The sequence below is a fragment of the Gluconacetobacter tumulisoli genome (genome assembly GCF_014174155.1).
Taxonomy (GTDB): domain Bacteria; phylum Pseudomonadota; class Alphaproteobacteria; order Acetobacterales; family Acetobacteraceae; genus Gluconacetobacter; species Gluconacetobacter tumulisoli.
In genome coordinates this window covers 1-57,671 of the sequence record NZ_JABEQM010000004.1, presented here as the reverse complement: position 1 = coordinate 57,671, position 57,671 = coordinate 1, and the positions used below count along the sequence as shown (strand labels likewise).

46 protein-coding genes and 2 tRNA genes (1 of these 48 running past the window's edge) are annotated in these 57,671 nt (G+C 67.6%); 27 read left to right on the top strand and 21 right to left on the bottom strand.

The genetic code is table 11. The features are described 5' to 3' along the window. The 5 genes from lptC to HLH28_RS06240 all read right to left on the bottom strand — a co-directional run. On the bottom strand, positions 1-69 hold the 5' portion of the coding sequence (gene lptC, locus HLH28_RS06260) for an LPS export ABC transporter periplasmic protein LptC (RefSeq protein WP_182956226.1). The gene continues 717 nt to the left of window position 1, outside the view; 69 of the gene's 786 nt are visible here — the first part of the coding sequence; it begins with the start codon at positions 67-69; its stop codon lies beyond the left edge, outside the window. Next, positions 66-1,121, bottom strand: coding sequence for a KpsF/GutQ family sugar-phosphate isomerase (locus HLH28_RS06255; RefSeq protein WP_182956223.1), 1,056 nt, complete (start codon positions 1,119-1,121; stop codon positions 66-68). The genes lptC and HLH28_RS06255 overlap by 4 nt, the downstream gene beginning before the upstream one ends. A 70-nt stretch (positions 1,122-1,191) precedes the next feature. Continuing rightward, entirely contained in the window at positions 1,192-1,824 is a 633-nt protein-coding gene (locus HLH28_RS06250) for a ribonuclease D (RefSeq protein ID WP_182956221.1), read from the bottom strand. A gap of 288 nt (positions 1,825-2,112) precedes the next feature. Further along, a tRNA-Leu gene (locus HLH28_RS06245) sits at positions 2,113-2,199 on the bottom strand. Positions 2,200-2,414: 215 nt separating this feature from the next. Further along, a tRNA-Leu gene (locus HLH28_RS06240) sits at positions 2,415-2,501 on the bottom strand. Between the two features lie 244 nt (positions 2,502-2,745). Here HLH28_RS06240 and HLH28_RS06235 point away from each other — a divergent pair. The 5 genes from HLH28_RS06235 (at position 2,746) to HLH28_RS06215 (ending at position 13,234) form a co-directional block, all read left to right on the top strand. Next, positions 2,746-3,669 carry a complex I NDUFA9 subunit family protein gene (locus HLH28_RS06235; protein ID WP_182956218.1) on the top strand — a complete coding sequence of 308 codons (924 nt, stop codon included), beginning with the start codon at positions 2,746-2,748 and terminating at the stop codon, positions 3,667-3,669. Between the two features lie 205 nt (positions 3,670-3,874). Then, the gene (locus HLH28_RS06230; RefSeq protein ID WP_182956215.1) at positions 3,875-5,329 is read left to right on the top strand and encodes an NAD(P)-dependent oxidoreductase; all 1,455 of its coding nucleotides are present in this window, start codon (positions 3,875-3,877) and stop codon (positions 5,327-5,329) included. Beyond that, the gene (gene gltB / locus HLH28_RS06225; RefSeq protein ID WP_182956212.1) at positions 5,329-9,867 is read left to right on the top strand and encodes a glutamate synthase large subunit; all 4,539 of its coding nucleotides are present in this window, start codon (positions 5,329-5,331) and stop codon (positions 9,865-9,867) included. The genes HLH28_RS06230 and gltB overlap by 1 nt, the downstream gene beginning before the upstream one ends. A 147-nt stretch (positions 9,868-10,014) precedes the next feature. Further along, positions 10,015-11,868: a M3 family oligoendopeptidase gene (locus HLH28_RS06220; RefSeq protein ID WP_182956209.1), complete on the top strand. Its 1,854-nt coding sequence runs from the start codon at positions 10,015-10,017 to the stop codon at positions 11,866-11,868. A 1-nt stretch (position 11,869) separates the two neighbouring features. Further along, positions 11,870-13,234 (top strand): AarF/UbiB family protein, encoded by a 1,365-nt coding sequence (locus HLH28_RS06215; protein ID WP_182956206.1) that lies wholly within the window; start codon positions 11,870-11,872, stop codon positions 13,232-13,234. Between the two features lie 142 nt (positions 13,235-13,376). On the opposite strand, the gene HLH28_RS06210 is transcribed toward HLH28_RS06215, so the two are convergent. Further along, positions 13,377-14,189, bottom strand: coding sequence for a DNA polymerase III subunit epsilon (locus HLH28_RS06210; RefSeq protein WP_182956203.1), 813 nt, complete (start codon positions 14,187-14,189; stop codon positions 13,377-13,379). Between the two features lie 119 nt (positions 14,190-14,308). Between HLH28_RS06210 and uvrB the strand changes: the two genes are divergently transcribed. The 4 genes from uvrB to gshB all read left to right on the top strand — a co-directional run bounded on the left by uvrB (position 14,309) and on the right by gshB (position 19,203). After that, entirely contained in the window at positions 14,309-16,570 is a 2,262-nt protein-coding gene (uvrB, locus tag HLH28_RS06205) for an excinuclease ABC subunit UvrB (RefSeq protein WP_182956200.1), read from the top strand. 59 nt (positions 16,571-16,629) lie between these two features. Then, on the top strand, positions 16,630-17,517 hold the full coding sequence (locus HLH28_RS06200) for an aldose 1-epimerase (protein ID WP_182956196.1): 888 nt from the start codon (positions 16,630-16,632) through the stop codon (positions 17,515-17,517). A 19-nt stretch (positions 17,518-17,536) separates the two neighbouring features. Beyond that, complete coding sequence (gene greB, locus HLH28_RS06195; RefSeq protein WP_182956861.1) at positions 17,537-18,112, top strand: transcription elongation factor GreB; 576 nt, start codon at positions 17,537-17,539, stop codon at positions 18,110-18,112. Positions 18,113-18,204: 92 nt separating this feature from the next. Beyond that, positions 18,205-19,203: a glutathione synthase gene (gene gshB / locus HLH28_RS06190; protein ID WP_182956193.1), complete on the top strand. Its 999-nt coding sequence runs from the start codon at positions 18,205-18,207 to the stop codon at positions 19,201-19,203. Here gshB and HLH28_RS06185 read toward each other — a convergent pair. Next, entirely contained in the window at positions 19,194-19,358 is a 165-nt protein-coding gene (locus HLH28_RS06185) for a hypothetical protein (RefSeq protein WP_182956190.1), read from the bottom strand. The two genes, gshB and HLH28_RS06185, sit on opposite strands and share 10 nt — an antisense overlap. 145 nt (positions 19,359-19,503) lie before the next feature. Here HLH28_RS06185 and HLH28_RS06180 point away from each other — a divergent pair, with 145 nt between their 5' ends. From HLH28_RS06180 to HLH28_RS06165, 4 genes are all read left to right on the top strand, one after another. After that, on the top strand, positions 19,504-20,235 hold the full coding sequence (locus HLH28_RS06180; protein ID WP_182956187.1) for a class I SAM-dependent methyltransferase: 732 nt from the start codon (positions 19,504-19,506) through the stop codon (positions 20,233-20,235). Between the two features lie 162 nt (positions 20,236-20,397). Continuing rightward, positions 20,398-21,783, top strand: a complete 1,386-nt coding sequence (locus tag HLH28_RS06175; RefSeq protein ID WP_182956184.1) for a cbb3-type cytochrome c oxidase subunit I — start codon at positions 20,398-20,400, stop codon at positions 21,781-21,783. After that, complete coding sequence (locus HLH28_RS06170; protein WP_182956179.1) at positions 21,780-22,727, top strand: heme o synthase; 948 nt, start codon at positions 21,780-21,782, stop codon at positions 22,725-22,727. Before HLH28_RS06175 ends, HLH28_RS06170 begins: the two co-directional genes overlap by 4 nt. A 127-nt stretch (positions 22,728-22,854) precedes the next feature. Then, on the top strand, positions 22,855-22,998 hold the full coding sequence (locus tag HLH28_RS06165) for a hypothetical protein (RefSeq protein ID WP_182956955.1): 144 nt from the start codon (positions 22,855-22,857) through the stop codon (positions 22,996-22,998). 45 nt (positions 22,999-23,043) lie between these two features. Here HLH28_RS06165 and HLH28_RS06160 read toward each other — a convergent pair whose 3' ends face one another. The 6 genes from HLH28_RS06160 to HLH28_RS06135 form a co-directional block, all read right to left on the bottom strand. Beyond that, on the bottom strand, positions 23,044-24,030 hold the full coding sequence (locus HLH28_RS06160) for a Tim44 domain-containing protein (RefSeq protein ID WP_182956176.1): 987 nt from the start codon (positions 24,028-24,030) through the stop codon (positions 23,044-23,046). A gap of 52 nt (positions 24,031-24,082) precedes the next feature. Further along, entirely contained in the window at positions 24,083-25,423 is a 1,341-nt protein-coding gene (locus tag HLH28_RS06155) for a TldD/PmbA family protein (RefSeq protein WP_182956173.1), read from the bottom strand. Then, entirely contained in the window at positions 25,420-26,685 is a 1,266-nt protein-coding gene (locus HLH28_RS06150) for a M16 family metallopeptidase (RefSeq protein WP_182956170.1), read from the bottom strand. The genes HLH28_RS06155 and HLH28_RS06150 overlap by 4 nt, the downstream gene beginning before the upstream one ends. A gap of 61 nt (positions 26,686-26,746) precedes the next feature. Further along, the gene (gene thrC, locus HLH28_RS06145; RefSeq protein ID WP_182956167.1) at positions 26,747-28,147 is read right to left on the bottom strand and encodes a threonine synthase; all 1,401 of its coding nucleotides are present in this window, start codon (positions 28,145-28,147) and stop codon (positions 26,747-26,749) included. Between the two features lie 50 nt (positions 28,148-28,197). Next, entirely contained in the window at positions 28,198-29,358 is a 1,161-nt protein-coding gene (locus HLH28_RS06140; RefSeq protein ID WP_246395727.1) for a major royal jelly family protein, read from the bottom strand. 64 nt (positions 29,359-29,422) lie between these two features. Continuing rightward, entirely contained in the window at positions 29,423-30,922 is a 1,500-nt protein-coding gene (locus HLH28_RS06135) for a carboxypeptidase M32 (RefSeq protein WP_182956161.1), read from the bottom strand. A 101-nt stretch (positions 30,923-31,023) separates the two neighbouring features. Between HLH28_RS06135 and HLH28_RS06130 the strand changes: the two genes are divergently transcribed. Next, complete coding sequence (locus tag HLH28_RS06130) at positions 31,024-32,967, top strand: tetratricopeptide repeat protein (RefSeq protein WP_182956158.1); 1,944 nt, start codon at positions 31,024-31,026, stop codon at positions 32,965-32,967. A 20-nt stretch (positions 32,968-32,987) separates the two neighbouring features. Here the strand turns inward: HLH28_RS06130 and HLH28_RS06125 are convergent, their stop codons facing one another. Together HLH28_RS06125 and mutS are read right to left on the bottom strand one after the other, a co-directional pair. Continuing rightward, the gene (locus tag HLH28_RS06125; RefSeq protein WP_182956154.1) at positions 32,988-35,885 is read right to left on the bottom strand and encodes a [protein-PII] uridylyltransferase; all 2,898 of its coding nucleotides are present in this window, start codon (positions 35,883-35,885) and stop codon (positions 32,988-32,990) included. Between the two features lie 57 nt (positions 35,886-35,942). Further along, positions 35,943-38,597 carry a DNA mismatch repair protein MutS gene (mutS, locus tag HLH28_RS06120; RefSeq protein ID WP_182956150.1) on the bottom strand — a complete coding sequence of 885 codons (2,655 nt, stop codon included), beginning with the start codon at positions 38,595-38,597 and terminating at the stop codon, positions 35,943-35,945. 155 nt (positions 38,598-38,752) lie between these two features. Between mutS and HLH28_RS06115 the strand changes: the two genes are divergently transcribed. Then, positions 38,753-39,583 carry a class I SAM-dependent methyltransferase gene (locus HLH28_RS06115; RefSeq protein WP_182956147.1) on the top strand — a complete coding sequence of 277 codons (831 nt, stop codon included), beginning with the start codon at positions 38,753-38,755 and terminating at the stop codon, positions 39,581-39,583. 4 nt (positions 39,584-39,587) lie between these two features. Here HLH28_RS06115 and murJ read toward each other — a convergent pair whose 3' ends face one another. Further along, on the bottom strand, positions 39,588-41,156 hold the full coding sequence (gene murJ / locus HLH28_RS06110; RefSeq protein ID WP_182956144.1) for a murein biosynthesis integral membrane protein MurJ: 1,569 nt from the start codon (positions 41,154-41,156) through the stop codon (positions 39,588-39,590). Between the two features lie 151 nt (positions 41,157-41,307). Beyond that, the gene (locus tag HLH28_RS06105; protein ID WP_182956141.1) at positions 41,308-41,793 is read right to left on the bottom strand and encodes a glutathione peroxidase; all 486 of its coding nucleotides are present in this window, start codon (positions 41,791-41,793) and stop codon (positions 41,308-41,310) included. Positions 41,794-41,933: 140 nt separating this feature from the next. Between HLH28_RS06105 and HLH28_RS06100 the strand changes: the two genes are divergently transcribed. Continuing rightward, a complete protein-coding gene (locus HLH28_RS06100) occupies positions 41,934-43,175 on the top strand; it encodes a NupC/NupG family nucleoside CNT transporter (RefSeq protein WP_182956138.1) in 1,242 nt (413 codons plus the stop codon). Positions 43,176-43,197: 22 nt separating this feature from the next. Here the strand turns inward: HLH28_RS06100 and HLH28_RS06095 are convergent, their stop codons facing one another. From HLH28_RS06095 to tsaD, 3 genes are read right to left on the bottom strand one after another with little or no spacing between them, the layout of a single operon-like run. Beyond that, entirely contained in the window at positions 43,198-44,160 is a 963-nt protein-coding gene (locus HLH28_RS06095) for an NAD(P)H-dependent glycerol-3-phosphate dehydrogenase (protein WP_182956136.1), read from the bottom strand. Between the two features lie 4 nt (positions 44,161-44,164). Next, complete coding sequence (locus HLH28_RS06090) at positions 44,165-44,998, bottom strand: 23S rRNA (adenine(2030)-N(6))-methyltransferase RlmJ (protein ID WP_182956133.1); 834 nt, start codon at positions 44,996-44,998, stop codon at positions 44,165-44,167. A 9-nt stretch (positions 44,999-45,007) separates the two neighbouring features. Further along, complete coding sequence (gene tsaD, locus HLH28_RS06085) at positions 45,008-46,120, bottom strand: tRNA (adenosine(37)-N6)-threonylcarbamoyltransferase complex transferase subunit TsaD (protein WP_182956130.1); 1,113 nt, start codon at positions 46,118-46,120, stop codon at positions 45,008-45,010. 71 nt (positions 46,121-46,191) lie between these two features. Between tsaD and hemC the strand changes: the two genes are divergently transcribed. Both hemC and HLH28_RS06075 read left to right on the top strand, forming a co-directional pair. Further along, positions 46,192-47,271 (top strand): hydroxymethylbilane synthase, encoded by a 1,080-nt coding sequence (gene hemC, locus HLH28_RS06080; protein WP_182956126.1) that lies wholly within the window; start codon positions 46,192-46,194, stop codon positions 47,269-47,271. Further along, a complete protein-coding gene (locus tag HLH28_RS06075) occupies positions 47,261-48,001 on the top strand; it encodes a uroporphyrinogen-III synthase (protein WP_246395726.1) in 741 nt (246 codons plus the stop codon). The genes hemC and HLH28_RS06075 overlap by 11 nt, the downstream gene beginning before the upstream one ends. A gap of 58 nt (positions 48,002-48,059) precedes the next feature. On the opposite strand, the gene secB is transcribed toward HLH28_RS06075, so the two are convergent. Next, positions 48,060-48,578, bottom strand: a complete 519-nt coding sequence (gene secB, locus HLH28_RS06070; protein WP_182956121.1) for a protein-export chaperone SecB — start codon at positions 48,576-48,578, stop codon at positions 48,060-48,062. Between the two features lie 218 nt (positions 48,579-48,796). On the opposite strand from secB, the gene HLH28_RS06065 reads away from it, so the two are divergent. The 9 genes from HLH28_RS06065 to HLH28_RS06025 form a co-directional block, all read left to right on the top strand. Next, positions 48,797-49,477 carry a Tim44/TimA family putative adaptor protein gene (locus HLH28_RS06065; RefSeq protein WP_182956857.1) on the top strand — a complete coding sequence of 227 codons (681 nt, stop codon included), beginning with the start codon at positions 48,797-48,799 and terminating at the stop codon, positions 49,475-49,477. Positions 49,478-49,539: 62 nt separating this feature from the next. Continuing rightward, positions 49,540-50,718 carry a murein transglycosylase A gene (gene mltA, locus HLH28_RS06060; RefSeq protein WP_182956116.1) on the top strand — a complete coding sequence of 393 codons (1,179 nt, stop codon included), beginning with the start codon at positions 49,540-49,542 and terminating at the stop codon, positions 50,716-50,718. A gap of 25 nt (positions 50,719-50,743) precedes the next feature. Then, complete coding sequence (locus HLH28_RS06055; protein WP_182956113.1) at positions 50,744-51,607, top strand: DNA-methyltransferase; 864 nt, start codon at positions 50,744-50,746, stop codon at positions 51,605-51,607. A 120-nt stretch (positions 51,608-51,727) separates the two neighbouring features. After that, positions 51,728-53,143, top strand: coding sequence for a cytochrome-c peroxidase (locus HLH28_RS06050; RefSeq protein ID WP_338029671.1), 1,416 nt, complete (start codon positions 51,728-51,730; stop codon positions 53,141-53,143). A 115-nt stretch (positions 53,144-53,258) separates the two neighbouring features. Then, positions 53,259-53,876 carry a Smr/MutS family protein gene (locus HLH28_RS06045; RefSeq protein ID WP_182956107.1) on the top strand — a complete coding sequence of 206 codons (618 nt, stop codon included), beginning with the start codon at positions 53,259-53,261 and terminating at the stop codon, positions 53,874-53,876. A gap of 251 nt (positions 53,877-54,127) precedes the next feature. Continuing rightward, positions 54,128-55,267 carry an ABC transporter substrate-binding protein gene (locus HLH28_RS06040; protein WP_275943714.1) on the top strand — a complete coding sequence of 380 codons (1,140 nt, stop codon included), beginning with the start codon at positions 54,128-54,130 and terminating at the stop codon, positions 55,265-55,267. 25 nt (positions 55,268-55,292) lie between these two features. Beyond that, positions 55,293-56,396, top strand: coding sequence for a FecCD family ABC transporter permease (locus HLH28_RS06035; protein ID WP_408869825.1), 1,104 nt, complete (start codon positions 55,293-55,295; stop codon positions 56,394-56,396). Beyond that, positions 56,393-57,169: an ATP-binding cassette domain-containing protein gene (locus HLH28_RS06030; protein ID WP_182956101.1), complete on the top strand. Its 777-nt coding sequence runs from the start codon at positions 56,393-56,395 to the stop codon at positions 57,167-57,169. The genes HLH28_RS06035 and HLH28_RS06030 overlap by 4 nt, the downstream gene beginning before the upstream one ends. 137 nt (positions 57,170-57,306) lie before the next feature. Continuing rightward, a partial coding sequence (locus HLH28_RS06025) for an ACT domain-containing protein (RefSeq protein ID WP_246395725.1) occupies positions 57,307-57,671 on the top strand: 365 nt, incomplete at its 3' end.

The following is a 57,671-nucleotide window of genomic DNA, read 5'->3' as shown; positions in this document are numbered from 1 at the left end:
CGCGACCCTTCCGTCGTCCGGGGGACGGATATCCGGGGGGGGCGTGGCCACTGGGGGGGATCCGGTCATGCGATGCCGGCCCGCAGCAGGTCATGGACGTGCAGGATGCCGATCGGCGCGCCGGACTCGTCCAGGGCGAACAGGCTGGTGATGGGGCGGGTGCGCGCGTTCATCAGGCGCAGCGCATCTGCGGCCAGGGCATCGGGACGGGTGGTCAGCGGCGACGTGTTCATGATGTCGGCCGCCAGAGTCCGCTCCAGGTCCCGGTCCAGCGCCCGGCGCAGGTCGCCGTCGGTGATCAGGCCGCACAGCCGGCCGTCCGGCGTGATCACGCCCATGCAGCCGAACGCCTTGTGCGTCATTTCCATGATGACCTGGCGGAGCGTGATGTCCGGCGTCCCGATCGGCATGGCCGTGCCCCGATGCATCAGGTCGTCGACCCGGCGCAGCCGGATGCCCAGGCGGCCGCCGGGATGGAAGATTCCGAAATCGGTGGCGGTGAAGCTGCGCCGGTCCAGCAGTACGACCGCCAGCGCATCGCCAAGCGCCATCTGCATCGTCGAACTGGTCGTGGGCGCCAGGCCCATGGGACAGGCCTCGGGCGCCTGGGGCAGGATCAGCGCGATGTCGGCCGCTTGGGCCAGGGTCGAATCGGCCCGCGCCGTCATCGCCGTCAGCGGCAGGCCGAATCGGCGGGCATGGGCCACGATATCGGCCAGTTCCGGCGTCTCGCCCGAATTGGACAGGGCCAGGATGGCATCGCCCGCCTGGATCATGCCCAGGTCGCCGTGCGACGCCTCGGACGGATGGACGAAGACCGACGGGGTTCCCGTCGACGCCAGGGTGGACTGGATTTTTCGCCCCACGTGCCCGGACTTGCCGATCCCGGTCACGACGACCCGCCCCGCCAGCGCGGAAAACGCTTCGACGGCGCGCGAGAAGGCGGTGCCCAGGGCCGGCATCTCTCCCTCGGACCCGGTCGCGCGCAGGGCCGCGGCCAGGCGCGACAGGCCGTCGCTTTCGCTGGCCAGCACCTGGCATGCGGCATCGATGTCGGACGATGTCCGATCCTGGTCCGGCGCGGGTCCGGCGATGCCGTCAGGGAAGGCGGAATGGGTCATGCCGCGTGTGTATTGCCATGATGATGCCCACCGTCAAATCGAACCGGACGGCACGGGTGCGCGCGTCCCGTCATGCACGGTGGGCGAAGATGTCCGGCTCTTCGTAGCCCAGCAGGTCCAGCCGTGCCCGCGCGGGCAGGAAATCGTAGCACGCCTGTGCCAGGTCGCGGCGTCCCTCGCGGTGCAGCAGGGCCTCCAGCTTCGCCCACAGGGCGTGCAGGTGCAGGACGTCGGATGCGGCATAGGCCTGCTGCTCCGGCGTCAGGTCCGGGGCGCCCCAGTCGGACGTCTGCTGCTGCTTGCTGAGGTCGACGCCCAGCAATTCGCGGCACAGATGCGCCAGCCCGTGACGGTCGGTGAAGGTGCGCACCAGCTTGGATGCGATCTTCGTGCAGATGACGGGCGTAACGGTAATGCCCAGCGTATGCTGAAGAAGCGCCACGTCGAAGCGCGCGAAATGCATCAGCTTGGTGATCGACGGGTCCGACATCAATCGCGCCAGGTTCGGGCTGGCGGTCCCCGGCAGGATCTGCACCAGATGGGCCCGCCCGTCGCCGGCCGAGATCTGCACCAGGCACAGCCGGTCCCGATGGGGATTGAGGCCCATCGCCTCGGTATCGACGGCAATCGATCCGCCGAACGTCACATCGTCCGGCAGGTCGCCGCGGTGAAACAGGATGGAGGCAGACGTCGCGGCGGTCATGCCCGCGATCCCGGAACGTGGCAGGATGTGGGAACATGGGCGGGGCGATATGAAACGGTGGGGAAGACCATGAACCTCATCCAGATACGCGACAGCGCTTCCGCGGGACGGGAAGAATGGCCGGCGGACCCTGTTCATCGCCATGTACACCAAATCGTCCGGGCGCACACGATGTTGTGCGGCCGTCGACAATCCGCCGCGGTACGCGATGCACCGGACAAGACACCCGTTTGCGCCGTCCGGCCGTGCCGGGGCGATGCAGACCATACTACATTGTCGAAAAAACGATGGTGCCCAGAAGAAGACTCGAACTTCCACGACCTTTCGGCCACAGGTACCTGAAACCTGCGCGTCTACCAATTCCGCCATCTGGGCTCAGAGGCTCCCCCTTTCCGGGGTGGTAAGGGGCGTTTACTCCGGAACGACAGGGGGGTCAACAGGCTCTGCCAGACCATTCCACATGCGATCCATCATTGGCGATGCAGCGCCGAAATACGCCACGAACGCGCAATCGCGCACAGCGAACGCAACAACGCCGACGATCCGCCTGGGTGCGGGTCGCCGGCCGGCGAGACATGTTTTTTGAAGGATGGTGCCCAGAAGAAGACTCGAACTTCCACGACCTTTCGGCCACAGGTACCTGAAACCTGCGCGTCTACCAATTCCGCCATCTGGGCTCAGAAAGCCCCCGTTTCCGGGGTGGTGAGGCCGTTTACCCCGCGGCCTGGGGGTGGTCAACATGGCTTCGGCGATTCGTGTCATTTTTGTTGCATCGGATGTGCGGGGCCGTGCACGGCGATGCGGCCCCACGGCAGGTCAGCCGGCCGGCAGGATCATGCGACGGATGTGTCCGGCGACGGAGACAGACGTTATGCTCTCCCGCCCATCCTGACGGGCTGACTGGCGATTGGGGAATGAGAAATGGCGACGCGAAAAGTGGCCGCAATTGTCGGCGGATCCGGATTCCTGGGCCGTCACGTGGTCCGGCGGCTGGCGGAGGACGGATATGTCGTTCGCGTGGCCGCCCGCCGGGCCGACCGCGCGGCGTCGCTGCGCCCGCTGGGTGACGTCGGGCAGATCGTCCCGCTGCGTGCCTCGATCCTCGATGAGGAATCACTGGTCCCGGTGGTGGAGGGGGCGCATGTGATCGTCAACCTGGTCGGGATCCTGGCGGAACGCGGGCGGGCGACATTCCAGGCGGTACATGTGGACGGTGCGGGGCGACTCGCCCGGCTGGCCGCGTCGGCCGGGGTCGAGCGGCTGGTGCATGTCTCGGCCATCGGGGCCTCGCCCGGCAGCCCGTCCGCCTATGGCCGCAGCAAGGAAGCGGGCGAAGTCGCCGTGCTGCGCAGCATGCCGGAAGCGACGATCGTCCGCCCGTCGATCCTGTTCGGGGCTGAAGACAGGTTTACCAACCTGTTCGCCATGCTGGCGCGCTACAGCCCCATCCTGCCGGTCTACGGGGCAGCCACGCGAATCCAGCCCGTCTATGTCTGCGACGTGGCCGAGGGGATTCGTCGCATTCTGTCGTCCGGCGGTCATGCCGGCGAAATCTATGAATTCGGCGGTCCGGCCGTATGGACGATGGAAGGGATCGCCCGCTGGGTCATGGCGACGACCGGATGGCGCCGGCCGGTGCTGCGGGTGCCGGCGCTCCTGGCCCGATGGCAGGCGATGTGGCTTGAACATCTGCCCGGCCGGCTGCTGACCCGCGACCAACTGGCGATGCTGTCGGTGGACAATGTGGTCACCGAAGGGGCACGCGGGCTTGGACTGCTGGGGATCGAAGCGCTTCCGATTGAATTGATTGCGCCGTCCTATCTCCAGAGATATAAAATTACATAGGCTGACATAACAGGGCACTAAAAGGATATTTAGTCCGGATCGGACCTTTTTCATGGAAGTAGTCTGAACCTGATTTTCCCAGCGCTGGTCATTTTTCGCTAAAGGGACAGCATTGCTGTCTTTATCGGATCGGGTGCCTGTCGTAGGTGTTCCGCCCAATGGGCGCCAGCCATACCGAGCGCCTGCCGTTGCCGGGGGAAAGCCGATGGCCGAGCGCATGCTGAAATTCGTCTCCGTGGCGCAAGGCCAGCCGGACAAGCGTCCGGCTGTCGAGCGCAGCACCGATTTCGACGAGATCTACCGATCCTTCGCCGTGGCGCAGGCCGAACAGCAGTCCAGTCGCTGCTCGCAATGCGGGGTGCCGTTCTGCTCGATTCACTGTCCCCTGGGAAACAACATCCCGGACTGGCTGAAGATGACGGCCGAGGGGCGGCTGGAGGAAGCCTATGCCCTGTCGTCGGCGACCAATAATTTCCCCGAGATCTGCGGCCGGATCTGTCCGCAGGACCGCCTGTGCGAAGGCAATTGCGTGATCGAGAAGGGGTTCGAGAGCGTTACCATCGGCGCCGTCGAACGCTTCATCACCGATACCGCATTCGCCAGCGGCTGGGTCGAGCCGATCCGCCCGCCGGTGGAACGCGCGACGTCGGTCGGCATCGTCGGCGCGGGTCCGGGCGGTCTGGCCGCGGCGATGCAACTGCGCGAACAGGGCTACCAGGTTCACGTCTATGACCGGTACGACCGGGTCGGCGGCCTGATGGTCTACGGCATTCCGGGATTCAAGCTGGAAAAGGACATCGTGGCCCGTCGTCACCTGTACCTGGAGGAATCCGGGGTGGCGTTCCATCTGGGAAAGGGCGTCGGCGATCGGGATGGGGACGGCCAGATCGCCTTCTCTACCCTGCGCGATCGCCATGATGCCGTGCTGATCGCGACGGGCGTGTACAAGTCGCGCGACATCGGCGGCCCCGGTGCGGGGCTGGGCGGGATCGTCAAGGCGCTGGACTACCTGACCGTGTCGAACCGCCTGTCGCTGGGCGATACGGTCGAGGCGTTCGAGAATGGCGAACTGAACGCGGCGGGCAAGTCGGTGGTCGTGATCGGTGGCGGCGACACCGCCATGGACTGCGTCCGCACCGCCATCCGCCAGGGCGCGAAGTCGGTGAAGTGCCTGTACCGGCGCGATCGAGCCAACATGCCCGGCTCCATCCGCGAGGTGAAGAACGCCGAGGAGGAAGGGGTGGAATTCGTATGGCTGGCCGCCCCCGAAGCCTTCCCCGGCGAGGGGACCGTCAGCGGCGTGCGCGCGGCGCGCATGAAGCTGGGCCTGCCGGACGCGACGGGACGCCAGTCGGTGGAACCGGTCGAGGACAGTTCGTTCACGCTGGAGGCCGACCTGGTGATCAAGGCCCTGGGCTTCGATCCCGAACCGCTGCCCGCCCTGTGGGGTCAGCCGGACCTGGCGGTATCGCGCTGGGGGACGCTGCGCGTCGACCACGAGACCTTCATGACCAGCCTGCCGGGGGTTTTTGCCGCGGGCGATATCGTGCGGGGGGCCAGCCTGGTGGTCTGGGCCATCCGCGACGGACGGGATGCCGCGGCGCAGATGCATCGTTGGCTGGACAACAGGGCGCCGGTGCGCGCCCAGGCGGCGGAGTGATGGGCATGGATCGATTCAATGGGGATCGGGACGATTCATTCGTCGCCGACTGGCACGACAACGCGCGGGCGATCAGCGGCCTGTATGACCCGTCGCAGGAGCACGATGCCTGCGGCGTCGGCCTGGTCGCGTCCCTGGACGGCAGCAAGCGGCGCGAGGTGGTCGAGGCCGGCATCGCGGCCCTGAAGGCCGTGTGGCATCGCGGCGCGGTCGATGCCGACGGCAAGACCGGCGACGGCGCGGGCATCCATGTCGAAATCCCGCAGGATTTCTTCGCCGATGCGATCCATAGCGGCGGCGAGGGCTGCGTCGACAGCCAGATCGCCGTCGGCATGGTCTTCCTGCCCAAGACCGACCTGGCGGCGCAGGAGCGTTGCCGCCAGATCATCGAGACCGAGATCCTGGCCTTCGGATACGGCATCTATGGCTGGCGTCAGGTGCCGATCGACACCGCCTGCATCGGCGAGAAGGCGAACGCCACCCGGCCCGAGATCGAGCAGATCATGGTCCGCAACCTTCTCGGCACCGACGAGGAGGCGTTCGAGCGCGACCTGTACGTCATCCGCCGCCGGATCGAGAAGAGCGCGATCGCCCATCAGGTCGATCTGTACATCTGTTCGCTGTCCTGCCGGTCGATGATCTACAAGGGCATGTTCCTGGCGGAAAACCTGACGGATTTCTATCCGGACCTGCTCGATCCGCGGTTCGTCAGCCGGTTCGCGATCTATCACCAGCGCTATTCGACCAACACGTTTCCGACCTGGAAGCTGGCGCAGCCCTTCCGTCGTCTGGCGCATAACGGCGAAATCAACACGATCTCGGGCAACATCAACTGGATGAAGAGCCACGAGACCCGGTTGGCCGACCCGGCGCTGGATCCGTACATGGAGGATCTGAAGCCGGTGGTGCAGGCCAGCGGATCCGACACGGCGACGCTGGACAACGTGTTCGAACTGCTGACCTTCGCAGGGCGGGATGCGCCGATGGTCAAGGCGCTGATGGTGCCGGCCAGCGTCGGCGAAAACTCGGCCATGCCGCAGAAGCACAAGGACATGTACGCGTACTGCAACGCGGTGATGGAGCCCTGGGACGGCCCCGCCGCCCTGTGCGCCACCGACGGCCGCTGGATTGTCGCCGGCCTGGATCGCAGCGGCCTGCGGCCCCTGCGCTATACCCTGACGTCGGACGGCCTGCTGATCGTGGGCTCGGAAACCGGCATGGTGAAGGTGCCCGAGGCCGAGATCGTTCGGCGCGGACGCCTGGGGCCGGGGCAGATGATCGGCCTCGACATGCAGGAGGCGCGTCTCTACGGCCATGAGGCGCTGCTGGACAAGATCTGCGCGCGGCAGGATTTCGGCGCCTGGGTCAAGCATATCCAGAAGATCGGGTCGGTCGTGCGCGCCGACGTGCAGGAACCCGTGCTGTACGGTCGCGACGAACTGCGTCGCCGCCAGCTTGCGGTCGGCACCACCCTGGAGGAGCTGGAAACCATCCTGCATCCGATGGTCGAGACCGCCGCCGAGGCGATCGGGTCTATGGGTGACGACGCGCCGCTGGCGGTCCTGTCGTCGCGCTATCGGGGGCTTGCGCATTATTTCCGCCAGGCCTTCAGTCAGGTCACCAACCCGCCGATCGACAGCCTGCGCGAAACCCGGGTCATGAGCCTGGTCACCCGGCTGGGGAACCTGGGCAATATCCTCGAGGAATCCGAGGTCCAGTGCGACCTGCTGCAGTTGCCCAGCCCTGTCCTGACGACGGGCGAGTTCGAGGCCCTGGTGGCCTTCTGCGGCGACAGCGCCTGCACCATCGACTGCACCTTCCCCGCCGCCGACGGCGAGGCCGGGCTGCGTGACGCCATCGCCCGCATCCGGCAGGAAGCCGAGGATCGCGTGCGCGAAGGTTGCACCCACCTGTTCCTGACGGAGGAAGCGCAGTCGGCCGAGCGGGCCTATATCCCGATGATCCTGGCCACGGCGGCGGTGCATACCCATCTGGTCCGGCAGTCGCTGCGGACCTTCACCTCGCTGAACGTGCGTTCGGCCGAGGCACTGGACGTGCATGCCATCGCCGTGACGATCGGCGTCGGCGCGACGTCGGTCAATCCGTACCTGGCGCAGGAAAGCATCGCGGACCGCCAACGGCGCGGCCTGTTCGGCGATATCTCGCTGCGCGAGGCGGTGGAGCGCTATCGCAAGGCGGTCGACAAGGGCCTGCTGAAGGTCATGTCCAAGATGGGCATCTCGATCGCCGCGTCGTATCGCGGCGGCTATAATTTCGAGGCGATCGGCCTGTCGCGCGCCCTGGCGGCGGAATTCTTCCCGGGCATGCCGTCGCGCATTTCGGGCATCGGCCTGTCCGGTATCGCCACGAACGTGCTCAGTTTCCACGAAACCGCATGGAGCCGGACGGTCACGGCCCTGCCAGTCGGCGGGCAGTACAAGCTGCGACGCAGCGGCGAGGTGCATGCCTTCGACGGCAATCTGATCCACATGCTGCAGACGGCGGTGGCGACGGACAGTTTCTCGATCTACCGGCGCTATGCCGACGCGGTCCGGCGCATGCCGCCGGTGGCGTTGCGCGACCTGCTGGATTTCCGTGGCGGCCGGACGCCGATTCCCGTCGAGTCGGTCGAAAGCATCACGCAACTGCGCAAGCGACTGATCGCGCCGGGTATTTCGCTGGGCGCGCTCAGTCCCGAAGCGCATGAAACCCTGTCGATCGCCATGAACCGGATCGGCGCCAAGTCCGATTCCGGCGAGGGGGGCGAGGACCCGTCGCGGGCGCGCCCGCGGGCCAATGGCGATAACGCGTCCTCGGCCATCAAGCAGATCGCTTCGGGCCGGTTCGGGGTGACGGCGCAGTACCTGAATGATTGCCGCGAGATCGAGATCAAGATGGCGCAGGGCGCCAAGCCGGGCGAGGGCGGGCAGTTGCCGGGCTTCAAGGTCACCGGCCTGATCGCCAAGCTGCGTCATGCGACGCCGGGGGTAACGCTGATTTCCCCGCCGCCGCATCACGACATCTATTCGATCGAGGATCTCGCCCAGCTCATCTACGACCTGAAGCAGATCAACCCCGAGGCGACGGTGACAGTGAAGCTGGTCGCCCGTTCGGGGATCGGGACGATCGCGGCGGGCGTGGCGAAGGCCAAAGCCGACGCGATCCTGATTTCGGGCCATAGCGGCGGCACGGGCGCCAGCCCGCAGAGCTCGGTCAAATATGCCGGTCTGCCGTGGGAACTGGGCCTGGCGGAAGCGCATCAGGTCCTGATGCTGAACCGTCTGCGCCACCGGGTGAAGCTGCGTACCGATGGTGGGTTGAAGACCGGCCGCGACGTGGTGATCGCGGCGATGCTGGGGGCCGAGGAATTCGGCATCGGCACCGCCAGCCTGGTCGCCATGGGCTGCATCATGGTCCGGCAATGCCATTCCAACACCTGCCCGGTGGGGGTCTGCACCCAGGATGACGACCTGCGCGCCAAATTCGAGGGAACGCCGGAAAAGGTCATCAACCTGTTTTCGTTCATCGCCGAGGACGTGCGCAACATCCTGGCATCGCTGGGATTCTCCAGCTTGAACGAGATCATCGGCCGCACCGACCTGCTGCGGCAGGTGTCGCGCGGTGCGCATTACCTGGACGATCTGGACCTGAATTCGCTGCTGGCCCAGGCCGATCCGGGCCCGCATGCGCGCTATTGCACCCGAGAGGGCCGCAACGAGGTGCCGGAGACGCTGGATGCGCAGATGATCGCGGACGCGCGGCCGCTGTTCGACCATGGCGAGAAGATGCAACTGCATTACAACGTGCAGAACACGCATCGCGCGATCGGCACGCGGATTTCCTCGCTGATCGTGCGGCAGTTCGGCATGGACCGGCTGGCGCCGGGGCACCTGACCGTGCGCCTGCGCGGGTCGGCCGGCCAGTCGCTGGGGGCCTTCGCGGTCCAGGGGCTGAAGCTGGAGGTGCTGGGCGACGCCAACGACTATGTCGGCAAGGGCCTGTCGGGCGCGACCATCGTGGTGCGGCAGTCCCCGTCCTCGAACCTCGTGTCCAACGAGAACGCGATCATCGGCAATACGGTGCTGTATGGCGCCACGGCGGGGGCGCTCTACGCGGCCGGGCAGGCGGGGGAGCGCTTCGCGGTCCGCAATTCCGGCGCCGTCGCAGTGGTCGAGGGCTGCGGGTCGAACGGGTGCGAGTACATGACGGGCGGCACGGTCGTGATCCTGGGGGAGGCCGGCGACAATTTCGGCGCCGGCTTCACGGGCGGCATGGCCTTCATCTATGACGAGCATGATACGTTCGAGCAGCGCATCAATCCCGACACCCTGCTGTGGAGCCGCATCACCGATCCGAAATGGGAAGCGACCCTGCGGGAACTGGTGGAAACCCACGCGCGGGAGACCCATAGCCGTTACGCGGCGTTGCTGCTGCATAAATGGGAGCAGGTCCTGCCGCGCTTCTGGCATGTCGTCCCGCGCGAATATGCGGGGATCGTCGGCTACAGCCCGGTGGCCGAGACCGCGCGAATCGCCTGATCCGGCGGCCGGGGAAGGGTCCTTCCCCGGCCGTTTTTCGTGGACCCTGCGCGGCGGGGTCGCGCCGGACGGGATTACGCACTAGATTCCCCCATCATGATGGTCGCCGCATGTCGATGCGCGACGCTTGCAAGGTTGGGGGCTCTGATGCCTGAACAGATTCTTCTCTCCCCTTGGGTCCAGGGTTTCCCGGGCCGGGTGGCCCCCCTTCGTGATGGCGGGGAGGGGACTGCGGCGGTTACGGTCGGCAACCTGCCGCGCTGGGACCTGTCGGACCTGTACGACGGCCCCGAATCGGACAGGCTGCGCACGGACCTTGAACTGGCCGCGTCGGATGCCGAGGCGTTTTCCTCCGCCTGGCGGGGACGGCTGGCAGGGGCCTCGGCGGCCGCGCTGGCCGAGGCGATCGCCGAATACCAGCGAATCGACGAAATCCTGGGGCGGGCGGCGTCCTATGCCCAGTTGCTGTTCGCGGGCAATTCGTCCGATCCGGCGATCGGCCGGTTCTCGCAGTCGATCAACGAACGGCTGACGGATATCTCGACCCATCTTCTGTTCTTCACCCTGGAACTGAACCGGATCGGGGACGACGATCTGGCGGCGCGGCTGTCCGACCCGGCACTTGCGGTCTGGACGCCGTTCCTGCGCGACCTGCGTGTCTTTCGCCCGCATCAACTGTCCGACGAGGTCGAACAGGTCCTGCACGAGAAATCGGTGACCGGGGCCACCGCCTGGTGCCGCCTGTTCGACGAGACGATGGCCTCACTGCGCATTCCGCTGGACGGGCGCGACCTGACGGTGGGCGAGGCGCTGAATCGCCTGTCCGATCCCGACCGCGCGGTGCGCGAGCGTGCGGCGAAGGCGATCGGCACGGTGTTCGGCGACAATATCCGCCTGTTCTCGCTGATCACCAACACGCTGGCCAAGGACAAGGCGGTTTCCGATTCGCTGCGCCACTATCCGCGCCCCGGGTCCTACCGCAACCGCAGCAACATGGTGGAGGACGAGGTCGTCGACGCGCTGGTGCAGGCGGTCACCACCGATTATCCACGCCTGTCGCATCGCTATTACACGATGAAGGCGAAATGGCTGGGGCTGGAGAAGCTGGAGCATTGGGACCGCAATGCCCCGTTGCCGTCGGCCGAAGACCGCGTCATCCCGTGGGATGAGGCCACGCGCCAGGTCCTGTCGGCGTACGAGGGGTTCGACCCGCGCATGGGCGAGGTCGCGCGCCATTTCTTCGATCGGCCGTGGATCGATGCGGTGCCGTCGCCCGGCAAGGCCTCAGGCGCCTTCGCCCATCCCACGGTGCCGTCGGCCCATCCCTACCTGCTGCTCAACTATCACGGACGGACGCGCGACGTGATGACCCTGGCGCATGAACTGGGTCACGGCGTGCATCAGGTCCTGGCCGCGCCACAGGGCTACCTGATGTCCGGTACGCCCCTGACCCTGGCCGAGACCGCCAGCGTGTTCGGCGAGATGCTGACCTTCCGGGCCCTTCTGGACACCGAGACCGATCCGGCCCGCCGCCGCCTGATGCTGGCAGGCAAGGTGGAGGACATGCTCAACACCGTCGTGCGGCAGATCGCCTTCTACCGGTTCGAGACTCTGGTGCATGACGAACGGCGGTCGGGCGAGCTGCTGCCCGAACGCCTCGGTGCGCTGTGGCGGCAGGTCCAGACGGAAAGCCTTGGCCCGGCCTTCACCTTTACGCCGGACTATGACGTGTACTGGACCTATGTCCCCCATTTCGTCCATTCTCCATTCTACGTCTATGCGTATGCGTTCGGAGATTGCCTGGTGAACGCACTGTATGGTGTGTTCCGGTCCGGACATCCGGATTTCCAGGACAAGTACATGGACATGCTGCGCGCGGGCGGGACGAAGCGTCATCGCGACCTGCTGGCCCCTTTCGGCCTGGATGCCGCCGACCCTGGCTTCTGGCGCAAGGGGCTGGACGTGATTGCCGGATTTATCGACGAGCTGGAGCGTGCCTGACGTGGCGGAAGAACGGGATCTCGACAACACTGGCCTGTTCGGGGAAATCCGCCGGATGGTGCGTACGTCCGGCGCGGTCGGCGGCATCGCGGCGCGGATCGCCGGGCACAAGATGGGGATCCGCTCGGACCACAGCGCGTATGCGGGCGACCTGAAATCCATTCTCGGCGGCCTGAAAGGCCCGCTGATGAAGGGCGCGCAGCTGCTGTCCACCATCCCCGGCGCGCTGCCCGAGGAATACGCCATCGAGCTGGCGCAGCTTCAGGCCAATGCCCCCCCGATGGGATGGAGCTTCGTGCGCCGCCGCATGGCCACCGAACTCGGTCCCGACTGGGAACGCCGTTTCCGCTCGTTCGAACGTGATGCGGCGGCGGCGGCCAGCCTGGGGCAGGTGCATCGCGCCGTCCTGCCGGACGGGAGGCGGGTGGCGTGCAAGCTGCAATATCCGGACATGCAGGCCACGGTCGATTCCGACCTGCGGCAGTTCCGCATGGCCGTCGGCCTGTATTACCGGATCGACAGCACGATCCAGCAGGACGACGTGCTGGTGGAACTGACGGCCCGCCTGCGCGAGGAACTGGACTACACGCGTGAGGCCGCGAATTTGCGCCTCTACGGCACCATGCTCGCCGGCCGACCCGATGTCAGCGTACCCGCGCCGGTCGAGGAATTGTCGACCCGGCGGCTGCTGACGATGGACTGGCTGGATGGGCGGGGCGTGCAGTCGGTCCTGGATACCGGCCCGTCGCAGGATCAGCGCAATGAGATGGCGCGCGCCCTGTTCCATGCGTGGTACGTGCCGCTTTACCGCTACGGCGTCATTCATGGCGACCCGCACATGGGCAATTTCACCGTGCGGGACGATTACGGGCTGAACCTGTTGGATCTGGGTGCGATCCGGATCTTCCAGCCGCGTTTCGTGCAGGGGATCATCGACCTCTATCGCGCGCTGGAACGGAATGACGAGGATCTGGCCTATCACGCGTATCAGGCCTGGGGCTTCGTCAATATGTCGCGCGAGACGATGCGGGTCCTGAATGAATGGGCGCGCTTCATCTATGAACCGCTGATGCAGGATCGTGTCCGGCCGATCCAGGAGGACGACGATCCTCAATTCGGCCGTACCGTGGCCGAACGGGTCTATGCGGGCCTGAAGCGGACAGGCGGTGTGCGTCCGCCGCGCGAATTCGTCCTGGTCGACCGGTCCGCGATCGGGTTGGGCAGCGTCTTCCTGCGGTTGGGCGCGCGGCTGAACTGGTACCGCCTGTTCCAGGAACTGATCGCCGATTTCGACGCGGCACAGCTTGCCGCCCGGCAGCAGGAGGCCATGCGCGTTGCCCGAGTGCCAGCCCCCATCGAATCCTGACCAAAAGGAAGGTCGGGCTCTGTCCGAACCCGGCAAGGGCCTCGGCCCTTGCATCCTATGTATTTGATAAAGCCCTGTGTTTTCAAAGGGTCGTGCCCTTTGATGGGGAAAGGTCCTTGCCGTCGCCCTGCCCGAGGACTCGTCACAGCGGCAGGCAAGGCTGGACCGGCCGGTCCACCGCCCCGGCTTCCGCCGCGCCACGCCGGCGCGCCTGCTCGGTCCGGACGGTAAAGGCCAGGTCGGGGCTGTGTTTGCGGTCGTCGAGCATGATGCGTTCCAGTTCCCTCTGGTCCAGATGCCGGATCCGGCGCCCGCGCAACGGGCCATGCGGCACCTTTGCCAGCAGGGCAGGCTCCCGCGACCAGCGCAGCAATGTTTCGAGCGGCACGAGGGCGAGCATGTCACGCAGATGGTGGGCGGTGACATAGGCGTCCGGCCCGGCCCGATGCGCTGGATGTCCCAAATCGCGATTCAGTCCGACGGGGCGGCGGGAATAGCGCAGGCCCTGGTTTGAATGTCCCGGTTCGTCCGGCCACAGCCGCAGCGCGCATTTATAGGTGCAGATCCAGCGCAGTCCCGCCGTCATCGCGGCGGGCAGGCTGCCCCGGATCCATCGTTGCTCGAACGCCGCCCGATGGGCGGCGAAGGCGACGGGGGAAGTGAGCGGTTGCAGGACAGCCGGCGCGACGGCAGTGAAAGGCGGCGCGTCACGCACATCATCGTCGGCGATGTGATGGATCGCCGACGTTGCCGGCGTGATCGGGCCGCCCGGGTGGGTCAGGCGGGCCAGGGGCGGTCCCGACAGGGCCCACGTCCCGTCGGCCGCGCGGCGCAGATCCTGCCAGCCGATCTCCACAATGCCGCCGTCGGACACATCCCGACCGCTGGTTTCCAGGTCGACGACACGGACGACGGGCTCCTCCGGTCCGCCGGCATCTGGGAAAAGGGCGCTCATCCCCCCAGTCTAGGATGACAAGGCACTATGCCAAGGCCGAATCGGCGGGCGGGGATGAAGAGGGGCATGCATGCGATGGCCCTTGCGCCGGATCGATGCAGTCGCCAGATTCCATACCCATGGCCCAATCCGCCCGAAAGAAGACGCGCCGTCCCGATCCGTCGGAAGACATCGTGACCTTCCAGCCCGAACGTCAGCCGCCCAAGGAAAAGACGCGACGGCTGACGATCGTCTCGCCCTATGAACCGGCGGGGGATCAGCCGCAGGCGATTTCCGAACTGGTGGCGGGCGTCGAAGGGGGAGAGCGGGACCAGGTCCTGCTGGGCGTGACTGGATCAGGCAAGACGTTCACGATGGCCAAGATCATCGAGGCAACGCAAAAGCCCACCCTGGTCTTGGCCCCGAACAAGACATTGGCGGCCCAGCTCTATGGCGAGATGAAGCAGTTCTTCCCCGACAATGCGGTGGAATATTTCGTCAGCTACTACGATTACTATCAGCCCGAGGCCTACGTGCCCCGGTCCGACACGTATATCGAAAAAGACAGCCAGATCAACGAGCAGATCGATCGGATGCGCCACGCCGCGACCCAGGCGCTGCTGGAACGCAACGACGTCATCATCGTGGCCTCGGTTTCCTGCATTTACGGTATCGGTTCTGTCGAGACCTATTCCCGCATGGTCGTGCGTCTGGAGGCGGGCGGCGAGATCGACCGCGACAAGCTGGTCAAGGCGCTGGTGGAACTGCAATATCGCCGCAACGACGCGGCGTTCCAGCGCGGGACCTTCCGCGTCCGGGGCGAGAGCGTGGACGTGTTCCCCGTCCAGAACGAGGATCGGGCCTGGCGGATTTCGCTGTTCGGGGACGAGATCGATTCGATCATCGAATTCGATCCCCTGACCGGCGACAAGACGGGCGACCTGCAGGAAGTCAGTATCTACGCCAACAGCCATTACGTGACGCCGCGCCCGACGCTGAACCAGGCGGTCATCGGCATCAAGCACGAATTGCGCCAGAGGTTGGATGAACTGACGGCCGAGGGGAAACTGCTGGAGGCCGAACGGCTGCAGCAGCGCACCACCTTCGACCTGGAAATGATCGAGACCACGGGCGTGTGCAAGGGAATCGAGAATTATTCCCGCTACCTCTCCGGTCGCAAGCCGGGGGAACCGCCGCCGACATTGTTCGAATACCTGCCCGAGGACGCGCTGCTGATCGTCGATGAAAGCCACGTCACAGTGCCGCAGATCGGCGGCATGGAACGCGGTGACTATGCGCGGAAATCGATCCTGTCGGAATTCGGCTTCCGCTTGCCGTCCTGCCTGGACAACCGGCCGCTGAAATTCGCGGAATGGGATAAATTCCGTCCGCAGACGCTGTTCGTCAGCGCGACGCCGGGTCCCTGGGAAATGGGCCGGGTCGACGGCGTGTTCGCCGAACAGGTCATCCGCCCGACCGGCCTGATCGATCCGGTCACCGACGTGCGCCCGGTGGAACGGCAGGTGGACGATCTTCTGGCCGAATGCCGGCTGACGATCGCTGCCGGCGGCCGCATTTTGGTCACCACGCTGACCAAGCGGATGGCCGAGGACCTGACCGATTACATGAACGAGGCCGGGATCCGTGTGCGCTATCTGCATTCCGACGTGGATACGCTGGAACGGATCGAGATCATCCGCGACCTGCGGCTGGGCGCGTTCGACGTCCTGATCGGCATTAACCTGCTGCGCGAGGGGCTGGACATCCCGGAATGTTCCTTGGTCGCCATACTGGATGCGGACAAGGAAGGATTCCTGCGGTCCCGGACATCGCTGATCCAGACGATCGGCCGGGCGGCGCGGAACGTGGACGGGCGCGTGCTGCTCTATGCCGACAAGATGACCGACAGCCTACGCTACGCCATCGAGGAGACTGCCCGCCGGCGCGAGAAGCAGTCGGACTGGAACACGGCCCACGGCATCACGCCGCAATCGGTCCGCAAGCAGATCGGCGAAGCCCTGTCCTCGGTGTTCGAGCAGGATTACGTCACCGTTGCCCCGATGAAGGGGGAGACCATCGGCGAATTCGTCGGCAAGGATCTGGGCAGCGCCATCGCCGAACTGGAAAAACGGATGCGTGCGGCGGCGGCCGACCTGGAATTCGAGACCGCCGCGCGTCTGCGCGACGAGATCAAGCGGCTGGAGGCCCTGCAACTGGGCCTGGAACCGCCGCCCGTGCCGGCGTCGACCGCCGGCGTGGCCGGCAGCGGCGGTCGTCCCCCGCCGCGACGGGCAAAGGGTGGCAAGGTGCCGGAGCCCCTGGGGCCTGGGGGGGGCGGTTACGATCCCGACAAGGGGCGCGGATCGCGCCGGCGCGGTGCGGGCCGGCGGGAGGCGCGCTGACATGCCGGATCGCAGAGCGGTACCGGCACGGTCGCCATTAAAACGAAGGTAGGGGTGGAATGATCGAACTGGCTGCCGGCACGGCCCGGCTGGGACTGTTGCCCGAACTGGGGGGGGCGATCGCTCACTGGACCACCGGCGATATCCAGTTGCTGCACCCAGTCCGCGATGCGAATCTGCTGGCCCAGAAGGGACGGAGCGTCGCGGGGTATCCCTTGTTGCCGTTTTCGAATCGCGTGGCGGATGGCCGGTTCCATTTCGAGGGTGAAGAGTATCGGCTGCTGCCCAATTTCGGCGGGGAATCCCACGCGATCCATGGGAATGGATGGGAACATGCCTGGAACCTGGAACTGCTGTCCGATGCCAGCGCCACCCTGGTGTTGTCCTGGCACCCGCCGCATGGCGCGCCGGTGGTGGAGTGGCCGTTCGCCTATCGCGCGCAACTACGCTTCGACCTGCGGGAAGACAGCCTGTCGATCGGCATGCTGATCGAAAATACCGACAACCGGCCGCAACCCGTGGGAATGGGATTCCACCCCTATTTTCCCCGCCGCAACGGGCTGCGCCTAGGATTTTCCGCGGACACCGTCTGGACCAGCGACGAACGGAACCTGCCGTTCCTGCGCGTGCCGGCAACGGGGGAGTGGTCGTTCGAGCACATGCGCGCGATCGAGGGACAGGCGATCGACAATTGCTATGCCGAATGGAGCGGCGCCGCCTTCCTGCGCTGGCCGGAGGAAGGGCTGGCCCTGACGGTCGAGGCCGACGACCCCTTTCGCCACTTGGTCCTGTTCACCCCGCCGGACAAACCCTACATCGCGGTCGAACCGGTCTCGAACATGAATGACGGCCTGAACCATCCTGGCCTTTTTGACAGCGGCGTGCGCGTGCTGGCGCCCGGGGCGAAGCTGGAGGGACATATCCGCTTTGTGCTGACGGCGTGCTGAGGCAGATTATGATCCCATGATGCACGACGATACGCATGACGACGCGAATGACGAGGACGATGTCCCGCGCCGGCTGGAGGGCGTTTCACGCTACGTGACGCCGGCAGGCATGGCGGCGATGCGTGCGGAACTGGCCTTCCTGCTGCGCGACGAACGGCCCCGCATCGTGGATATCGTGTCGTGGGCGGCCGGCAATGGCGACCGTTCGGAAAACGGAGACTACATCTACGGCAAGAAGCGCCTGCGCGAAATCGATCGCCGGGTACGCTTCCTGACCCGCCGGACCGAGAAGGCCATCGTGGTCGATCCCGCGGCCCAGACGCAGCGCGATCGGGTGTTCTTCGGCGCGACCGTGTCCTACGTCACCGAGGCGGACGAGGAACGGACCGTCGCCATCGTCGGCGTGGACGAGGCTGATCTGGCCGCCGGGCAGGTCAGCCTGGCATCGCCTGTGGCCCGTGCGCTGCTCGGCGGACGGGTGGGCGACGAGGTCCGGCTGCTGACCCCGGCCGGTCCGGAAATGATCGAAATCCTGCGGATCGCCTATCCCGGACTCGATGTGCCGGACCGGTGCGCGCCGGTCCCGGCGGTATGAGGTTTCTCAGTGTCCCGAAACTCGACTAAAAGGCAGGGGCGGATGACGATCGTCGTCATCCAAGGCTCGAATCGCGTCCGGAGGTCCCGTCCATGTCCCGCCCGTTGAAGGTTGCCGTACAGATGGACCCGCTTGGCGGGATCGACATCAACGGTGATTCGACCTTCGCCCTGATGCTGGAGGCACAGGCGCGGGGCTACGAACTGTTCGTCTACCAGGTCCAGGGCCTGAGCCTGCGCGAGGGCCAGACGCGGGTGGACGGTGCGCGCGCCGAACGCCTGACGGCCCGGGCGCGGCCGGCGCGCGTGCAGCGCGTGGCTGGCGATCATGCCATCCTGGGCGCGGAGCAGATCCTGGACCTGTCGGGCATGGACGTGATCCTGATGCGGCAGGATCCACCGTTCGACATGGCCTACATCACCGCGACGCATATGCTGGAACATGTGCATGGCGTCGGCCCCGGCCGCGCGCTGGTGGTGAATGACCCGGAATCGGTCCGCAACGCGCCGGAAAAGCTGCTGGTCACGCATTATCCGGAGCTGATGCCGCCGACGCTGGTGACGTGGGACGTCCAGGCGATCCGCGACTTCAGGGCCGAATGGCGCGATATCATCGTCAAGCCGCTGTTCGGCAACGGCGGGGCCGGCGTGTTCCGCCTGCGCGAGGACGACGAGAACCTGAATTCCCTGCTGGAGATGCATTTCGCCCGCTCGCGCGAGCCGTTGATGATCCAGCGCTATGAACCTGCCGTCCGGCGCGGCGACAAGCGGATCATCCTGGCCGACGGCGAACCGATCGGCGCGATCAACCGGGTGCCGGCCGAGGGCGAATCCCGGTCGAACATGCATGTGGGCGGCCGCGCGGCGAAGGTCGAGCTGACCCCCCGCGATCGCGAGATCTGCGCCGCCATCGGCCCGATGCTGCGCGAACGCGGCCTGATCTTCGTGGGAATCGACGTCATCGGGGACTGGCTGACCGAAATCAACGTGACATCACCCACCGGACTGCAGGAAATCGACCGGTTCGACGGGATCAGCTCTGCCGGCCTGATCTGGGATTGCATCCTGCGCCGCCTGGCGGGTCAGGCTTGATCCCGTGAGGTCGGGCGCGCCTTTTCCCGGACGGGGTCTTCGCGGATGAAGCGGTTGTCGAACCACTCCCACAGTGCCTTGCGCCAATGGAATGTCAACAGGCCGCACCAGAGGGCGATGCTCAGGACGATCAGAAACAATCTCAGCGACGGCATGGGTGACATCCCCCGTGATCTTCCCCGCGCCGCCGACGCGGTGCCCCTGTGACAGGCGGGAGGACAGGTAATTTCCGTGCCCAAGCGTACATTGGATCGACCGCCACTTGAAGACAGCCGCCCGGCAGGGCAGAGAGGAATCCTGATGAGCGAAGTTCTTCAAGAAGCACCCGTCGAGACGGGCACCGGGGGCGCGGCCGGTTGCGTGCCGACCCCGCGTACTGCACTGGACGCCGAGGCGGTCAAGGCCGCCTATCGCCGCTGGGCGGGCGTCTACGATACCCTGTTCGGCGGCGTTTCCGCCTTCGGGCGCAAGCGTGCCGTCGCGGCGGTCAACGCCCTGCCGGGCACGTCGGTGCTGGAGGTCGGGGTGGGAACCGGTCTGGCCCTGCCGCATTACCGGTCCGACAAGCGAATCACCGGGATTGATCTGTCAGGCGACATGCTGGATCGTGCGCGCCAGCGCGTCGCGCGGCTGAACCTGCGCAACGTCGACGCCCTGCTGGAAATGGACGCCGAGGAAACGCGTTTCGCCGATGCGTCGTTCGATATCGCCGTGGCGATGTTCGTGGCATCGGTGGTCCCGCATCCCCGCCGCCTGCTGTGCGAACTGAAGCGCGTTGTCCGTCCGGGTGGCCATATCCTGTTCGTGAACCATTTCCTGGCCACCGGTGGCGTTCGCCTGGCGGTGGAACGCGGCATGGCCCGGGCATCCCGCTCGCTGGGCTGGCACCCCGATTTTGCCATCGAATCGCTGCTGCCGCCGGCCGACCTGGCGCAGGCCACGATCAGGCCGGTCCCGCCCGCCGGCCTGTTCACGCTGGTGTCCCTGCGCCGCGACGGCGAGATGCAGCCGGTCGAGGCACTGGTCGCCTGACCCCATGCCGACCGCCTGTCCCGCCGCCCGGCAGGACAGGAATAACGGTCATGCCTGTTCCGAAGGTGGTCGGGGGTCGTCTTTCCCTGATCGCGGGAGTAAAGTATCCGCGATTTCAGGAGGACCGCCCCGGGCGGTCCGTTACCGCAGGAGAACAGGCGAATGCCGACAGAGGGGCAGGTTCGGATGGAGATCGGAACCGGCGGCTTTCTGGCGCGATGTGTCCGCGCATCCGGCCACAAGGAAATCGGGACCCTGTATCTGGGACTGGCCGTCCTTGCCGGGCTTGCGGGTGGCGGCCTGGCCCTGCTGTTGCAACTGGGGCAGGCGGGGCTGGACCGGGCGGTGTCGGGTCCGTGGGATCGTGCCGTCATCGACCATGGCGCGATGATGGTCATGTTCTGCGCCCTGCCGGCGCTGGTCGGCGGGTTCGGAAGCTGGTTCGTGCCGTTGCTGCTGGGTGCGCCGTCCATGGCGTTTCCGCGGCTGAACCTGCTGTGTTGGGGCAGCGTTGCCGCCAGTTTCCTCATGCTGCTGTCCGGCGTGCCGGCCGGCGCGGGGACCTCGCTGCCGCAATGGTCGACCCTGCTGTGGTGTGTCGCCATGCTGGGCCTGTCGATCAATATGGTCGCGACGGCCCTGAACATGCGTCGCCCAGGGTTGGCGCTGGGCGAGATGCCGCTGTTCGTCTGGGCGCAGGCGCTGGCCGCGATGATGATGGTCATCGTGCTGCCCGTCCTGGCGGCGGCCCTGACGAAAGGGCTGCTGGCGGGGACGGGCCTGCGGGATGTCGATCTGGCGCTGCGGGCCTTTTCGGGCCCCGAAGTAGCGCTGCTTCTGCTGCCGGCATCGGGCATCGTCTGCCAGATCATCGAGACGTTCTCCGGCGTTCCGATGCGTCTGCGCCGTGTCGCCCTGGGCGCGATGGTGGTCATGTCCGTCGGGGGCGCCACGGTATGGACGCATGATATGTTCACGGCCGGCCTGGCCATGGCGGCCGGAACGCGGCCTATGGTCGAACAGGTGGCCGTTATGATGCCGATGCTGGCCCTGCTGGTGGCCTGGGGTGCGACCATCGCCGGCGGCCGGCCGGTCCCGCGCGTTCCGATGCTGTGGGCCTGTGCCTTCGTCGGGCTGCTGGTGGTCGGGCCGATGCTGTCGGCGCTGTCGGGCTCGGCCGACGGGCATGCTGTGGCGCTGCCGGCGGCACTGTTCGCGACCTTTGGGGGTTTCTACTACTGGATCGGCAAGATGTCGGGCCATGCCTACCCCGAGGCGGGTGGCCGATTGCATGTCGTCCTGGCGGCGACGGGCACGCTGCTGTGTCTTGTGCCCCATCAGCCGGCCTGCGCGCTGCTGGGGGCTGTATTGCTGGGCCTGTCCATGCTGACCTTCGTCGCCGTGATCGGCGTGACCCTGCTGCGCGGCGCGCGGCCGATCGCGGGCAATTACTGGGGCGCCGGCGCGCGGACCTTGGAATGGTCCCTGCCGTCGCCCGCGCCACGATATTCCTTCACCGATTTTCCGGCCTATGAGGTGCGGGCATGAGCGCCGGGGCGTCCATGGCCGAAGCCGACGCGCGTTTCAGCGCGGCGGTGGTGGGGACCGAGGCCCGGGACTGGTTCGCGCTGCTGAAGCCGCGCGTCATCTCGCTGGTCGTGTTCACCGGCGCCGCAGGGCTGGCCATGGCGCCAGGCGGGATGAATCCGCTGGTCGCGACCGTCAGCATTCTGTGCATCTGCATGGCCTCGGGTGCCGCCGGTGCGATCAACATGTGGTACGACCGCGATATCGACGCCGTGATGACACGCACCGCGACCCGCCCGATCCCGGGCGGCCGTATCGGGGCGGAAGAGGCACTGGGGTTCGGGATCGGCCTGTCGGTGGCGTCGGTGCTGCTGATGTGGCTGGCAACCAACACGCTGGCCGCGTTCGTGCTGGCATTCTCGATCTTCTTCTACGCCGTGATCTATACGATGTGGCTCAAGCGCTCGACGCCGCAGAACATCGTGATCGGCGGGGCGGCGGGGGCATTCCCGCCGATGATCGGCTGGGCCGCTGCCACCGGATCGATCGGCGTGCTGCCGGTGGTGATGTTCGCGATCGTCTTCCTCTGGACGCCGCCCCATTTCTGGTCGCTGTCGCTGTATGCCTGCAAGGATTACGGCCGCGCCGGCATTCCCATGCTGCCGGTCGTTCGGGGCGCGCGGCATACGCGCTGGCAGATCCTGTGGTATACGCTGATCCTGTCGGCGGTCTCGCTGGTTCCGTCGGTCATGCACCTGTCGGGCTGGCTCTATACCGCGACGGCGTCGCTGCTGGATGCCGGGTTCGTCTATAGCGCCGCCCGCGTGCTGTTGGACCGCCAGGACGAGAAGGGGGTGAGCCTGACCGGGGACGGTCCCGCGCGCCGCGCGTTCCGCTACTCGCTGGCTTACCTGTTTCTGCTGTTCTGCGGCCTTCTGGCCGATCATTTCCTGATCGTTCACTGACACGGGCTTTGCCCCGAACTTCCAGGGCCTGAAGCCCTGGACCCCGACCATGGATCAACAGATCGGCTTCCAAAGGGCGATACCCTTTGGCGGGTTTCAGGGCAGAGCCCTGAACAGGGAGACGAAGATGATGACACGCCCGCCCACTATCCTGTCACCTGGCGAGACGGCGGAATATGCTCGCCGCCACAAGGGACGCATCTATGGCGTCGCGATCACGCTGCTCGCCCTGGCTGCGGTTTTCTATGGGCTGGCCCTGGTCCGGATGTAGAGGCCGGAAGGGGCCGGTTCGAACCGGCCCCTGATCATCGCCCCGTCAGCGGGCCTGCTGAATGGCCGACAGCAGCCATGCGCCGCCGCGTGACGGCCGCACGAAGGTCCACAATTCCGTCGCCGTAACCCGCTCGGTCGAACTGCCGTCGATGACATGGCCGGTCATGTCGGTGGTGATGTCGACCATCGAATAGCGGATGGCGACGGTGGCATAGTCGAACCCGTTCTCGCTCCAGGCTTCCGACAGGTCTCCCTGCTCGAACCGTACGTCCGACACGACGTTGCGGGCCCCCCGGCTGGCCAGATCCGAAAGCTGGGCGTTGAAATATCCCACCATCTCGGGCGTGGCCATGTGCTGCAGGGCCGGCAGGTTCTGCTGGCTCCATGCCGCCTGGATGTCCAGCAGCAGTCTTTGGAACGCACGATAATCGTCGGGCGTGATCGTGACCTGCGCAGATGACGGGCCGGGCATGCCCTGGCCGTAAGTTCCTTGACCGTAAGGCCCCGCCTGCGTCGGCATGGCGGTGCGTCCGCCGCCGCCGAACCGGCGGACCAGCCAGCCGATCAGCAGACCCAGCAACAGGAGCTGGATCAGGACCCCCAGGAAGCTGCCGCCCCCGTGCAGGCCGCCCGCGATCCCGTGCCCGAACAGCACGCCGAACAGCCCGGCACCCAGCAGGCCGCCCAGGAAGCCGTTGGCGAACGGATGCGGCCGGCTCATCGCGGCATAGGGGGTGCCGTAGGGCGAGCGGGGAAAGGCCGAGGGCGCGCCCATGCCATAGCCCGGGCCAGGGGATTGCGGCGTGATGGAACGCTGCATCGGCGTGCCGCCGTAGGGCGAGGTCGCCGTCGGCGGGGGCGCGCTGTAGGTGCGCGATCCCCGGCTGCCGAACGACGATCCGCCGCCCGGGCGGGCGTCCGCGTGATGCGGCATGCCCGTCACCGGCAGCAGGGCAAGGGCTGCCCCCAGCAACAGTACGGAGGTCCGGCGCGCCGGTCGGGAAACGACGGTCTGGGTCGTTCTGGTCATGGGTGTCAGCTTATTCCTGTGCTTGCCGATCCGTCGCCCTCGTCCGGAGGGTTCAGGAACCGGCGATCATCATGCCATCGATCCGGATGGTGGGGGCGTTGATGCCCCGCCGGAATTCCAGGTCGCTGGCCAGGACCAGACGCGCGAACATGTCGTTCAGGTTCCCCGCAACGGTCAGTTCCGCGACCGGTTCCGCGAGGACGCCATTGCGGATCATGAAACCCGCGGCGCCACGACTGTAATCCCCGGTCAGGCCATTGATGGCCGATCCCATCATCTCGGTAATATACAGCCCCTCGGCGATATCCGCCATCAGTTCTCCGGGGGCCGGGGCTCCGGGACGGGCATACAGGCTGCCCAGCGACGGTGCGGGGGGGGCGGAGGTGCCACGGCTGGCCCGGCCATTGGCTGCCAGCCCGATCTGCCGGGCGCTGCGGGAATCGAGCGCCCAGTTGCGCAGGATGCCGTCCTCGACGATGACCAGTTCGCCCGTGCGCACGCCTTCGCCGTCGAACGGGTGGGCGGACAGGCCGCGCGGGCGCGCGGGATTGTCCAGGACGTCGATGCCGGCGGGCATGATTCGCTGGCCCATGCGATCCTTCAGGAAGGACGTTCCCCGCGCGATGGCGCTGCCGTTCACCGCGCCCGCCAGATGACCCAGCAGGCTGGACGATACCCGCGGATCGAAGACGACCGGCATGCTGCCGGTCCGGGGCCGGGTCGGATTCAGGCGCGCGACCGCACGTTCGCCGGCGCTGCGCCCGATGACGGCCGGATCGTCCAGATCCTCCAGATGCACCGTGGCGTGGAAATCATAATCGCGCTGCATGCCGGTGCCTTGGCCCGCCAGCACGCTGGCCGACACCGAATGGCTGCTGCGCGCATAGCGTCCGGAAAATCCCGCCGACGTCATCAGCACGATTTCCGACAGGCCGGCCGACGCCGATCCACCATTGCTGTTGGTCACGCCCGTGACGGCCATCGCCGCGTCTTCAGCCGCGCGGGCGCGGTCCAGCAATTCGGCGGTGCCGGGCCGCGCCGGGTCCAGCAGATCCAGCCCCGCCGCGTCGACGAACCCGGTCTGCGCCTGGGGGGAGAGGCCGGAATGCGGATCTTCCGGCACCACGCGGGCCATGGCCAGCGCTTGGTCGACCAGCTGGTCGAACCGCTCGGGATCCAGCCCGGTCGCCGAGACGATCGCCGACTGCCGGCCGACGAAGACGCGCAGGCCCAGATCGGTGGTTTCCGACCGTTCCAGGTCCTCGGTCCTGCCGTTGCGGATTTGCACGGCATGGGACGTGCGGGCCATGTAGACCGCGTCCGCCGCATCGGCCCCGGCAATCCGGGCCTTGCCGATCAGGGTGCCGATCAGGTCGAGCGGATCGTGCGTCATGCCGCGAGGATCTCCGAGATCGTGGCGACGGGGGGGATGTTCCGGATCGGGCCGAGCGAAGCCAGCGTCGGCGTCCCATGAAACAGGCGGGCCGCCACGCGTCGCACGTCGTCCACGGTGACGGCGTTGACCTTCGCCACGGTCTCGGCGGTGGGAATCAGCCGGCCGAAGATCTGAAGCTGCCGGGCCAGTTGCTCGCATCGGCTGCCGGTGCTTTCCAGCGACATCAGCAGCGAGGATTTCAGCTGGGCGCGCGCCCGGTCCAGTTCTCCCTGTCCTACCTGGTGCTGAACCTTGCGCAGTTCCTCCAGAGTCACCGGGATCAGTTCCTCGACCTGATCCTCGCCGGTGCCGGCATAGATGCCGAACAGGCCGCCGTCGCGGAACGGCGCGTTGAACGAATAGACCGAATAGACCAGCCCCCGCTTTTCGCGGATCTCCTGGAACAGGCGCGAGGACATGCCCCCGCCCAGCACGGTCGAGAGCAGCAGAACGGGATAATAATCCGGATCGCCATATCCGACCGATGGGAAGCCCAGCACCACATGGGCCTGGTCCAGCTCCTTTTCCTTGCGGAATTCGCCGCCCAGATAACGGGATTCGAACCGCGCCGTCGTCTCCGGCGCCGGCAGGTCGCGGAAATGCCGTTCGACCAGCGCCACCAGTTCAGCGTGATGCAGGTTTCCCGCCGCCGCGATGACCGTGTTCGCCGTAGTGTAGTGGGTGCGCATGTAGCGCATCAGGGTGTCGCGGCTCATGTCGCGGATCAGCGCTTCGGTGCCCAGGGTGGGGCGGCCCATCGCCTGGTCGGGGAACGCCGTTTCCTGGAAATGATCGAAGATGATATCGTCCGGCGTGTCGTTCGCCTGTCCGATTTCCTGGAGGATGACGCCGCGCTCGCGCTCGACCTCATCAGGGGCGAAGCTGCTGTGCGTCAGGATGTCGCCGATGATGTCGACGCCCAGCGCCAGATCTTCCTTCAGCAGCTTGACGTAATAGGCGGTGTGCTCGCGCGCCGTATAGGCATTGATATGGCCGCCGACATTCTCGATTTCCTCGGCGATTCCGGCGGCGGTCCGGCTGTCCGTCCCCTTGAAGGCCATATGTTCGAGAAAGTGCGAAACCCCGTTTTCCTCGGCATGCTCGTTGCACGTCCCCGCGGCGACATAGGCGCCGAAGGAGACGGTTTCCACGCGGTCCATGCGTTCGGTGACGACCGTGAGGCCGGAGGGAAGGCGGGTGACGTTGATCTGCTCGGTCATTACGGTCCTGCGTGACGGTCCGGCCGGCGGCAGCCGGGCGTCGGGAGAGTGGAATACGGGATCAGGCGAAGTTCTTCAGTACGGCCGCGCGGACCAGGTTCTCGACGGCCTCAAGGCGCGCGGGAACCGTGTCGTAACGCTCCGGACGGTCGAACAGATCCCCAAGCCGCTTCGGCAGGGCCGGCCGGGTGCCGGTGGCCTGCTCCATCGCGTCGGGAAACTTGGCCGGATGCGCGGTCGCCATCGCCACCATCGGGATTCCGGGCTCCCGGAACATCCGGCCGGCCGCGATGCCGATGGCGCTGTGCGGATCGGCTAGATAGAGGCTGCCATCGTTCAGATGCTGGATTTCGGTCTTCGTACCCTCATCGTCAAGGGCCAGGCCGTGGAACAGACCGGAGGCCTGGCGCCAGACGGCGTCGGGAACCTCCATCCGGCCGGTCTGGCGGAACGACGTCATGATCCGCGCGCAGGCCTCCGCGTCGCGGTTCAGCAGTTCGAACAGCAGCCGCTCGAAATTCGACGAGACCTGGATGTCCATCGACGGCGACAGGCTGGGCACCACGCCGTGGACGCTCATGTCGTTGTCGTGCAGGAAGCGGGTCAGGATGTCGTTGCGGTTCGACCCCACGCACAGCGCACGGATCGGCAGGCCCATCCGCCGGGCCGCCCAGGCGGCCAGGACATTGCCGAAATTGCCGGTCGGCACCGCGAACGAGACCTCGCGGTCGGGCGCGCCCAGCGCGAGCGCCGCATAGACGTAATAGGGGATCTGGGCCGCGATCCTGGCCCAGTTGATGGAATTGACGGCCGACAGGCGCATGTCCTGCCGGAAGGGGGCGTCGGCGAACATCGCCTTCACCAGGTCCTGGCAGTCGTCGAAGGTGCCCTGGACCGCCAGGTTCGTCACGTTCGGTTCCAGCACGGTTGTCATCTGCCGCCGCTGCACGTCGGACGTCCGGCCTTCGGGATGCAGGATCACGATCTTCAGGCGCGCGCGGCCGCGACAGGCCTCGATCGCCGCCGACCCGGTATCGCCCGACGTCGCGCCGACGATGGTCACATGCTCGTCACGCTGCTCCAGGACATGGTCGAACAGGCGGCCCAGAAGCTGCATCGCCATGTCCTTGAACGCCAGTGTCGGACCATGGAACAGTTCCTGGACGAACAATCCGTCCTCGACCTGCGTCAGCGGGACGATGGCGGCGTGGTCGAACGACGCATAGGCCTCGCGGCACAGACGCAGCAGGACGTCGAACGGAATGGAGCCTTCGGCGTAGGGCGCGATGATACGCGCGGCCAGTTCCGGATAGGGCAGGCCACGCAGGGCGCGCCAGTCGTCGGCGGTCAGGACCGGCCAGGTTTCCGGCAGGTACAGGCCGCCATCTTCGGCGAGCCCGGCCAGCAGCACGGAGGAAAAGTCACGGACGGGGGCCTGTCCCCGGGTAGAAACGTAGCGCATGGCGCCGATCATAGTCCCAAGCGGCCCCCGCGCGAAGGGGGGACAGGCCACTAGCGGACGGGCGGGGGAAGGGCACCGACATCGACCCGGTACATCGCGAGGGGCCAGTGGACATCCAGCTGTCCCTGGTCGAGAGGCGGAGTACGGTCCAGCTGGGCGACGGGGACATATAGCTTGCCGTCGGCCGTGACATATGGGTTGGCGGGCCAGTGCAGGCGCGGATCGACCACGATGCGTTGGTACACCCGCCCGGCGGTGAACCGGAAGATGCTGCCAGTCGATACGTCGTCGAAATAGAGCGTGCCGTCGCGTCCTACCGCCATGCCCCCCAGCGGTGGCGTATTGTACCAAAGGGTCGTTCCGTCATCCAGTTCGACGTCGGTGATGCTGGTGTCGGTCAGAAGCTCCGTCCCGATCCGATACAGCGGGCCGCTGGCCGGCTGATAATACAGCCATTCGCCGTCCGGACTGATTTCGAGCTGGTTGACGTTGATGATGGCGGCGTGCCCGGCCCGATCGCGCAGCACCTGGCCACCGACCGTGATCGGACGCCGCGCGGTCAGCGACGCATGCCGGTCCAGCAGCCGGCGCTGGGTGACCGGACTGCCATCGTGACCCAGATCGATGACGATCAGGCCCGGCACCCCGGAATCCCCGATGAAGGCATGGTTGCGGCCGATCCGCACCCCCGACAGGTAGCTGCCGGGATGCAGCACCGCCGGGTCGATCGGATAGGCCCGGACGACGGCGCCGGTTCGCGTGTCGATCCGAACCAGCTTCGTTCCCCCCGGCGCGGCCGGCTGGCCATCGGTGGCGATGCCGCTGTCCAGGACCCACAGGCTGCCATCGTCGGTTAGATGCAGCCCTTCCACCGCGACGAACCGATGCGCGGCATCGGCCGTGGCCGCGTCGTTCCAGCCGGCGTCGGGATAGGGGTGCTGCGTGCCATCCGTATCGCGCAGCGTCAGCGCGGGGCCCGGCGTGCCTGTCCACGCGGGAAATTGCAGGATCATCCGTTCGTCCGGCAGGACCACGACACCGTTCCAGACGCGGGAGGCCGAGCGTGCGACTTCGGTCAGCGGCGCCGAAGGATCCAGAGGGGGCGCCGGTTTGGCGGCCAGCGCCGGTCCGGCGAACAGAAGGAGCGAGGCAGCCAGCGCGCCGGGCGCGAGGCGGGTCGGGATCGAGCGAATGTGAGACATCGGCGCCATGTCGCCATGTTCCGTCGTCGAAGGCAACATCCGGCCGGCGAATGGCCGATATCCCTGGCGCGCCCTATCCCTGACCGCAGTAGCGGTCGCGCAGATGCATGCGATAGGCGCGGGTGGAGGGTTCCGCGCACGTCGCGGCCCGGATGATGTCGGGGGTGGACAGGCGGCTGCCCTGCGCGTGGATGCGCGGGCGCAGCCAGGCCAGCAGCGGCGCGAAATCGCCCCGGCCGATCGCTTGGGGGATCGCGGGGTCGTCGCGGAACGCCGCCTCGCGCAGTTGCGCGGCCAGGATCGCGCCCATCGTGTAGGTTGGGAAATACCCCCACGATCCCGACGGCCAGTGGATATCCTGCAGGCAGCCCAGCCGGTCGTTAGGCACCGTCAGGCCCAGCAGCGCCTTGATTCCGGCATTGAAGGCCTCCGGCAGGTCGCGCAGCGCCATGCGTCCGTCGATCAGCGCCGTTTCCAGATCGTAGCGCACCAGGATATGGGCGGGATAGGTGACCTCGTCCGCGTCGACGCGGATGAAGCCGGGGCGGACGCGGGTGACCGTGCGATAGATATTTTCGGCGCCCCAGGCCGGATCGTCCTCGGCGATATCGAACGTCCGGCGCAGCAGCGGGGCCGCCCAGTCCATGAAGGGGCGGGAACGCGCGATCTGCATTTCCATCAGCAGCGACTGGCTTTCATGCAGGCTCATGCCCCGGGCCTGGCCCACCGGCTGCGCCCGCCAGTCCGGCGGCAGGCCCTGCTCGTACACCGCATGGCCGGTTTCGTGCACGACCCCCATGAGGGCGTTGAGGACATCGTCCTGTTCATAGCGGGTGGTGATGCGGACGTCGTCCTCTGCCCCGCCGCAGAACGGATGGATGCTGATATCCAGCCGACCGCGCGCCATGTCGAATCCCAGCGCCGTCATCACCGTCCGGCCCAGCCCTTCCTGTCGGGCCACGGGAAACGTCCCCGCCATCGGCAAGGGGGCGGGCTGGCGATCCTGGTGCGCCAACGCCGCGTCGATCAGTCCCGGCAGGTCGCGCCGCAGTTCCGCGAAGACCGGATCGATGTCGGTGCGTCGCGTGCCCGGATCGAACTGGTCCAGCAATGCGTCATAGGGCGACAGGCCGAGCGCGGCGCCCTTGGCCGCCGCAATGTCGCGGGTGCGGTCCAACACCTCGGTCAGCAGCGGCAGCAGGCTCGCGAAATCGCTGTCCCGCCGGGCGGTCCGCCATGCCATCTCGCAGTGCGAGGTGGCGCGGGACGCGGCCTCGACCAAGTCGGACGGCACGGCGGTCGCGTGGATATGGGCCCGACGCATTTCCCGCAGGTTGGCCTCCTGCCACGATCCGGACGGGACTTCGGCCTGCGCCAGCAGGTCGCCCATGATGGGGGCGCTCATCATGTCGTGGCACAGGACGCTCAGGGTGGCGATGCTTTCGGCCCGGCTGTCGGCGGCGCCCGGTGGCATCATGACGTCCTTGTCCCAGCCGAGGATCCCCAGCGCGTTGCGGATTCGTCCGATGCGCGCAAAATTGGTTTCGAGCTCCGCATAGGCCTGCTGGGGCATGTCCTGATCTCCGGCATGTTCGTTCGCGGCGCGGATGGCCGCGTCTTGTCCGACAGTCTGTGCGATGGCGCGGCGGGCGCGCAACCCAGGGGGAGGGCGTCATGCCAGAGGACGAGCGTCACGACGGGGCGGGTTTGGTGGCCACTGGGCTGGCCTGCCTCGAAGCGGGCGACCGGGATGGCGCTCTGCGGCATTTCCGGGCCGCCCTGTCGCGCGCGCCCGGCGATCCCGAGGCGGTGCATGGGCTGGCATGCGTGGCGCGCGCCGCCGGTCGGCCGGACCTCGCCATCGGGCTGGCGGGCAAGGCGATCGCCACGCTGCCGGCCGCACATTTTCACATCACCCTGGGCCGCGCGCTGCAGGAACGCGGGCATCTGGAGGAAGCGCGCGCGGCCCTGAGCGTCGCGACATTGCGCGAACCCCGCGATCCGCGCGCCCACGCCGCGCTGGCGGACGTGCTGGAGGCCCAGGGGGCAGAGACGCAGGCCGAGGCCAGTCTGCGCCGCGCCATTGCCCTGCGGCCCCGTGATCCCGTCCTGATGCTGAACCTGGCGCATCTGCGAATCCGGGGCGGCGACAGGCTGGGCGGCCTGGCTCTGGCCCGCCAGGCCGTCGCCCTGGCGCCCGACCGGGTCGAGAGCCTGGGCGCGCTGGCCACCCTGCTGGCCGGCGCAGGACGGGCAGAGGAGGCCGAGGCGGTCTTTCGCGACATCGTGCGCCTTCGGCCGGACGACGCGGCGGCCTGGGCCAATCACGGCGCGGCCCTGTTCGCGCTGAACCGGCACGAGGTCGCCCGGACGGCACTGGAGCACGCCGCCCGCCTGGCGCCCGAGGTGGCGGAGACGCAGAACAACCTGGGCCTGGTCCTGATGGCGCTGGGCCACCTGCCGGAGGCCCACGCGGCCCTGGCGGCGGCGCGCGCCCTGAATCCCGAGGATTCGCGGATCGCCGTCAACGTCGCCACCGTCCTGGCGGAACTGTCCCGGACCGGGGAAGCCGAGGAATTATGCCGCGCCGTGCTGGCCCGGGCGGACGCAGGGACCGACCTGGATGCGGCACGGGCACGCTTCAACCTTGGCACGCTCCTGCTGGCGCGGGGTGCGGGCGCGGAAGGATGGCGATGTCTGGAGGCCCGGTCGCGGCTGATCCCCCTCGCGGACAATTTTCGCGGCCGTGACATCCCCGAATGGGACGGGTCGGTCGTCGAATCGGGTGCCGTCCTGCTGTACGCCGAACAGGGGCTGGGCGACACGATCCAGTTCCTGCGCTATCTGCCGCAGGCCGTGCGGCGGACGCAGCTGGTGCTCGATATCCCTGCGTCCCTGCATCGCCTCGTGCGGACCCTGCCGGACCCCGATGGCACGGTATGGTCGCGCTGCCGCCTCCTGCCGCCCGGCGCCGAGCCGTCTGCCGATATCGTGGCGCGTTGCGGGCTGATGAGCCTGCCGGACCGACTGGAAATACCCGATGTTCCGGCATTCTCGCCCTATCTTCTACCGGTCCCGGCGGGCCGCGCGTCCGATTCGTCCGGTGTATCGCGGGTCGGCCTGTGCTGGGCCGGCAATCCGTCCTACCGGTTCGACCACCGGCGCTCGGTCCCCCTGGGCACACTGGCCCCGCTAGGCGACGTCGTGGGCGTGTCCTTCGTATCACTGGACCATGGCGATACCGGCGGGACCATCGGCAACGACGTGCCGTTTGCACTGGAATGGCCGCCGCAGGGCGACCTGCTGACCACCGCCCGGACCATTGCCGGGCTCGACTTGGTGATCACGGTCGATACAGCGATCGCCCATCTGGCCGGTGCGATGGGGCGGCCGGTATGGCTGCTGAACCGCTTCGGCGGCGATTGGCGCTGGTCGGTGCATTTCGACACGCCTACCCCCTCGCCGTGGGGCGACCGTGGCAGCCGCTGGTACCCCTCCCTGCATCAGTTTCGGCAGATGCGGCCCGAGCCGCCGGATCGTGCATGGGACGAGCCGGTGACCCGCATGCGCGATGCGCTTGCCCGATGGCGCGACCTTGAATCGGAAGGACCGGGATAGTCTCCCCTCCGGGCGATCGGTCAGGCGATGATGGTTTCCAACGCCTGTGTCACGTCGCCGATGGCCGCTTCCTCGGCCTGGCGCAGGCCGGCCAGCAGGGCCTCCCGGATTTCGCCCAGGCGGCCGTCGTCGGTGATTTTCAGGCCGAACAGGTCCTTGACGTAGAACACGTCGACGGCACGGACGCCGTAGGTCGTGATGTGGGCCGAGGCGATCTGCAGCTTCTGGTCGCTGATGGCATGGGTCACGTCATGCAGCAGACCGGGCCGGTCGCGGCCGTTGATCTCGATGACCGTGTAGGTATTCGATGCGCGGTTGTCGATCACGACGCGCGGCGGCACATGGATCGCGCGCATGCGCCGTCCGTAGCGCGACCGTCCGCTGCAGATGATCTCCTTGCCGATATCGACCCGGCCGGACAGCGCCTGCTCCACCAGGGTGGAAAGCCTGACCAGCTGGTGCGGTTCCTCGAACGCCTCGCCGCCGGCATCCTGGATCCAGAACGTGTCCAGCGCCATGCCGTTGATCAGCGTGTGAATCCGCGCATCGACGATGGACGCCCCGGCGATCGCCAGCGCGCCGGCGATGCGCGAGAACAGGCCCGGATGGTCGGCGGTGTAGATCGTCACCTCGGTCACGCCGCGCGCGGGCAGGGGCTGGGTCTCGATCGTCAGCGGCGCGCTCTGGGCCTCGGATTCGCGAATCAGACGGGCATGGCGGGCGTGGGTATCCTGGTCGAAGGACAGCCAGTAGCTGCCATAGCCCAGGCCGAGGAAATGCTCGGCCTGTTCCCGGGTGAACCCGTCCTCGTCCAGCATGTCGGCCGCCGCGTCCTTGGCGCGCGCCACGCGCACGTCGCGTTCGGTCGTGGCCAAGCCCCCTTCCAGGACCTCGGCCACGCGGATGTACAGCTCATGCAGTAGGGTGGCCTTCCAGGCGTTCCACACGCGCGGGCTGACCGCACGCATGTCCACGATGGTCAGCAGCAGCAGCAGGCGCAGCCGTTCGGGCGACTGGATGGTATCGGCAAGGTCCAGGATGGTCTTGGGGTCGTCGATATCGCGCTGGAAGGCGGTGTGGCTGAGCAGCAGGTGATGCAGCACCAGCCACGATACGGTCTCGGTCTCCTCGCCGCTCAGGCCCAGCTCGGGGCAGACCTCCAGCGCGATCTCCGAACCCAGCTCCGAATGGTCGCCGCCACGCCCCTTGGCGATGTCATGCAGCAGGACGGCCATATACAGCGCGCGGCGCGATTGCAGGTTACGCGCCAGGTCGTAGGCCAGCGGGATCTCGTCGGCCATCGCCCCGTGCTCGATTCGGCCCAGGATCCTGATCGCCTCGATCGTATGCTCGTCGACGGTGAAGACGTGGTAGGTGTCGAACTGCATCTGGCCCACGATCCGCGACCAGTCGGGCAGCAGCCGCCCCATGATCCCCGTCTCGTTCAGGATATGCAGCCAGTAGGCGTTGCCCTGGCGACGGTCCTGTGCCGTCGCGTGGAAACTAGGCGTTTCATCTGCTGGCGGATGCTCGCCCTCGGGCGCGTGGGCGAGGCGGGGTGCGCGTTCCGGCGGGGCGCCGCACAGCAGGTCCAGGAAAATACGCGACGCCTCGACGTCACCGCGCAGGCTGGCCGCGCGGCGCTCCCAGCGGATCATCTGGTGCATGGCCAGCGGATGGATCGGCAGCTTGCGCGTGCGCGCCCATTCCAGCAGCCGCATCATCTGGATGGGCTCGGCATCGAAGGACGTCCCGCGTTCGGGAAGGATCTGGCCGTCCAGCACGGTGAATCCCGCATCGCGCATCGCGGTGTCCGCCTGCGGCGCATTGGCAGTCGGGCCCAGCGCCTGGCGCAGCACGGCGGGTTCCAGCACATGCGTCAGACGCATGACCTCGCGCACCGTCAGGAAATAATGCCGCATGAAGCGTTCGACGCCGACCTGCCGCCCATGGCGGGTATAGCCCATGCGCGCACCCACCACCGGTTGGACATCGAAGGTCAGGCGTTCCTCGGCCCGGCCGGAAATATAGTGAAGATGCAGCCGCACGCTCCACAGGAAATTCCAGGACCGTCGGGCGCGCTTGGCCTCCTGTTCCGTCAGCAGGCCAAGCTTGCTGAACCCAGGGGCCAGCAGGTCCGAGACGTGACGGGTGCCGAAGGTGTAGCGGCACATCCAGTACAGCGTCTGCAGGTCACGCAGGCCGCCCCGGCCTTCCTTGACGTTGGGTTCGACCAGATACGGGCTGTCGCCGAAGCGGTGATGGCGGGATGTGCGTTCCTGGCGCTTGTCGGCGATGAAGCGCGCAGCCCCGGCCTCGACGCAGGCGACGATGTAGCGGGCCTCGAACATCGCGAACAGCGACTTGTCGCCCGCCAGCAGGCGGGCGTCCAGCAGGGTGGTGCGGACGGTGGTGTCGGCTTCGGCCTCGGCGATGCATTGCGGGATCGACCGCGTGGCGTGGCCGACCTTCAGGCCCAGGTCCCACAGGAAATACAGGATATATTCCACCACGCGGCTGACATCGGCCGATGGGTCCTCGGGTGTCAGGAACAGCAGGTCGATATCGCTGAACGGGGCCAGCATCCCACGTCCGTATCCGCCCGTCGCGGCGACCGCCAGGGTCCGGGCCCCCGGTCCGACCGAATCGGCCAGGGCATGGTCCAGTGCGAAATCCACCAGCGTGCGGATCATGCCGTCCGTATGCAGCGCCAGCTGTTTGGCAGCGGTGGCGCCGCGCAGGCGATCGGCCTCGAACTCCTCGCGCACTGCGCCCTGGAAGCGGGCGAGATGGCGGCGGAACAGGGCGATTGCCTCCTCGCGCGGCAGGGACCCTTGTCCATCCGCAGGACGGAGGGCGGTCGCGAGGCTCTGGATCAGGTCCCTGACGGACAGGGACGGGAAAGACGAGGTCGACATCGCGGGCTGATCGGTGTCCTGCACAGGCTTGCGGTCGGACGGATGCCCGACACTCCATTATCCGTGGTCTAGATGCCCGGATTCTTCAAGCATCAGTTTCTTGAGCGCATAGACCGCGTCCAGCGCAGTCCGGGGCGTCAGCTCGTCCGGGTCCAGGCGGTCCAGCATGTCGCGGACGGCCGGCGGCAGGTCCTGTCCGGAGCCGGCCGCGGTTTCCTGGCCTCCGTCGCTGTCCGCCGGGGCGAAAAGCGGCAGCGGCCGCGTGCCGGTGGCGCGCTCCTTCTCCAGTCCCGCCAGCAGCCGCGCGGCGCGGCGGACAACGGGTTCCGGCACGCCGGCCAGCCGCGCGACATGGACGCCCCAGCTGCGCCGCGCCGATCCGGGCACGACCTCGTGCTGGAAGACGACCTGCCCCCTCCATTCCCGTACGCTCATTGTATGGGGCGACAGGCGGGGCAGGCTCTCGGCCAGCTCCGCCAGTTCATGGAAATGCGTTGCGAAAATGGAGCGGCAGCGTAACGTGGAATGCATGGCTTCCAGCACGGACCATGCGATGGCCAGGCCGTCCAGGGTCGCGGTGCCGCGCCCGATCTCGTCCACCACCACCAGGGATCGCGGGCCCGCCTGGTTCAGGATGGCCGCGGTCTCGGTCATTTCCACCATGAAGGTCGATCGGCCGCGCGCCAGGTCGTCCGACGCACCCACGCGTGAGAACAGGCGGTCGACAACACCGATGCGCGCCGATTTGGCGGGCACCGGCAATCCGGCCTGCGCCAGGATGACCGCCAGCGCGTTCTGGCGCAGGAAGGTCGATTTGCCGGCCATGTTCGGACCCGTCAGCAGCATCACGCGCCGCGCGGGGTCGAGCGAGCAGTCATTGGGCGTGAACCGCTCGCTGCGGGGCAGGGCGGCCTCGACCACCGGATGGCGGCAGGACACGAGCATGAAGGACGCGTCGTCCCCGACCTCCGGCCTGCACCACATCCCCCCGGCCGCCAGGTCGGCGCAGGATTGCAGGACATCCAGCAGCGCCAGCGCCTCGGCGATCTGGGGCAGGGCGGCTTCGTCCAGGATGTCGCGGACCAGGGTGGCGAACACCAGGCGTTCGCGCGTGGCGGCGCGCTCAGCGGCCTCGGCGATCCGGCGGTCCAGGCTGACCAGTTCCTCGGTCGAAAAGCGCGACGCGCTGGCGGTGCCCTGGCGCAGGATCAGGTCCGTCCGTTCGCGCAGGCGGCCCGCCGCTGCCGCCGGGACCTCGACGACATAGCCCAACTGCGCGTGATGGCGGATCTTCAGGCTGGCCAGCCCGAATTTCTGGGCATAGTCGTTCTGCAGCCCGGCGATGACCCGGCGACTGTCGTCACGCAGGGCGCGTTCAGCGTCCAGCTCCGGGTCGAATCCGGCGGCGATGACCCCGCCATCCTCCAGCCGGGCGGGCAGGTCGGCGGCCAGGGCCTGGCCCAGCCGGGCCTCCAGCGCCGTGGCCTCGCCCAGATGGCCGAGCAGTCCGGCCAACAGAGGCGGGGGCGGCGTCCGTCCGTCGGACAGGGCGCGGGCGATGCGCCGCGCGGTGGCCAGGCCGTCGCGGATCGCCGCGGCGTCGCGCGGCAGGCCGCGTCCCAGAGACAGCCGTCCCAGGGCGCGGGCGATGTCGGGCGTGCCGCGCAATCCCTGGCGCAGGGTCGCACGCACGCCGCCTTCGTCCAGCATCCATGACCAGCCTTCCTGGCGGGCGGCGATCGCGTCGGGCCGGGTCAGCGGGGCGGCGATCCATTCGGCCAACAGGCGGTTGCCCGGGGCCGTGACGGTACGGCAGACGCTGGCGAACAGCGTGTGCTCGCTGCCGCCTTCGCGGGTGCGCAGCAGGTCGAGGCTGGTGCGCGTCGCCGGATCCAGGCCCAGGGTGCCGCCGTCGTCATGGGGACGCGGCCGCGCCAGCCGGGGCATCTGTCCGGCCTGGCTGCGCCGTATGTACTCCAGCGCCATGGCGCCGGCGACGGCTTCCTCGTCGGAAAAGGTACCGAAGGCATCCAGGCTGGCGGCGTTGAATGTCTCGGCCATGCGGCGTCGCGCGGTCGCGACCTGCGGCACCAGGACCTCGGGCGCGCGGCGCGCGGCGAAATCGCCCAGGTCGACATCTCCGCTTGCCAGGATTTCGGCCGGGTCCAGGCGGCCCAGCAGGTTCATCAGCCCGTCCGGTGCGACGTGCGCGGTTTCAAACGTGCCGGTGGAAATATCGATCCAGGCGACGCCCCAGCCGCGTGCGGCCGCGGCGCGGCCCGCCTGGGGTGCGACCGCCACCAGCAGGTTCTGCCGTCCGGCCTCCAGCAGTTCATCCTCGGTCAGGGTGCCGGGGGTGACCAGGCGCACGACGGCGCGGGCCAGCGGTCCCTTGGGACCACCCTTTCCGGGTTTGCGCGGGGGTTCGGTCTGCTCCGCCACCGCGACGCGGAAGCCGCGCCGGATCAGCCGCGCCAGATAGGTCGACGCGGCACCGACGGGTACGCCGCACATCGGGATCGCGATGTCGCCATGCGTTCCGCGCGTCGTCAGCGCGATGTCCAGCGCCGCCGACGCGGCCTCGGCGTCCGAGAAGAACAGTTCATAGAAATCGCCCATGCGAAAAAACAGCAGGGCTTCGGGATGTTCGGCCTTGAGGGAAAACCATTGCGCCATTGCCGGGGTGGCGCCGTCCGGCGAAGGAAGCGTCATGACGTTCTGTGTATAGGGCGCGCGTCCGTTGTGCCACCCACGAATCGGACCGTACCCGATCCGGATTCGCGGGGTGGCATGGGCGGCGATCCCGTGCATCCTGTCGGGGCCGCACCCGAGGACGGGAGCGGAAACAAGAGAAGGACGGTGAAGCGATGACAGGATCATGTGGCCGGCGGTCGGTTCTGGGCTGGGCGGCGCTGGCGGCGGGGGCGCCGTCGCTGGTGGCGCGGGCCGCGTCGGGCGGCGATGCGCTGATGCTGCGCGGGATCATCGCGTCGCCCAGCCGGCCGGCGGCCGACCGGGCGCGCGACCGCTGGCGGCATCCCTATGCATCGCTTCGGTTCTGGGGGCTGCGGCCGGGCATGACCATCATCGACCTGCAGCCGGGCAGCGGATACTGGACGCGGATCCTCGCCCCGTACGCCGCGCGGACCGGGGGGACGTACATCGCCGGACTGGGCGACATGGGGGCCGCACGGACCCGATTCGACGGGCTGTTCAGCGATGTGGCGCACTACGGCCATATTCGCGACGTGTCCTTCGGGCCGAATTCGGGACCGCTGGCCGATCCGGGCAGTGTCGACCTGATCCTGACAGCGCGGGAAATTCATAACTGGATCGGCGGCGGGTATCTGGATCACGCGATGGGCGTGGTGGACGCGGCGCTGAAGCCCGGCGGCATCCTGGCGGTGGAGGAGCATCGCGCCGACCCCGTCCCGCAGGAAGCCGGGGCCGCCAGCGGCTATGTCGCCGTGTCGACGGTGGTGCAGGCGGCGACCCGTGCCGGCCTGCAGCTGGACGCGTCGTCAGAGATCAACGCCAATCCGCGCGACGACAAGAAACATCCGTTCGGGGTCTGGACCCTGCCGCCGACGCGCGCCAGTTCCGCCAGCGGCCAGCCCGATCCGTCCTTCGATCATACGACATATGATGCGATCGGCGAGAGCGACCGGATGACCCTGCGCTTCCGCAAGCCTGCCTGATTTGTCAGGCAGGCCGGCCCCGCCGACGAGCCAGGCGCGCCCGCAGGGCGGCGACGACGGCACGAAGGTCGACGATCCCCAGGGCCTGAAGTCCCACCCCGTACGTCGTCATGCCGGCCGCGATCAGCAGCCCGAGGCACATGATCCGCTGCGGTCCGGGCTGGACGGCCAGACGCCCCAGCGGCGTCATCTCCAGCGCGGCCAGGACCGCCACCATACTCACCGCCGCGACGGCCATCCGTGCGACGCGGGATACTGTCGGACCGCCCACCCGAAGGGCGCCCCGGCGCGACAGCAGCACGACCAGCATCACCACGTTGACGGTCGCGGCGATGCTGCTGGCCAGGGGTGGGCCCATATGGGCAAGCGGCCGCATCAGGGCCAGGTTCAGCACGAAATTCAGCAGCAGCGTGGCCATCCCGATTCGCACCGGCGTCGCGGTGTCGCCGCGCGCAAAGAAGCCGGGGGACAGTACCTTGACCAGCACGAACGCCGGCAGTCCCACGGCATAGGCACGCAACGACTGCGCCGACAGCGCGGCATCCCGCGCGGTAAACGCCCCGTGGCCGAACAGGGTCGCCATGATCGGTTCGGCCAGGACCACCAGCGCCAGCGCCGATGGCAGGGTCAGGATCAGGGCATATTCGATCGCGCGGTTCTGCGTCGCGTGGGCGCTGTCGACGTCCTCCGCCGTCACGTGGCGGGCCAGGACCGGCAGCAGCGTGGTCCCGGCGGCAGCCCCCAGGACGCCCAGCGGAAGCTGGTTCACGCGGTCGGCGAAATACATCAGCGACACGCTGCCGGGGGGCAGCAGGGTGCCGATCATCGTATCGACCATCAGGTTGATCTGGGTGATTCCGCTGCCCAGGCAGCCGATGGCCATGCGCCCGATCAGGATGCGGATGCGCGCGCTGAGATGCGGGGGCACCAGCGTCAGGCGGAATCCTGCCCGTCGGGCCGCGACCAGCAACAGCCCGAACTGCACGACGCCCGAGGCCGTGATGCCCCAGGCCGAAGCCCGCGCTACGTCCCCGGTCAAGGGCGTCAGCAGAAAGATCGCGGCGATGCCGACGACGTTGAACGTCACGTAGGCCGCCGCCGCGACCCCGAAGCGGTGCAGTCCGTTCAGCACGCCGGAGACCAGCGCCGCCCCGCAGATCAGCACCAGGTAGGGAAAGGTGATGCGGCTGAGGGTCACAGCCATGGCATAGCGCGTGCCCTCGTGCGAGAAACCCGGCGCGATGACGCGCAGGACCTGCGGCATGAAGATCTCGCCCGCCACGGCGATCAGGGTCAGCCAGGTCAGGAGAACGCTGAGCGTCTCGCTGGCGAAGCGGCGGGCGGGTTCCTCGCCCTCGGCGGTCAGCGTGGCGGAGAACAGTGGGACGAACGCCGCGTTCAACGCGCCCTCGCCGAACAGGCGGCGGAACATGTTCGGCAGGCGGAAGGCGATCTGGTAGGCATCCTGGATCGGACCGGCCCCCAGAAGCGCTGCCAGGATCTGGTCGCGCACCAGGCCCAGAACGCGACTGAGCATCGTCCAGCCGCCGACGGTAAGAAAACCTCTGAGCAAGGGGGGCCTCCGGGCGGCATGACGTCGCCCGGCCATGTACGGCCGGGCGGAGGACGCAGTTTCATATGGACGCGGGCCCGACGCAATTGCCGCGTGCGGGGCGCGGCTGACGCCGGCGCGGTCGTTCCGATCTGTGATCCGGAGGCTGGATTCAGTGATCCAGGATCGCGCGTTCGATCGCCAGCCGCATGCGGCGCGATTCGGGCGAGGTCGTGCTGACGAACCAGTCGGCCAGGTGCCCGTCGCGTCCGATCAGGTATTTGTAGAAATTCCAGCGCGGTCGTGCCAGGAACCCGCCTTCCTGCGCGATCCAGCGGAACAGCGGCAGGCAACCGTCGCCCTTGACGTGGCTGCGTGCCGCCATGGGGAAAGTGACGCTGTAATTGCGGCTGCAGAAGGTCGCGATCTGATCGGCCGAGCCGGGTTCCTGGTTGCCGAAATCGTTCGACGGCACGCCGATGATCGTCAGGTCATTGCCGCGGTAGAACGACCACAGCGCCTGCAGGCCCTCGAATTGCGGGGTAAAGCCGCATTTCGATGCGGTGTTCACGATCAGCACGGGCTTGCCGCGCAGGGCGCCGAGGTTGATCGTGCCGCCGTCGAGGGCCGGAAGGGTGAAGTCGTATGCGGTCGTCATGGAGCCGATTCTGTCTCTCGCAATCTGTCCGGACAACAGCCTAAAGCAGTTTCCGCCGCCTGCCCATCTGCCCACGGACGGTCTGGACAGCGCAATCCGCAACGCACAGTGTCGTTGCAGGATTGTATTGGTGAGGCAGGATGGCCGTCCTTCGGGGACTTCTGGGCATCGCGGTCCTGATCGGCCTGGCAGTTGCCGTGTCGACGGATCGGCGGGGCATACGCGTTCGGGTGGTCGCGGCGGCGGTTGCGATGCAGGTTGCGCTGGGCGGGTTGGTGCTGTTCGTCCCGGCGGGGCGGCAGGTGCTGCACGCTGTGTCCACCGTGGTCAACACCGTGCTGGGATACGGGATGCAGGGAACCGCCTTCCTGTTCGGCGGGCTGGTCGACGACCGGATGAACACGCTGTTTCCCGGCAACGGATTCGTCTTCGCGCTGCGGATCCTGCCGCAGATCGTCTATATCTCGGCGTTGATCGCCATCCTGTATTACTACCGGGTCATGCAGCGCCTCGCCGCCGTGCTGGGCGGCGTGGTGCGCCGCGCGCTGGGCACCTCGACGATGGAATCGTTTTCCGCCGTCACGACCATCTTCCTGGGGCAGAGCGAGATGCCGGTGGCCCTGCGGCCCTACGTCCCGCTGCTGACCCGGGCCGAGCTGTTCGCGGTGATGTCCAGCGGCACGGCCTCGGTCGCGGGATCGGTGCTAGCGGGCTATGCGGGGCTGGGCGTGCCGATGGACTATCTTCTGGCCGCGTCCGTCATGGCGATTCCAGGCGGCCTGCTGTTCGCCAAGATCATCATGCCTACCCGCGAGGAGACGCGGATCACGCATCTCGACCTCGCCTTCGGGCATGAACACCCGGTGAATGTGTTCGAGGCCATCGCCGTGGGGTCCGCCAGCGGCGTCGCCGTGGCGGTCGCGGTCGGCAGCATGCTGATCGCCTTCATCGGCCTGATCGCCCTGGCCAATGGCATGATCCATGGCCTGGGCGACTGGCTGGGGCTCGCCGGCCTGTCGCTGGAACGCATTTTCGGGGTGCTGTTCGCGCCGCTGGCGTGGCTGATCGGGGTGCCGTGGCGCGAATGCGGGGTCGTCGGCGCGATCATGGGCCAGAAACTGGTGTTCAACGAATTCGTCGCCTACCTGTCGCTGTCCCCGCATTTCCACCAGGCGACGCTGGACGCCCGCACGTTGGCGATCGCTTCGTTCGCGCTGTGCGGCTTTTCCAACCTGTCGTCGGTGGGAATCCTGATCGCGGGATTCGGCAGTGTCGCGCCCGAGCGACGGGCGGAAATCGCATCGATGGGCCTGCGCGCCGTGCTGGCCGGATCGCTCTCGAACTTCATGAGCGCCACGATCGCGGGCATGTTCGTGCTGTGACGATCCGGTCGGGCGGCTGGGCCTATTCCGTCCCCACGGGCCGGCTGAGCAGCCTGTCCCGCGCCGAAAGCAGGTCGATGTCGCCCGCCAGCAGCAGGGACACCGTTTCGATCACCGGCACGGCGATGCCGTGCGCGCGAGCCAGGGCCAGGATCGCCGGCGCGGTCGTGACGCCCTCGGCCACCGTGGTGCGCTGGCCGAGGATCGAATCCAGCGACTCGCCGCGTCCCAGCGCCAGGCCCAGGCTGAAATTGCGCGAGGATGGGCCGGTGCAGGTCAGGATCAGGTCGCCGATGCCCGCCAGCCCCGACAGGGTGGTCATCCGTCCGCCCAGCCCCTCGGCCAGGCGGCCCAGTTCGGCGACGCCCCGGGTGATCAGCGACGCCCGCGCGTTTTCACCCAGGCCGGCGCCGATTGTGGCGCCTGCGGCGATGGCGATGACGTTCTTCGCCGCCCCGCCGATCTGCACGCCGATGGTATCGTCGCTGGCATAGAGGCGGAAGGCCGGGGTCGTCAGGTGGTCGGCCAGATGACGTGCCAGTCCCCCGTCGTCGCAGGCCAGCACCGCGGCTGTCGGCAGGCCCTGTGCGACCTCGTGGGCGAAATTGGGCCCCGACAGGACGGCGCGCGGCAGCCCGGGATGGCGATCGGCGATGATGTCGAGCGGCAGGGCCAGGCTGTCGCGTTCCACCCCCTTGCAGCATGCGATCATCGGCCCGGAGGGCGGAATATGGTCCAGCACCGCGCGCAGATGCTGCATGGGCACCGCCAGCAGCACGGCGTCCGCCTGCGCGGGCATGGCCGATGTCACGGTGACCGAGGCCGGCAGCACGGCCTGCGGCAGGCGCGGCAGGGTACGTTCGGCGGTCAGGGTTTCGGGCCGCCGGGCCCAGAGATGAACCTGCGCCCCGGCCCGGGCGGCCTGCGTCGCCAGAGCGATGCCCCAGGCCCCGGCGCCGATGACGGCGATGCGCGAAACGGTCATGATCCTATTCCTCGACGATCCGGGTGATGGCGGCCTCTCCCATTCCGTCAGGCGAGAGGTGGGTCAGCGCGCGCATCGCCGGAAGGGCCTGTTCGACGAATCCGAACGGCGGACCGGCCACTAGCATGCCGCAGCCGTTCAGGCACGATGGATCCAGGGGCGGCCGCAGGGTCAGTTCCACGACGACGATATTCCGCAGCCCCGAATCGCGCAGCGAATCGTGAAACGCCCTGACAGGGGCGCGATGCTTGATCGGATACCAGGCCGCGACGATCCCCGTGGCGAATCGGCGGCGCGCGGTGACGATTCCCGCCGTCAGGCGCTGGAATTCATCCGGTTGCTCGAAGGGCGGGTCGATCAGCACCAGCCCGCGCCGTGCGTCGCGTGGGGGCAGCAGCGCGCCCAGCGCGGCATAGCCGTCGCGCGCATGGACCGAAACCTGGGGATTGCCCACGAACAGCGCACGCAGCGTACGGCTGTCGTCGGGGTGGAGTTCGCAGCAGACCAGCCGGTCCTGCGGACGCAGCATCATGGCGGCGATCTGCGGCGATCCGGGATAGAAATCCGGCGCCCCGGCCTGGCGAACCAGGTCCAGATAGGATTCAAGCGGCCCATCCGGCGTCGTCGCCCCATCCAGCAGGCGTCCGATTCCCGCCCGCCATTCGCCGGTGCGCCCGGCCTGATCGCCCGTCAGGTCATAGCGTCCGATTCCGGCATGGGTGTCCAGGACGGAAAACGGTGCGGGCTTGCGACGCAGCGCCTGCAACAGCAGGACCAGAAGCGCATGCTTCATGCAGTCGGCAAAATTGCCGGCGTGATAGGCGTGGCGGTAGTTCATGCCGTGGGTCTAGACCGGCGAGGCGGTCGTGGGAAACCGTTCGGCCATCTGCTCCAGCGGCCAGCGGGGACGGGGCAGCAGGTCCAGGTCGTCCGCGGGGGGCATTCCCCGGGTCTGGCGTTCGCGCAGGGTTTCGATCGCCGCCCAGGCGACCATGACCGCGTTGTCCGTGCACAGGCGCAGCGGCGGGGCCGCGAAGGGCAGGCCGCGTGAGACCGCAAGGTCGGTCAGGCAGGCGCGCAACCGGGTATTGGCCGCGACCCCGCCCGCCGCGACCAGCAGCGTCGCCCCGGGCATCATGTCCAGCGCATGGGCGACGCGGTCGGCGACGATATCGGCCACGGCGTCCTGGAAACTGGCCGCGATGCCGGCGGCTGCGGCCCGGGGCAGCGCGTCCGCCGCGAACGGCGCCAGTTTCTGCGCCACCGCCGTTTTCAGGCCCGAGAAGGAAAAATCGCACCCGGGCCGGCCGAACAGCGGGCGGGGCAGGGGATAGGGCGCGGGATCGCCCTCGGTGGCCAGGGCCTCGACCGCCGGTCCGCCCGGCCAGCCCAGGCCGAGCATCTTGGCGACCTTGTCGAAGGCCTCGCCCGCCGCGTCGTCGATCGTGCCGCCCAGCTTCCTGTACCGGCCCACGCCCTCGACGGCGATGCACTGGCAGTGGCCGCCCGACACCAGCAGCAGCAGATAGGGAAACGGCGCGCCGCCCGGCACCAGGCCCGGCAGGCGAGCGGTCAGGGCATGGGCCTCGATATGGTTGACGGCCACGAACGGCCGGTCCAGCGCGACGGCCAGCCCCTTGGCGACCCCCGCGCCGACGATCAGCCCGCCGATCAGGCCCGGCCCGGTGCTGGCCGCGATCGCGCCCAGCCCGGACGGCGCCAGGCCGGCGCGGTCCAGCGTGTGGCGCACCAGCGCCGGCAGGGCGGCCAGGTGGGCCCGGGCAGCTATTTCGGGCACCACGCCGCCAAAGGGAATATGCCCGGATTGCGACAGCACGGCCTCGGCCAGGATGGCGCCGTCGACCGCAACGATGGCGCAGGCGGTATCGTCGCAGGACGACTCGATGGCCAGTACCGGCGTCGGCACGGACGTGGGGGCGGGCGTGGGCGACATCATCATTGCATAAAATACAGCTCCGCCGGGCGTTATGTCACCTTTCCTTCGTCCCGTCGCGGTAATAGAGACAGAGCATGGATTTTGCCCGATCTCCCGTCCCTGATCCGTCGTCCGCGCTGCAGAAGGTCGCGGCCGAGGCCGCCGCGCGCCAGAAGCAGGGCTTGCAGCGCCCCGAAACCCATCATCGCCGGCAATTGCCGCTGCGTGTGGGCACGCGGGCGTCACCCCTGGCGCTGGTGCAGACGCGGGCGTTCCTGACGGTGCTGACGCGGTTCTGCCCGGTGCTGCGCGACATGGGGGCGTTCCAGGAACACCAGATCAGCACGACGGGCGACCAGGTCCAGAACCGCCGCCTGGCGGAGATCGGCGGGAAGGGCCTGTTCGCCAAGGAAATCCACGACGCATTGTCCGACGGCCGCATCGACTTCGCGGTGCACAGCCTGAAGGATTTGGAAACCACGCTGCCACCCGGGCTGGTACTGGCCTGCACCCTGCGGCGCGAAGACGCGCGCGACGTGCTGATCCTGGGGCCGGGCCTGGAGAAGGCGGAGGCGTCGGACCCGTTCGCCGCCCTGCCGCGTGATGCGCTGGTCGGCTGCGCCTCGGTCCGGCGGCAGGCGCAGATGCTGCATGTCCGCCCCGACCTGCGGTTCGGCCTGCTGCGCGGCAACGTCCAGACGCGGCTGGACAAGCTGGCGGCACGGCAGTGCGACGCCACGTTGCTGGCCCTGGCCGGGCTGCGCCGCCTGGGCATGGAGGACCGCGCCGACGTCGTGCTGGATCCCGAAATCATGGTGCCGGCGGCGGGCCAGGGCATTGTGGGGGTCACGGTTCGCGAAAGCGATGTGGAACTGCGCGAGCTTCTGGCGGCGATCGAGGATTACGAGGCCCGCGCCGTGGCCACGGCCGAGCGGGCGCTGCTGGCCGAACTGGACGGATCCTGCCGCACGCCGATCGGCGGTTATGCCCGCTTGGTGCCGGGTGGGCCCGGCCAGGATCCGACCCTGCGCCTGACGGGCCTGGTCGCGCGAGAGGACGGGTCGTTCCTGCTGCGCCGCGTCGCGACGGGTGCCCCGGCCGATGCCGAACGGCTGGGACGCGAACTGGGGCACAGTCTGCGGGCGGACAGCCCGTCGGATATTTTTGCGGACTGACGACCTGGTCCCGCCCGGTGTTCTGGTCACGCGTCCCGAACCCGGCCTGAGCGAGACCCTGGCTGACGTGCGGGCCCTGGGATGGCGTCCTTATGCCGCGCCGATGCTGCGGATCGGGACCCGCCCGCTTGCCCTGCCGGGTGGCCGGACGCAGGCCATCCTTCTGACCAGCGGCCAGGCGATTGCCGCCCTTGCGGGACGGGTGCCGCCGGAGATGCCGATTTTTACGGTGGGGGAGGCGACGGCGCGGCGCGCACGCGATGCCGGATTTGACGACGTCACGGCGGCCGGCGGAACGGCCGAGGCGCTGCTGGGCCTGCTCCGCGCGCGGCTGGATCCACGGCGCGGTTCGCTGCTGCTGGCGACGGCGAAGGGATATGGCGGCGAGCTGGCATCGGGCCTGCGGCAGGCGGAATTCCAGGTCAATCGCCGATGTGTCTATACGGTCGATCCGGCCGGCAACCTGGGGCGGGATGTCCTCAATGCCCTGGCGCGCGGGTCCGTGGAGGCCGCCTTGTTCTATTCCCCCGAAACGGCGCGCCAGTTCCTGGCGGCGTTGCCGCCGGACGGGATGGGGGCGCTGCATGGGGTCAGGGCGATCGCCATATCCCCCCGGACAGGGGTGGCCCTGGCTGCGGCGGCATGGCGGGGAATCGAAATCGCCGACCATCCCGACGGCGGGGCGATGCTGTCCCGGCTGGGACAGCATCGGCAGATCATCACGCGGTGATCCGTGGCCCGCGGCGGCACGCCGTCCACAGGCCTTCCGGAATCACTCCCGGATCGGATCAGGCGTTGCCGGCGGTCTGGGGGAAGCTGCTGCGCTTGGCCTGCCACAGGGCCACGAAATCGATCGGCTGCAGCACGACGGGCGGGAAACCGCCGTCACGCGTGACCTCGCTGATGATGTTGCGGACATAGGGGAAGATCAGGCGCGGCACTTCGACCAGCAGAATCGGCTCGACAAGTTCGTCGGGCGCGTTCGTCAGCGTGACGATCGCGGCATAGGCCAGTTCCGCGATGAACACGGCGCGGCCCGGGGCGGCGCCTTCCTTTTCCGGCGCTTCCAGCGCTTCGGCCTTGATCGACAGCACCACCTCGAAGACCGGGTGGTCCTGCTGCAGGCGATTGGCCTGGACGTCGATATTGACGGAAATCTGGGGGTTCGCGCGCAACGTCGCGAAGATCTCGGCACCGGCCGGGACTTCGAACGACAGGTCCTTGGTGTACTGCAGATTGATGGTCAGCGGCAACGCCGGCGGGACGCCCTGGGCGCCGTCGGAGGGGGGCTGAGTCGTGTCGGACATGAACGAGAACTTCCTTGCACGCAGAAGACGGAAAGCAGGTTCCGGCGGTAGCATGCCCGGCGACGTTCGCCAACCTCGATGGGCCGGGCATGCGGATTTTCCCGATTCCCCGTTTGCGCGGGGTGCCGCATTGTGTCCGACCGGGGCCTTGCCTATGTGTAGGGGCGACTTCTGACCTGCGGGCCGGCCTGTCCGGGTCGCCTCTGATGGGCATGGTGATGGATTTCTCGTTCGATCATTTTCCGTTCGATCTGGTGCTGTTCGGCCTGATCGCCGCATTCCTGGCATTGCGGCTGCGCAGCATCCTGGGAACGCGCGTGGGGGCCGAACCGCGGCCCCAGCCCATGCCGGCGCCGCGACCCGGACCGGTGATCGAGGGACGGCCCGAAGCCCCGGCGCCGCTGACGGATTATGACGTGCCTGCGCCCGAAACCCGGGTGGGGCAGGTCCTGGCCGAGATCGCGCGACGCGAGCGTGATTTCGTGCCGGCCCAGTTCCTCAAGGGTGTCGAGGCCTCGTTTCAGCAGATCGTCCTGGCCTTCGCCGCCGGCGACGTCGCCATGCTGCGCGAACGCCTGACCGCCAACGCCATGACGGCGTTCGAGGGCGCAATCCGGTCGCGGGAGCAATTGGGCGAAACCCAGAAGGCCGAGGTTCGGGCCGTCACCAGCTTGGCCATCGTCGACGCCGCGATCGAGGAACGCGACGGCGCCGCCCATGCGCGGATCGATGTCCGGATCGTATCCGACCAGATCAGCCTGACCCTGGACAAGGACGGCCAACCGGTATCCGGCACCGATTCAGTGACCGAGTTTTCGGATTTGTGGACATTCGAACGTCTGTTGGGCGTTACGATCACCGGCGCGGCCTGGCGTCTGGCAGCAAGCCGCAGCGCCTGATTCTTTCCTTAATTTTCTGCTTTCTGGCGCTCTTTCCTTTTACGAACGGTCTGGCTCTGTCGTTGTCCAACTTTCTTACGTCCAGAATCCTGCGGGGCGTCGGCGCCGCCGCCATCGCCCTGTTGTCTGCCTGTGCCGCGCAGAACGAAAGTGGCGGGCGCCAGTCTGTCGCCTTCTCCGACCTCGAAGGGTGGGGGGCGGATGCCGCCCAGCAATCCATCCCGGTCTTCCTGTCCGAATGCCGCTATCTGGGTCGTCTGCCGGCCGATGCGACGCTGGGATCGGACAGCGGCCTGGGCGCGCATGTCGGCGACTGGCTGCCGGCATGCCGGGCGGCGGCTTCCCTGCCCACCGGTGATGCCCAGGCGGCACAGGCGTTCTACGAACGCTGGTTCCAGCCGGTTCGCACCGGCGACGGGTCGGCGCTGTTCACCGGCTATTACGAACCGGAGATCCGGGGGTCGCTGACACGTGGCGGGATCTACCAGACCCCGGTCTACCGCGTGCCGGATGACCTGGTCAGGACACGGGCCACGGACGGCCGCATGGTGGCGGGGCGCTGGCAGGGTGGACAGTTCGTCCCGTACTGGTCGCGGGCGCAGATCGATGCCGGCGCGTTGTCCGGCCGGCACCTGGAATTGCTGTGGGTTGCCGATTCGGCCGACCTGTTCTTCCTGCAGATCCAGGGATCGGGCCGGGTGCGGCTGCCCAGCGGACAGGTGGTACGCCTGGGATTCGGCGGCAAGAACGGACTGGACTACGTGCCGTTGGGCCGGGTCCTGATCCGTGACGGTGCGATGGCCGAGGACGATGTCAGCATGCAGTCGATCCGCGCCTGGCTGGCCGCCCATCCCGGCGAGGCCCGCGTCACGATGGAGGAGAATCCGAACTACGTCTTCTTCAACCTGCTGGACAATGTCTATGTCGACCAGGGTGCACCCGGCGCGATGGGCGTGCCGCTCAGTCCCGGGCAATCGGCGGCAATCGATCGGCGGGTCATCCCGCTGGGTGCCCCGATCTGGGTCGAGACGAAACTGCCCGACCCCTCGGCCGCCACATGGCGACGCCTGGTGTTCGCGCAGGATATCGGTACGGATATCCAGGGGGCATCGCGGGCGGATCTTTATCTGGGCTGGGGCACCGACGCGGAACAGACGGCCGGAAAACTGCGCCAGCATGGGCGGATGGTAGTGTTCCTGCCGCGTCCCGTCGTGGTCCAGGCCCAGGGCGGCGGGTCGTGACGCGGGCACGGACGATTGGCGGGATATGACCGAACGGCGACGCAAGGCAGAGGCCGCGGCCAAGGGGGCGGCCCCCGTGGCAACGCGCCCCGTCCGCACCCAGCGCTATCCGGTGGGGCCGCACCTGTTGGTCCGGGGGGATTGCCTGCGGGTGCTGCGGCGCATGGAGGCGGAATCGGTCGACGTGGTGGTGACGTCGCCGCCCTATAATATCGGCCTGGATTACCGCACCTACAGCGATCGCCTGGCCGAGACGCAATATCTGGACTGGATGATGGAGGTCGCGGCCGAACTGCATCGCGTGCTGCGGCCGGACGGATCGTTCTTCCTGAATATCGCAGGCTCGTCGGCGCAGCCCTGGATCCCGTTCGAACTGGCGGTGCGCCTGCGCGCGATCTTTCACCTGCAGAATCATATCAGCTGGATCAAGTCGGTATCGGTCGAGGATGACACGTTCGGTCATTTCAAGCCGGTGAACAGCACGCGGTATCTCCACCGGAACCACGAACACCTGTTTCACCTCACGCGGTCGGGCAACGTGGCGCTGCGCAGGCTGGAGATCGGCGTGCCGTACAAGGACAAGTCGAACATCGCACGCCGCGGCCACGCGCAGGATCGCCGCTGCCGGGGCGATACCTGGTTCATTCCCTACGAGACGGTGCAGGGAAAGGCGCAGAAATTCAACCATCCCGGAACGTTCCCGCTGCGCCTGCCGCAGATGTGCATCCGACTGCACGGCCAGCCGGACGCGGTGGTCCTCGATCCGTTCATGGGCACCGGCACGACGCTGGTCGCGGCGGCCGAGGAGGGGGCGCGCGGGATCGGGATCGAACTGGACGCCGCGTACGTCAAGGTGGCGCGGGAACGGCTGGCGCACGCGATGAAATGACCGGCAGTCCGCCGGTATTATCGAACCGTTCGATCGTTTTGATGGAAAATATTATTTTGACAGCCCAATAACCGATGGGCCAGACCGGTCTCCTGACGAGAGAGGAGAGTGGATGTGTCGGTGCGTAAGGTAATTCTGTCGGTCGCCGCACTCGGCTGCGTCGCCTATGGCGGTGTCGTCGGGTATCTGACCCATTTTGATCATGAAACCGCCCCGAATTTGGGTACGCATTCACCGACACTAGGCAATCCGACAGCATTGGCCGCATTCAATGTGATTCGCGAGGCCCGGTGTGATTATTGCCACGCGCGCAATACCGACCTGCCGTTCTATTTCCATGTGCCCGTGGCGAACCAGCTGATGCAGCGCGACCTGGATCAGGGCCTGCGTCACTTCCGGATCGAACCGGTCATCGAGGCGTTCCAGAACGGCACGGTCCCGTCCGAAGAGCAATTGGCACGGATCGAGGAAGTCGTCCGCCAGAACCGCATGCCCCCGACCTTGTACCTGCTGATGCACTGGCACGCCCACATGTCGCAGGCCCAGCGTGACGCGCTGCTGGCATGGATTGCCGACGAACGGCGCGCCCATTACGCCACGCCGGGGGTAAGCGCCCAGTTTGCGGTCGAACCGGTCCAGCCGATCCCGGAAACGCTGCCGGTCGACGACAGCAAGGTGGCGCTGGGCCAACGCCTGTTCTTCGACAAGCAGCTGTCCGGCAATGGCACGCTCAATTGCGCCAGTTGTCACGGGCTGGATCGTGGCGGGGTGGACGGTCGTGTGACCGCGCTGGGCATTAACGACCAGCATGGTCCGATCAACGTACCGACGGTCTATGACGCCGTCTTCAACCAGAGCCAGTTCTGGAACGGGCGGGCCGCCACCCTGGCCGACCAGGCTGCCGGACCGGTGATGAACCCGCTGGAAATGGGATCGCACGACTGGGGACAGGTCGCCGATGCCCTGAAGCAGGACCCGACCTATGTAGCGGCGTTCCAAGCCGCCTTCGGATCGGACGATATCACCAAGGACAGGATTACCGCCGCGATCGCCGAGTATGAAAAGACGCTGATCACGCCCGACAGCCGGTTCGACCGCTACCTGAAGGGCGACACGCAGGCGCTGAACGCGCAGGAGAAGAACGGCTATGCCCTGTTCAAGAGCGTCGGCTGCTCCGGCTGCCATACGGGGGTGTCGTTGGGCGGTCAGGCGTTCGAGGTGATGGGGCTGGAAGGCAACTATTTCGCCGACCGAGGCGGCAAGGTGACCGATGCCGACGAAGGGCGTTACACGGTGACCCATTCGGACGACGACCGCGAACGTTTCAAGGTGCCGAACCTGCGCAATATCGCCCTGACCGCCCCCTACTTCCACGACGGCAGTGTCAAGACGCTGGAACAGGCCGTGCGGGAGATGGCGCGTTACCAGACGCCGGACCATGACCTGTCCGACCATGATGTCGCCGATATCGTGGCGTTCCTGCAGACCCTGACGGGGACCTACCAGGGGCGGATGCTGACCGACGCCGCGCAGTAACCGGCGATATCCGCTTCGGACTTTGTCCCCGGCTGGGCGACCCGTTAAGAAGTCGTGATCCGCACGGATGTGACGGCGCCGGGTTGCGCAGATCGGCGGAGGTGGAGGGATATGCGTGCGCCGTCGGCGGATTCTCAGGGAAGACGAGCAGGCGCTCTGGACGGCGTTCGTGCGGGGCATCACCCCGCTGGCCCGTCGCGACGCCGCGACCGTCCGGACGCCGGAACCGACCGGCGGTCCAGCCCAGTCCGCACCGGCGACGCCGGCCTCACGCGCGCCGGGTGATGCGGCACGTGCCCGGGCCCCGGCGACGGAGGGGGACGCTTTCCCGGCGCCTCCCGGTCGGCCGCCCGGCCCGTCGTACACACGGGTTCCATCGAACGCGACCATGGAAATCGGTGTCCGCCGGCCGGGTATCGACGATACCAGCTGGCGATCCCTGGTCAGCGGGAAGCTCCGCCCAACCCGGACGCTGGACCTCCATGGGCAGAATGCCCAGACGGCATTCCTCCGTCTTCATGCCTTCCTGACCCAGGCGCGCGCCGACAATACCAGGTGCGTCGAGGTCATTACCGGCCTCGGATCGGGTCAGGGCGGCGGGGTGCTGCGACGCGAATTGCCGCTCTGGCTGGGGCGATCCGACCTGCGCCCGCACATTCTCGCTGTGGTTCATCCCCATGCCGCGAACCAGGGCTCGGTCCGGATCCTGCTGCGCCGGCCCGGGCGACACTGAGGGACAAACCCGTCCGGAAATCCCCCTGACGGCGATCCGACCTGGACATATGAGGTATGCGGGGTGGAGCGATTTTCCCGCGAATGCTTCTCAGTGTCCGGTGATGGGGGTAAGAACGTCGTGAAGCAGATCACCACTCGGCGGCATGGCCACGCCCGGTCGGGAAAGAGGGTCGTCACACCAGCACAATCTGGGGGCCGCGTCCGCGAAGCGGCCCGAATGTGGCGGATGACAGGCGGGAGAATATGTTGATGGTCGTATCCATTCGAAAGCACCGGCGCGGTTTCCTGCGGACGATCGCCTGTATCGCGGTCGCCCTGGCGATATCGACCGGTGCCCGGGCGGAGACGATCACCGATCTGGCCGGCCGCAAGGTCGATATTCCGGCCCATGTCCACCGGATCGTCCTGGGCGAGGGGCGCCTGATCTACGCGTTGGCGCCGCTGGAAAAAAAGCACCTTTTCGACCGGATCGTCGGCTGGCAGGGCGAATTCCGCGAGGCCGACGCCCAGAGCTATGATCGATATGTGGCCGCGTTCCCCGCCGCGGCGAAGGTCGCGTTGATCGGCAAGACGACCGCCGATACCGTCAGCCCCGAAAAGGTGCTGGACCTGCGTCCCGACCTGGCGATCCTGTCGATCAGCGGGCATGGCCCCGGGGCGTCGAGCGAACTGGTCGCGCAACTGGAAAGCGCACATGTTCCGGTGGTGTTCGTGGATTTCCGGGCCCATCCCCTGGACGACACGGTTCCGTCCATGCGCATCCTGGGCCAGGCCCTGGATCGCCGGGCCGAGGCCGAGGCGTATATCGCCTTCTACCAGTCCCATCTGGACCGGATCCGCAACCGGGTCGCCAACCTGCCCCCGGCGTCGCGCCCGACGGTGTTCCTGGAAATGCTGGCCGGCACCCGTGAAGCCTGCTGCCATACGGCGGGCAAGGGCAATATGGGCGCGTTCATCGAGGCCGCCGGCGGCCGAAACATCGCGGCCCCGCTGCTGCCCGGCTATATCGGCGACATCGCGCTGGAACAGGTGATCGCATCCGACCCTGACATCTATATCGTCGACGGGACGAAGGGCCCGGCCTTCAAAGGCCTTGCCGTGCACATGGGCGCCGAGGTGGACGAAGCCATGGCGCGCGCGTCGGTGCAGGCGGTCCTTCAACGCCCGGGGATTTCCACCCTTCGCGCGGTCCGCGACGGGCATGCCTACGGGCTGTGGCATTCGTTCTATGACTCGCCCTACAATATCCTTGCCGTCGAAGTGATGGCGAAATGGTTCCATCCCGACCTGTTCGGCGACGTCGATCCGCAGGCGACAAAGGCGGAACTGTATTCCCGTTTCCTGCCCGTACCTGACAGCGGGACGTACTGGGTCGACGCCCGGCCATGAACGCCCGATGAACGACCACGTCACGATGACGGGCGCCCGCGCGACGGCCGGGCGGGATGCGGGCGCGCGCGTGCTGCTGGCGGCGGAGCGGGTCGGGCATGTCCGCGACGCCTACCGGCGGCTGCTGCGGCGGCGCGTGTCGATCCTGGCGGTGCTGGGCATCCTGATCCTGGGGTCGGTGGTGCTGGATTTCGCGCTGGGGCCGTCGGGCATGTCGCCCGCGACATTGCTGCGGATCCTGCTGCACCCGCATGACGGCCCGGCGGGGCAGAGCGTGATCGTCTGGCAGATCCGGCTGCCCTATGCCCTGATGGCGGTGTGCGTCGGCGCGGCGCTGGGCCTGTCGGGGGCCGAAATGCAGACGATCCTCAACAATCCGCTGGCCAGTCCCTTCACCCTGGGCGTATCGGCCGCGGCGGCGTTCGGCGCGTCGCTGGCCATCGTCCTGCAATGGCAGATCCCCGGCGTGCCGGCGGAATGGGTGGTGTCGGCGGATGCGTTCGCCTTCGCGATCGCGTCCGCCTTCCTGCTCGATCTTGTCTCGCGATTGCGCGACGCCTCAACCAGCACGGTGGTGCTGTTCGGCATCGCATTGGTCTTTACCTTCCATGCCCTGGTGTCGCTGGTGCAGTTCGTGGCCAGCGAGGACGCGCTGCAGGACCTGGTCTTCTGGACCATGGGCAGCCTGACCCGGGCGAACTGGTCCAAGCTGGGCATCCTTGCCACGGCCTGCGCGGTGATCCTGCCGCTGTCCTTCCGCGCCTCCTGGTCGCTGACCGCCCTGCGGATGGGCGAGGAACGGGCCGCGAGCTTCGGCATCGATGTCCGTCGGGTCAGGATCATGGCCCTGCTGCGGATCAGCGTGCTGTCGGCGCTGGCGGTGTCCTTCGTGGGCACGATCGGGTTCGTGGGACTGGTGGCGCCGCACATCGCGCGCCGGCTGCTGGGCGAGGACCACCGGTTCTATCTGCCCGGCAGCGTTCTTGTGGGGTGCCTGATCATGTCGCTGTCGGCGGTTGCGGCGCGCACGGTGCTGCCGGGGGTGATCGTGCCGGTGGGGATTGTCACGGCGCTGGTAGGAATACCCTTCTTCCTGGCGATCGTGCTGCGGCGGCAGGTGGCATCGTGACCGGCCTGACGGCGACGCATGTCACGGTGCGCTACGGACGCCGCACGGTGCTGGACGATCTGTCGGTCGGCTCGCTGCCGGTCGGGGCGGTATCGGCGCTGCTGGGTCCCAATGGCAGCGGCAAGTCGACGCTGCTGCGCGCCCTGGCGGGGATCGAGCCATCGGGCGCCATCGTCCGTTTCGGCGACCTGGAATTGTCGCGCATGCGTCCGGCCGCCCGCGCGCGGCATTGCGTCTATCTGCCCCAGGCCCTGCCGCCGCCGGTCCATCTCCAGGTCCTGGAATCCGTGATCGCCGCCCGGCGTGCGGCCGCACCGGCCGACGATTGGGAGGACGACGAAGTCAGCGAGGCGCTGGAGGTCCTGGGCCGCTTGGGGGTGGATGACCTGGCGCTGCGCTACATGGACGAATTGTCGGGGGGACAAAGGCAGCTTGTCGGCCTGGCGCAGGCGCTGGTCCGGCAGCCGGAGATCCTGCTGCTCGACGAACCCCTCAGCGCCCTAGACCTGCATCATCAGTTCTCGGTCATGAAGTTCGTCCGGCAGGAAACCCGCGAACGGGGAATGGTGACGGTCGTAGTCCTGCATGACCTGAATATCGCGCTTCAGCAGGCCGATCACGTTGTCATGCTGCGTCGCGGCCGGATCGAAGGGGCGGGGACTGCGCGGGACGTCATCACGACCCCGATGCTGCATCAGGTCTATGGTGTCCGCGCGCGGGTCGAAACCTGTTCGCGCGGCCAGCCGCACGTGGTAGTGGATGGCGTCGACTGAACGACGGCGCCTGGCCGCCGGCAATCGATAAGTAATTCTTATAAGCATCCTTGGACGGCGTATCGTTACGGTGATTTAACCGAACGGATGAGAGCCATGGTCATGGATCGTTACCCTCTCCTGGTGTGCAGGCCGTCATGACGCCTGTCGTCCCCAGTACAGTAATGCCGTCCGAAGCGCAGGGCAGGGTGGCGTACACGCTGACGCTCAGTTGCTTCAACCGACCCGGCATCGTTGCCGCGATCGGGCAGCTCCTGTTCGACCTGGGCATGAACATCACCGAGGCGCAGCAGTTCGACGATACCGAAAGCCGCCATTTCTTCATGCGCGTGGTCTTTGGTCCCGTCGATCCCGATGCGGTGTCCGACGTACCGCGCGCGGCGTTGGCCGGCCTTGCCGAACGGTTCGGGATGGACTGGACGCTGAAGGACAACCGGACGCGGACGAAGGTGCTGCTGATGGTATCGAAATTCGACCATTGCCTGGTGGATCTGCTGTATCG

What these genes read in the sequence shown, in the direction of transcription:
- HLH28_RS06035 (WP_408869825.1), top strand. Translation starts at nt 55,293, where the DNA reads ATGACGGGCGCCCGCGCGACGGCCGGGCGGGATGCGGGCGCGCGCGTG.
- HLH28_RS06055 (WP_182956113.1), top strand. Translation starts at nt 50,744, where the DNA reads ATGACCGAACGGCGACGCAAGGCAGAGGCCGCGGCCAAGGGGGCGGCC.
- tsaD (WP_182956130.1), bottom strand. Translation starts at nt 46,120, where the DNA reads ATGATGATGTCGCCCACGCCCGCCCCCACGTCCGTGCCGACGCCGGTA.
- greB (WP_182956861.1), top strand. Translation starts at nt 17,537, where the DNA reads ATGCACGACGATACGCATGACGACGCGAATGACGAGGACGATGTCCCG.
- HLH28_RS06235 (WP_182956218.1), top strand. Translation starts at nt 2,746, where the DNA reads ATGGCGACGCGAAAAGTGGCCGCAATTGTCGGCGGATCCGGATTCCTG.
- HLH28_RS06250 (WP_182956221.1), bottom strand. Translation starts at nt 1,824, where the DNA reads ATGACCGCCGCGACGTCTGCCTCCATCCTGTTTCACCGCGGCGACCTG.
- HLH28_RS06135 (WP_182956161.1), bottom strand. Translation starts at nt 30,922, where the DNA reads ATGCCCCAGCAGGCCTATGCGGAGCTCGAAACCAATTTTGCGCGCATC.
- uvrB (WP_182956200.1), top strand. Translation starts at nt 14,309, where the DNA reads ATGGCCCAATCCGCCCGAAAGAAGACGCGCCGTCCCGATCCGTCGGAA.
- HLH28_RS06125 (WP_182956154.1), bottom strand. Translation starts at nt 35,885, where the DNA reads ATGTCGACCTCGTCTTTCCCGTCCCTGTCCGTCAGGGACCTGATCCAG.
- HLH28_RS06185 (WP_182956190.1), bottom strand. Translation starts at nt 19,358, where the DNA reads ATGCCGTCGCTGAGATTGTTTCTGATCGTCCTGAGCATCGCCCTCTGG.
- HLH28_RS06175 (WP_182956184.1), top strand. Translation starts at nt 20,398, where the DNA reads ATGCCGACAGAGGGGCAGGTTCGGATGGAGATCGGAACCGGCGGCTTT.
- secB (WP_182956121.1), bottom strand. Translation starts at nt 48,578, where the DNA reads ATGTCCGACACGACTCAGCCCCCCTCCGACGGCGCCCAGGGCGTCCCG.
- hemC (WP_182956126.1), top strand. Translation starts at nt 46,192, where the DNA reads ATGGATTTTGCCCGATCTCCCGTCCCTGATCCGTCGTCCGCGCTGCAG.
- HLH28_RS06090 (WP_182956133.1), bottom strand. Translation starts at nt 44,998, where the DNA reads ATGAACTACCGCCACGCCTATCACGCCGGCAATTTTGCCGACTGCATG.
- HLH28_RS06210 (WP_182956203.1), bottom strand. Translation starts at nt 14,189, where the DNA reads ATGAGCGCCCTTTTCCCAGATGCCGGCGGACCGGAGGAGCCCGTCGTC.
- HLH28_RS06140 (WP_246395727.1), bottom strand. Translation starts at nt 29,358, where the DNA reads ATGGCGCCGATGTCTCACATTCGCTCGATCCCGACCCGCCTCGCGCCC.
- HLH28_RS06100 (WP_182956138.1), top strand. Translation starts at nt 41,934, where the DNA reads ATGGCCGTCCTTCGGGGACTTCTGGGCATCGCGGTCCTGATCGGCCTG.
- gltB (WP_182956212.1), top strand. Translation starts at nt 5,329, where the DNA reads ATGGGCATGGATCGATTCAATGGGGATCGGGACGATTCATTCGTCGCC.
- HLH28_RS06170 (WP_182956179.1), top strand. Translation starts at nt 21,780, where the DNA reads ATGAGCGCCGGGGCGTCCATGGCCGAAGCCGACGCGCGTTTCAGCGCG.
- HLH28_RS06105 (WP_182956141.1), bottom strand. Translation starts at nt 41,793, where the DNA reads ATGACGACCGCATACGACTTCACCCTTCCGGCCCTCGACGGCGGCACG.
- HLH28_RS06200 (WP_182956196.1), top strand. Translation starts at nt 16,630, where the DNA reads ATGATCGAACTGGCTGCCGGCACGGCCCGGCTGGGACTGTTGCCCGAA.
- HLH28_RS06160 (WP_182956176.1), bottom strand. Translation starts at nt 24,030, where the DNA reads ATGACCAGAACGACCCAGACCGTCGTTTCCCGACCGGCGCGCCGGACC.
- HLH28_RS06095 (WP_182956136.1), bottom strand. Translation starts at nt 44,160, where the DNA reads ATGACCGTTTCGCGCATCGCCGTCATCGGCGCCGGGGCCTGGGGCATC.
- HLH28_RS06220 (WP_182956209.1), top strand. Translation starts at nt 10,015, where the DNA reads ATGCCTGAACAGATTCTTCTCTCCCCTTGGGTCCAGGGTTTCCCGGGC.
- HLH28_RS06115 (WP_182956147.1), top strand. Translation starts at nt 38,753, where the DNA reads ATGACAGGATCATGTGGCCGGCGGTCGGTTCTGGGCTGGGCGGCGCTG.
- HLH28_RS06130 (WP_182956158.1), top strand. Translation starts at nt 31,024, where the DNA reads ATGCCAGAGGACGAGCGTCACGACGGGGCGGGTTTGGTGGCCACTGGG.
- HLH28_RS06155 (WP_182956173.1), bottom strand. Translation starts at nt 25,423, where the DNA reads ATGACGCACGATCCGCTCGACCTGATCGGCACCCTGATCGGCAAGGCC.
- HLH28_RS06180 (WP_182956187.1), top strand. Translation starts at nt 19,504, where the DNA reads ATGAGCGAAGTTCTTCAAGAAGCACCCGTCGAGACGGGCACCGGGGGC.
- HLH28_RS06150 (WP_182956170.1), bottom strand. Translation starts at nt 26,685, where the DNA reads ATGACCGAGCAGATCAACGTCACCCGCCTTCCCTCCGGCCTCACGGTC.
- HLH28_RS06040 (WP_275943714.1), top strand. Translation starts at nt 54,128, where the DNA reads ATGGTCGTATCCATTCGAAAGCACCGGCGCGGTTTCCTGCGGACGATC.
- HLH28_RS06255 (WP_182956223.1), bottom strand. Translation starts at nt 1,121, where the DNA reads ATGACCCATTCCGCCTTCCCTGACGGCATCGCCGGACCCGCGCCGGAC.
- gshB (WP_182956193.1), top strand. Translation starts at nt 18,205, where the DNA reads ATGTCCCGCCCGTTGAAGGTTGCCGTACAGATGGACCCGCTTGGCGGG.
- HLH28_RS06230 (WP_182956215.1), top strand. Translation starts at nt 3,875, where the DNA reads ATGGCCGAGCGCATGCTGAAATTCGTCTCCGTGGCGCAAGGCCAGCCG.
- HLH28_RS06165 (WP_182956955.1), top strand. Translation starts at nt 22,855, where the DNA reads ATGATGACACGCCCGCCCACTATCCTGTCACCTGGCGAGACGGCGGAA.
- mutS (WP_182956150.1), bottom strand. Translation starts at nt 38,597, where the DNA reads ATGACGCTTCCTTCGCCGGACGGCGCCACCCCGGCAATGGCGCAATGG.
- HLH28_RS06065 (WP_182956857.1), top strand. Translation starts at nt 48,797, where the DNA reads ATGGATTTCTCGTTCGATCATTTTCCGTTCGATCTGGTGCTGTTCGGC.
- thrC (WP_182956167.1), bottom strand. Translation starts at nt 28,147, where the DNA reads ATGCGCTACGTTTCTACCCGGGGACAGGCCCCCGTCCGTGACTTTTCC.